The following is a 57671-nucleotide window of genomic DNA, read 5'->3' as shown; positions in this document are numbered from 1 at the left end:
CGGATAGACGTGGACTGGCATTAGCCCAAAGTCCAAAAGCGCCGTCCACATGCACCCATGCGCCAGCCGCCTGTGCAATCGGGCACAATGTCGAAAAATCGTCGCAAGCGCCAATGTTGAGATCACCCGCGTTGAGAATGACGATCGTCGGTGCATCGGGCGCTTCGGCAAGCGCGGCGCGTAGAACTTCTGGCCCGACCAAACCGGGCCTGTCCCCACTTAATGGGACGATACAATCGCTACCTAAACCCAAAAGGCGCAATGCTCTGGTCACCGAAGAATGGTGATGGGCATTGGCAAGCACGCGGATCGCAGGCGCGCCTTGCAGGCCCTTTGCCTCAACATCCCACCCCTTTTGCTCCAGAACAGCATGACGCGCGGCCGCCAGCGCCGTTGCATGCGCCATCTGGCAGCCAGTGACAAAGGCGTAACTGGCATCGGTTGGTAAACGCAAAGCATCTAGCAGGAACCGGCCGGCGACCTCTTCGAGAACCGCGCCAGCAGGGCTGGTGGAGGCGAGTACCGCATTTTGGTCCCATGCCGAGCACAGAATATCCGCCGCCAAAGCAGAAGGGAGTGCGCCGCCTTTCACCCATGCAAAAAAGCGGCCACCCGCATTGCCCGTCAGCCCCGGTTCAGCAGCCGCCGCAATCGCGCGCACCACATCATTTGCGGGCATTCCGCGCTCGGGAAATTGCGCGGGCAAAGGCAGACGCATCTCGTCTGCTGTGCCGCGCGCGGCGACGGGCCGCGTTCCGAGCGAATTGAGAAAACGACGGGCTTCGGCAAAAGCGATATCAAGCGTGTCCATGACGCGTCGGTAAATGCTTTATCGAAACGAGTCTATGTGGATGTCCGGCACTGCCACTTTAGATCAAAATGCGCGCCGTTATATCCACGCTACTCAACAGGGGTATTTTCCGCGCCAGTCTCCTTGAGCACCTTGTGCCGGAGGCGGTTTACAAACAGATAGATTAACAACATGACCGGCAAAGTTACCGCGCCCATGATGATGTCAGTTATATGGTCGCTGTTGATCGCAGCAATGCCCTTTGTCATATAGGCTATCAACCCTATCAGATAATAGGCAGCGGCAATGACCGAGAGTCCTTCGACCAATGTTTGAAGGCGAAACTGAAGCTGCGTGGAGCGCTCCATTGACCGCATCAGCACGAGGTTCTGCGCTTTAATCCGGCTGTCGATCCGCACATCAAGCGTGTGCATGACACCCGATATCCGTTCGGCAATATCCCTCAGCCGCTGACGGAATACGGAACAGGTGCGCGATGCAGGCACTAGCCGTCGTTCCGTGAAATCCGTGAGGCTCTGAAAATTGGCTATCGGTTGAACATCCAGTGCCGCCAACCGGTCTGCGGCAACCTCTGCATAAGCCGCCGTCGCGCTCAGTCGGAAGCTGGTGGCAGATCGAATAAGTTCCAGCTCTGACGAAATGCCCGCTAGGTCATTCAACAAAATCTCGTCATCTTCATCCGCCAAGGCAACGCGCCGGGCATGGTCAGACAGGCGATGTTCCAGCTGGTCAAGCTGCGGGCCGTGTTGCTGCACCACAGGAAAGCCAAGCAAGGCCAAGTTCCGATAATTGCCCAGTTCTTGGACGCGCTGGATGATGCGGCCACGCTCTCCTGCACCCAAGTCCCCAGCGGTAATAAGCAATCGGCCGTAGCCATCCCCATGAATGCTGAAATCTGACCAGAGGCGAATGCCGGAATTGATGTCGCAACACACCATTTCCTCTGTAGAAATGCCAATCGCCGACAAATCCGCTTCGATATTTACATTATCTGGGACAACCCGAATTTGCGTCGCCCGAACAACGCCGCCCGGCCAGTTTTCAAGCCATTGAATATAATTGTGCCGGACGGGATCGGGAATGTCCGCCGGAAAAATCAGCGTTAGCGTGCTGGCTTCGGTATGTCGTTCCCATAAGAAATATATGCCTGAGGCCGTATGCCCGGAACCGTGCCGCGCCGCGAGCGTCCAATCGTCAAAATCGGGGCGCTTATGTATCAGCCACTGGTCCTCACTATTGCGTTCGGCAGGTTCGATTAACCGGACCACTTGGTAGATTTCAGAATTGGCGCTTACTGGCGCAAAACGGCGCAACCGCATTTCGTCAACAGCCCATCGGCGCAGCGGATGTTCAGTAAAGCTCATAGACAGATAGTCGCACAGAAAATCTGAAAGTCTATACACTTAAATGCCTTAGGGTCGGGACCCTTTGCGCACGCAAGATGAACAAAAAGACACAAAAAACAACATTTCGTTCTTTTTATACCCCATATGGGCATTGGGAATCACCCAAAATTCCCTGATGAGCGCGGTCTGCGGAGACCACAGTCCAGGTAAGCCGCGTTCAAAGGATTAGAAAATGAAGAAAATATCTAGCAAGCTTTTTGTAGCGCTCTCGGGCAACATGGCTCTTGGCGTTTCTGCCCCTGCGGTTGCTCAATCGGCCAATGGCAGTGGTTCGATTAAAATTGTCCGTTCGGTTTTCGTTAGAATGTGTTGGAGGCCCGAGCCGGAATCGAACCGGCGTGCAAGGATTTGCAGTCCTCTGCGTCACCACTCCGCCATCGGGCCTCTGAACAATAACTTGCCTAAACAGCATGCCATTATGTGGTGAAGGCGGGCGTTTAGCGGCTTGCCCAATTCAATGCAACCGGCAATCTGACGCCTTGTGCCCCGTCCGCCACAAGCGGCGGAAAAAGTTGCTATTTGCATACCGAAATAGGCTATTTGTCTGAATCCCGCTTGGCGGAAGGGACAAGGCTGGCTAGAACCAGACTCAAGGGCTGTATTGTGATTGCAGTACAGTTGTGCCAGTTGGCCAGCAAGTTAATGGAAATATTCCGATGGAATCAGTGAATTTTGAAGAGATGCGGCGGTCCATGGTGGACAGCCAGCTGCGCACAAGTGGCGTCACCGACTTATGGGTGCTGGCTGCCATGGGCAACATCCCGCGTGAGGATTTCGTGCCGCAGACGCACCGATCCACAGCCTATATGGACCGGTCGATTACGCTCGACGATGGTTCTGTCCTCAACCCTGCTATGTCTTGCGCGTTGCTGCTACAGGCGGCGGATGTGCGCGCGGACGATCATGTGTTGTTGCTTGGCAAAGAGGATGGTTATGTCGCCGCGATTTTGCGCACGCGGGTCAACGCTCTTGTGTGTGTAACGGCGGAGAATTTTTCGGCAGCAATATCGGCGGCACCTTATTCGGTGATTGTCATTGACGGCGCGGTAGAAGAGTTGCCCGCAGCGTTGGTGGATCTCGCCGCCGACGGCGCGCGATTGGTGACGGGCATCATCGACGGCGCAGTAACGCGTCTGGCCAAGGGCTTTGTCCACAAAGGAAAAATTGCGTTGAAATCATTTGAGGATAGCGAAATTGCCCCGCTGCCGGCCTTTGCCCGCAAGCCGGAGTTCGTATTTTGAGCGCGCGCCATCTGTTCACGGCCGCCTTGCTGGCGTCTACCGTAATAGTCGCGCCTGCTTATGCGGACACTTTGCGTGACGCCTTGGTGTCAGCTTATGAAACCAACCCCAACCTGACCGCTGCACGTCAGGGCCAGCGCGCAACCAACGAAGGGGTTCCTTTGGCCAAGGCGAATGGCCGTCCCGATATCAAATTACAGCCAACTTTTTTCGAAAATGTCCTTCAGGACAGCGGCGGATCCGTGGTTCAGGCCCGCGGCATCAGCATCAACGGTACGATTTCAGCGCCCTTATATGCCGGCGGCGGCATTAAAAATGCGGTGCGCGCGTCGGAAAACCGGGTTGAGGCTGGCTTTGCCAATCTGCGTGGCACCGAAAGCGCCATATTTTCGGCGGTGGTCGGCGCCTATATGGATGTCATCCGCGATGAATCGATTGTCGATCTAAACCGCGCGCAGGTTGGCGTTCTGACCGTTAATCTGGATGCAACGCGTGACCGGTTTGAAATAGGCGATCTGACCCGCACCGATGTCGCGCAGTCCGAAGCGCGGCTTGCGCTGGCAACCAGCAATATGGAAACGGCGCGCGCCAATCTTATCCGTTCAAAAGAGATTTATATTCAGTTGGTCGGACGCGAACCCGGGCAGTTGGAGGCGCCGCCGCCATTGCCCAATTTGCCATTAACGCCAGATAGCGCAGTGACCGTGGCGCTGGAAAACAACCCGGATTTGATTGCGGCGCGCGAAACGCGCGAGGCCGCAGGTTTTGATCGCCGCGCTGCGAATGCATCGCGTTTGCCCACCATAAGCGTCTTTACGTCGCCATCTTACTCCAATGCTTTAAATTCGATCTCATCGAATATTCCAGGCTTTGTTCCGGATAACAGCACGTTAAATGCACAAGCAGGCGTTCGTGCGACTTTACCCTTATATCAAGGTGGACAGCCCGCCGCGCAAATTCGTCAAGCGCAGGCTCGTCTCGGCCAAGCGCAAGAACTGGAAATCGCCGCGGAGCGTGAAGTGATTGCTCAGACCCGCGCTTCCTACGCAAGCTGGCGTGCGGCACTTGATGTCATCGCCGCTTCCGAACGGGCCGTGTCGGCAAACGCGTTATCGCTGGAAGGCACGCGCGCCGAAAATGGCGTTGGTAACCGCACCATATTGGACATATTGAACGCGGAACAAGAATTGCTGAACAGCAAGGTTCAACTCGTCGCCGCGCGCCGCAACGCTTATGTCGCCGGTTTCACTTTGTTGGCCGCAATGGGTAAAGCCGAAGCGCGCGATTTGGGCCTTGAAGGCGGCGCATTATACGATCCCGTCGCTGACTATCAAAAGGTTGATGGCGCATGGAGCGACTGGTCTTCACAGCACGATCCCGTTGCAAAATCGACCCGAACCGTTGACACGGCCGCCCAAAAAGCCGAGATAGAGCCAATTGTTACCGACGGTAAAATCCGGTAATCTACGCAAGGGCTGAAAATATGGCTGACGGCCGGAACGAACCTTCGATGGATGAAATCTTGTCCTCGATTAAACGCATCATCGCTGATGATGACAATAATCGCCCCGTTACAAAGCGGGCGGCGAAGTCTGCCGCGCCGGACGCCGAAGAAGATGAGGTCCTTGAGCTAACCGACGCCGATGACAATGTGGGCGGCGGCGAAGTTTTGTTAGATGACAATAAGGCGCAAAGCCTGCGGCACAGCTTTTCAACACTGCAGACCCTGGCCGAACCAGGCGCAGCACACCAAATCACGCGGTCAGACGAAACGTCTCTTGAAGGCATGACGCGCGACCTGTTGCGCCCGATGCTGAAAGCTTGGCTTGACACCCATTTGCCGCCTATCGTCGAAGCGTTGGTCGAGCGCGAAATCATGCGCATCACCAAAAAAGGGTGATGGCGGCCATGCGCCTTTGGAGCCGCAATGCCGAACTGGGCGCCGCGCCCAAACCCTGTCATGCTAAACTTGTTTCAGCATCTTAGTTTAGGCGCTGCGCAAAGCCGTAAGACCCTGAACCAAGTTCAGGGTGACCACCCATTTGCTATAGGGCCCACCCTTATATTTTTGGCGGGGCTTTTAACCCTGACGCCCGCAACAGTTTTTGCCTCGAACCTCTACATTGCGACGGGCAGGCTGGTTGACGTCCAAGCTGGCACTGTCCGCACTAATCAATGTATCAGCATCAGCGGCGACAGGATAACCGCCGTTGCGCCCTGCGGCGAGACACCACAAGGCGCAGAACGGGTGGATTGGACCGCGTTCCATGTGCTTCCCGGCTTGATGGACCTGCACACCCATTTGGCGGATGCAGGACAAAGCGCGGACCTTGCGCTGCCCATCAAAACATCACCAGCGGCCACGGCCTTAATGGGTGCGCATAATGCCCGGCTTACGTTAGAGGCTGGCTTCACTGCGGTCCGCGATGTCGGCACCTATCGGGGACTTACCGATATCGCGTTGCGTGATGCGATCAACGCTGGGCATGTTCCGGGGCCGCGCATGTTCGTGGCCGGTGCGTATATCACCCTGCCCAAGGGTGGCGGCGAATTGAACGGTGTTGTGCCCAATGAAGAATTGCCCGCCGACATGCGGCTTGGGATTGCCAGCACGCCGCAAGAAGCCGCAGCGAAGACGACATTCCTGATGGAACAAGGCGCTGATTTTATCAAAACCATCGCCACGGGCGCGGTGCTTGCCATCGGCACGGAACCGGGCGAGCCGGAGCTGAGCGAAGCGCAGATGCGTGCGGTCGTTCAAACGGCAAAAGCGAAGGGCAAATTCGTCACCGCACATGCCCATGGCGCGGTTGGCATTAAAAACGCGATCCGCGCTGGTGTCCGTTCCATCGAACATGCCAGCCTGATCGACGATGAAGCGTTAAAAATGGCGAAAGCCAGCGGCACTTGGCTGGTGATGGATATTTATAATGGCGATTATATTGATGACATCGGCACGCGCGAGAAATGGCCTGCCGAATATCTCCGCAAAAATCGTGAAACCACCGATATCCAACGCGCCCGTTTTACGCAGGCCGTCAAAATGGGCGTGCCGATTGCTTATGGCACAGACAGCGGCGTCTATCCGCATGGGCATAATGCCAAGCAATTTGCCTATATGGTCCGTTACGGCATGACCCCGATGCAGGCCATCCAAAGCGCAACGATCCGCGCGGCAGAGTTATTGGGCAAGGACAGCGAGCTCGGCAGCATCGCACCGGGGCGCTTTGCCGATCTGGTTGCGGTCAACGGTGACCCTCTTAAGGATATCCGTGTTTTGGAAAATGTTGCGCATGTGATGAAAGGCGGCAACACCGTCCGCTAAATGCCGTGCGCGTAGCGCAAAACAAAAGGGCGAGGAAATCCCCGCCCATTCGTATTTTTCTTCATGCTCAGATCACGTCAGTGTGACTGAGAAAAGCAAGCTGCTAAACGCAATTGCACCAATAAAGCTAACCAGTTTCTGCATATTTCATTCCTTCACCTTGCCGCACAACCAAAAGGCCGGGTCGTCCCGTGAAAGCATCCTTTATGTTTTCGTTGATGGTGACCAACTAAGCATCTCTTCATAAAACTCAATTAAATTAGTAGACAATGGAGTTGCGTAAAATGCAACTTGCCGTGTCGGGCGTCGGAACAATCGCCCATGTAATCTCCTTGCGTGCCAGCTTTGCGCTGACTAGCGTGCCATGCATGAAAAATGCCTTCTTGCTCACCGCCCTTTTGGGCACATCTGCCATCGCGCTTGGCAGCCTCTCGACAGACGCCAATGCACGGCCGATCACCGAAACCGACCTGGTGATGATGAAACGAGTGTCGGCGGTTGCAGCGTCGCCCGATGGCAATATGATCGCCTATCAGCTGCGCGAGACAGATTTGGCGGCGAACAAGGGTAAGACGGATCTGTATATGCTCAAGCTTGGCAGCGCGGATCCGCAGCCCGTGATGTTTGCATCGAAGCCAGACAAGAATGAGCATGACCCCGCCTTTTCGCCTGACGGCAAAAGCATTTATTATATAAGCAACCAAAGCGGATCGGACCAAATCTGGCGCTATGACATTGCATCGGCCACGTCCATGCAAGCGAGCAATTTCAAGGCTGATGTCAGCGGTTTCAAAATCTCCCCCAATGGGCAAACATTTGCCATATGGGGCGACATTGCCCGCGATTGCAGGGAGTTTGGCTGCGACATCGATGGCGACACGTCAAAACCTGGCCCCGGCACGGGCCGCGCATATGATCGTTTAATGGTCCGCCATTGGGACCAATGGGAAACGCCGGGATATTATAGCCGCGTCTTTACGGTTGCGCTGGAAGCCGATGGCAAACTTAGTTCGTCGGCCATAGCGATGGATGGCACCCTTGTCGGCGATGCGCCGACGAAGCCCTTTGGCGGCGGCGAGGAGATAAGTTGGAGCGCGGACGGCAGCGCGGTGCTGTTCACCTTACGCCATGCCGATGCGCATGAGGCAAAATCGACCAATCTTGATATTTACCGCTCTGCACTGCGCGCGGCCAACCCAGTCAACCTGACCGCCGACAACGCCGGCATGGACACCACGCCCGCCGCATCCCCCGATGGCAAATATCTGGCATGGACATCGATGGCGCGCGCGACCTATGAGGCCGACCGGCTGGTCGTCAAGCTGATGGATCTGAAGAGCGGCAAGGTCATCGCGCTCACCGACGCATGGGACCGTTCGGTGGGCTCGCTTGCATGGGCCGCCGACAGCAAAAGCCTTCTCGTCACCGCGCAGGATGTTTTGGAGACCCCGCTTTTCCGAGTGGACCTGAAAGGTAAAGTTACGCGCCTGACGGCGCGCGGCAATATCGCTGAGGCCGTGCCGCTGAAAAATGGTGGCGTTGTTTATGCCATTAACAGCATTACTGGCCCGTCCGACCTTGTTCATATGAATGCCAAAGGTACCACGACACGCCTGACCAACGTTAATGCCGACACGTTCGCCACGCTGAATCCGGTCAATTACCAAATGTTTGATTTCTCTGGGGCCAATGGCGACCGAGTCTATGGTCAGATCGTCAAACCGCAGGGCGCAGCGGGTAAGCTGCCTGTCCTGTTACTCGTCCATGGCGGACCGCAGGGCACGTTTAACAATAGTTGGTCCTATCGCTGGAACCCAGCGGTCATGGCGGCGCAAGGCTATGCCGTGGTCAGCATCGATTTTCATGGGAGCACGGGTTACGGTCAAAAATTCACCGACAGCATCAACCAAAACTGGGGCGGCTGGCCGCTTGAAGATTTGCAAAAGGGCATGGATGCCGTTGGCAAAATCGATACCCAGCTTGATACCGCCAATGCCTGCGCGCTGGGCGGATCCTATGGCGGTTATATGATGAACTGGATTTCCGGCAATTGGCCCGACCGTTTCAAATGCCTTGTTAACCATGCCGGTATCTTTGACCTGCGCGCTATGGCCTATGAGACCGAAGAATTATGGTTCGACCAATGGGACAATGGCGGCCCATGGACCACGCGCAGTGATGCGGAAAAATGGAACCCGGTCAACCATGTCGCCAAATGGAAGACGCCAACTTTGGTGATCCATGGCGAGAAGGATTACCGCATCCCCTATTCGCAATCGCTGGCCGCCTTTACCGCATTGCAGCAGCAGGGCGTGGAATCGAAATTGCTGGTATTTCCGGATGAAAATCACTGGGTGTTAAAACCGAAAAATTCGATCCAATGGCACCGGACGGTGTTTGACTGGGTAGGTAAGTATCTGAAGGGTAAATAAGTCCAATTTTGTCATTCCCGCGAAAGCGGGAATCCATGGTCTGATCGGTCAGCGCAAGCGGAAGGTTCAGGCTATGGACCCCCGATCAAGTCGGGGGTGACAAAATTTATAGAGTACAGACGAAGTATTTGGGGGAAGAATATGACGGACATAATGCATAATGTGGCAGCCGAAACCCATAAAGGGGCGGAATTGTCGCGCAGTTTGAAGTCGCGCCATGTCTCGATGATCGCGATTGGCGGTATCATTGGTGCCGGACTGTTCGTTGGTTCTTCAACCACAATCAGCCAGGCTGGACCCGCCGCTGTCTTCTCCTTTGCCATTGCCGGATTCATCATTTTGCTGGTCATGCGCATGATCTCCGAAATGGCGATAGCGGTTGATGGGGTGCAGACATTCCCGGATTTCGCCCGCGCAGGCCTTGGCCATTTGGCGGGATTCATGTCCGGCTGGCTCTATTGGTATTTTTGGGTTGTCGTTGTCGCGATTGAAGCGATTGCTGGCGCGCAAATCTTACATGGTTGGTTTCCTGCCGTGCCTGAACTTGGCATTGGCATTGCCCTAATGGCGATTTTGACCGCCGTGAACCTGATGTCGGCGCGGGCATATGGTGAATTTGAATTCTGGTTCTCGTCGATAAAGGTCGCTGCGATCATCGTTTTCATTCTGGTCTGCGCCGCATGGGCCTTTGGCCTTACCTCCGGCAGCGGTTCGACCTTTGGCAATTTGACGGCGCATGACGGCTTTGTCCCCAATGGTTGGGGCGTCGTGCTGGCGGCGGCAACATCGACCATATTCAGCCTTGTTGGCGCGGAAATCGCTACCATTGCGGCGGCTGAGTCCGAAGAGCCTTCCAAGGTTATTGGCCGCATGACCGTGTCAGTCACTATGCGCATTCTTATCTTCTATGTGCTGTCGATCTTCCTCATCGTGTCGGTCGTGCCATGGACCGAGATCGTGCCCAAGGTATCGCCCTTTGCCACAACGCTTGCCTATATGGGCTTACCAGCGGGTCAGCTGATAATGGAAGCGGTGGTTTTGGTCGCCGTGCTGTCCTGCTTGAACTCCGGCCTATATGTTACCTCGCGTGCGTTGTTCGGCCTCGCCAAGCATAAGGACGCGCCTTTGTGGTTGGTGCAGGTCAACCACCGCAAAGTGCCCGCCCGCGCCATCCTGATCGCTAGCCTGTTCAGCTATTTCGCGCTCGCCGCAGACGCGGTGTCGCGCGATGTGGTATTCAGCTTCCTCATTAATAGCTGCGGCGTGACCATGCTTCTTTTGTACCTCATGACATCCGCTGCACAGCTAAAGCTGCGCCGCCAATATGAGGCGGAGGACCCGAGCCGCCTGCAAATCAAAATGTGGTTCCACCCCTTTGGCACATATATCGCGATAGCAGCGATGTTGGTGATCTTGGTCGCCAAAGGCCTTGATCCTTCCGCGTCGAAGGAATTGTGGCTGAGCTTACTCGTAGCGGGCGGCTTTGCGGCAGCGTTTTTCATCTTTCGGCGGCGGGTAACCTAACGCTGTAGGTAAGAATATTATCACGCAAAGCCGCAAAGACACAAAGACGAAGATATAAAGCAGCAGATAGGCGGCTCACTTTCTTCCTTCCTTTGCGACTTTGCGGCTTTGCGTGCTAAAAAACTTCTCACACCCACAGGATAAGCCGCCCACACGCCGCGAAATCCTTGCCCAATTGCCCACGCGCTGGCAAAGCCACTTTCCATGACTATCGACAAGACTTTCGACCCCGCCGCGATTGAGGCGAAATGGTATGCGCATTGGGAAACCACGGGCGCATTCCGTCCCAATCGTCCCCATGCCGAGCCTTATACAATCGTAAACCCGCCGCCCAATGTGACGGGCAGCTTGCACATCGGCCATGCGCTCGACAACACCTTGCAGGATATCCTCATTCGCCATGCGCGTTTGCAGGGCAAGGACGCTTTATGGGTCGTCGGCACGGACCATGCGGGCATAGCGACACAGATGGTCGTCGAACGACAGCTCAATGCCCAAGGGCAGAAGCGCACCGATTTCACCCGCGACGCATTTGTCGCCAAGGTGTGGGAATGGAAGGCGGAAAGCGGCGGGGAAATTACGGGCCAGTTGCGCCGCCTTGGCTGCTCAATGGATTGGGAGAATGAACGCTTCACCATGGATGAAGGCTTTTCAAAGGCCGTCATCAAGGTGTTTGTGGATCTCTATAACCAAGGGCTACTCTACCGCGACAAGCGGCTCGTCAACTGGGACCCGGGCCTGAAAACCGCGATCTCGGATCTTGAGGTCGAAACGCGGGAGATCAACGGCAAATTCTGGCATTTCAAATATCCGTTGGAGGACGGCAGCGGTTTCATCAGCGTAGCCACCACGCGCCCGGAAACGATGCTGGCCGACATGGCGGTCGCGGTGAACCCGTCGGATGAACGCTATGCACATCTGGTGGGCAAAAATGTCCGTCTGCCGATCACTGGCCGTTTGATCCCGATTGTCACCGACGAACATGCCGACCCCGAATTGGGTTCCGGCGCTGTAAAAATCACACCGGGACATGATTTCAACGACTTTGAGGTCGGCAAGCGTGCCGGTTTCAAGGCGAGCGAGATGTTCAACATGCTCGATGGCGAAGGCCGCGTCGTGCAAACCGCCGATGGGCTTATTCCCGCAGAATATATCGGGCAATATCGCTTTGGCATCGAAGGCGAGCCCACCAACGCCCGCAAGATGGTAGTCGCGGCGATGGAAGCCTTGGGTTTGCTGGAGAAGGTCGAAGACCGCGTGATCCAAACCCCCTTTGGCGACCGTTCAGGCCAAGTGATTGAGCCTTGGTTGACCGACCAATGGTATGTAGATGCGCAAACGCTCGCCAAGCCAGCCATAGAAGCCGCCCGCAAAGGCAAGGCCAATGGCGGTTTCGACATCGTGCCGAAGTCTTGGGAAAAAACTTACTTCAACTGGATGGAAAATATCCAGCCATGGTGCGTGTCGCGGCAGCTCTGGTGGGGGCATCAGATACCGGCGTGGTTTGCCGCCGATGGCACATGCTATGTCGCCGAAACCGAAGAGGGCGCACGGGCGCTTGCGGGCGCGGGCGTCGAGCTCACGCGCGATCCCGATGTTCTCGACACTTGGTTCTCGTCCGCGCTTTGGCCGTTTGGAACCTTGGGTTGGCCGGACGATGCGGGCGCTGATTCTCAAACTATGCTCAACCGCCATTACCCCAATGACGTGCTGATTTCCGGTTTTGACATATTGTTTTTCTGGGATGCGCGGATGGCGATGCAGGGCATGCATTTCATGAAAGAAGTGCCTTGGAAAACGCTCTATCTCCACGGCCTTGTCCGTGCGGCGGATGGTAGCAAAATGTCCAAGTCAAAGGGCAATACGGTCGATCCGTTGGGCCTGATTGACCAATATGGCGCAGATGCCTTGCGCTTCTTCATGGCGGCGATGGAAAGCCAAGGCCGCGATATCAAAATGGATGAAAGCCGCGTTGCAGGCTATCGTAACTTTGCAACCAAGCTGTGGAACGCCGCACGCTTTGCGCAATCCAACGGCATAAGCGGGTCGCACACAGTGCATGCGCCAAAGGCCGAATTGGCGGTCAACCGCTGGATCATTGGCGAAGTTGTCAGCACCGTCCAAAAGCTCAATAAGGCCTTCGCCGAATACCGTTTCGACGGCATGGCCGATGTGTTGTATCACATGGTTTTCGACCAGTTTTGCGACTGGTATCTCGAACTGATCAAGCCAGCGTTCATCGACGGCGAAAAAGGCGAAATGGATGCAGAGTCCAAAATCGTCGCTGGCTGGGCGCTCGACCAGATTTTGGTGATGCTCCACCCCTTCATGCCGTTCATTACCGAAGAATTATGGCACGCTTTGTCCGATGCTGATCATCCTCGTGGCTATGATATCATCCACGCCCAATGGCCCGAGCCGAATGCGACAGTTGACGCAGAGGCAGTTGCCGAAATCAATTGGGTTATCGACACGATCAGCAAAACCCGTTCGTTCAAGGCAGAGTTGAACATAGCGCCGGGCACGCGCCTGACCGCCAATATTGCTGGCCCGCAGACCGCCACGATTGCCATAATCGAGCGCCAAGGGGCGGCTTTGTCACGGCTCGGCCGCATTGACGATTTTGTCTATGCGCCCGTTGAAACCAATAATGTGGCGCAAATCATTGTCGGCGACGACACCATCGTTTTCGCACTTGATGGCGTCATCGACCTCGACGCCGAACGCAGCCGGATCAGCAAAGCCATTGAGGCCGCCGTCAAAGAGCGTGATGCGCTCGCAGGGCGTTTGTCCAATGCGGCATTTGTGGAAAAGGCCAAGCCCGATGCCGTGGAAAAGGCGCGCGCGGACCATGCCGAAAAGACTGCGGAGGCCGAGCGATTGACGGCGGCGCTAAAGCGGCTGGGGTGACTATCGTCCGAACCTCCAACAATATGTGTCATTGCCGCGAAAGCGGGGAACGTAGTGACTGTCAGGTCAATCCATGGCCTGAGCATGCAGAAATCGCTTCATGGCGTGCACATGCAGCGGCAGCCCCATGGATGCCCGCTTTCGCGGGAATGACACATTTGGGGCCGCGCCAAAAAGGGTTTTCAGCATAGCTACCCCCGCCCATCAACGCGACCTGACGGTCGGTCCAGTGGCCAAGACTTTGTTCCTGTTCGCGCTGCCCTCACTTGGCGTCAACATTCTCCAGTCGCTGAACCATTCCGTCAATTCGGTGTGGATTGGTCAATTTTTGGGCGAAGAGGCGCTGGCAGCGTCGGCCAATGCAGGGCTCATCATGTTTTTGATGTTCTCCACTTTGTTTGGCTTCACCATGGCAACTACGATCCTGATTGGTCAGAATATGGGCCGCCGTGATGTGGAATCTGTCCGCCGTGTCATGGGGACGGCATTCGGCGTTTTCCTTACCGCAGGCCTTGTCACGGCGGCGGCTGGTTGGATATTTGCGCCCCAAATGCTGCGCCTGATGGCAACGCCAGAATCGGTCTATCCGTTGGCGCTTGCCTATTTGCGCGTCATTTTCCTATCCATGCCAACCTCGTTCGTGATGGTGCTTGTTGCATCCTCGCTGCGCGGCGTGGGGGATTCGGTGACGCCGTTTTGGAACACAGTGTTGAACGTGGTTCTCGACATCATCTTGAACCCGATTTTCATCTTAGGCTTGGGCCCCATACCCGCAATGGGTATCGCTGGATCGGCGCTTGCAACCATCCTTGCTGGGGTCATCAGCCTCGGTTTATTGCTGCGTAAGGTCTATGCGCGTGACCTGACCATCCGCCTGCGCGGGCATGAGTTGAAATGGCTTCGGCCCGATGCGCGGTTCTTGAAACCGATTGCGCGTATGGGCCTGCCTATGGGCTTGTCGATGATCATCATGTCGGGTTCTGCCGTCGTGATGATTGGCCTCGTCAATCGTGAGGGCGTGAATACAACTGCGGCCTTTGGTGTGATGAATCAGCTGTGGAGCTATGTGCAAATGCCCGCGGTCGCCGTGGGCAGCGCCGTCAGCGCCATGGTCGCCCAGAATATCGGTGCCAACAAATGGGACCGCGTTGGCCGTATCATATGGTCGGGCATTGGGATTAACCTGCTGCTGGCCGGTGTGTTGATCTTACTCATGACCCTGTTTGCTGCGCCATTGCTTGGCCTGTTCCTGTCAGGCGGCAGTCCCGCCATCGATATCGCGATTCACATCAACCACGTCATTGGGTGGACCTTTGTTTTGATGGGCGTGTCGGTTGTCGTGACCTTTGCGGTGCGCGCGAATGGCGCCGTAGTTGCGCCACTCCTGATCCTGATATTCAGCGCCGTGTTGGTGCGTTTCAGTGTCGGCTTTGGCCTGTATGACCGTTTTGGCGCAGATGCCATTTGGGGGTCATTTGTGGCGACCGCGATTGCATCTTGCGTCCTGTCGATTGCTTATTATCTGCATGGCGGATGGAAAAAGGCAAAGGCGATGCCATCCATAAGTGCGAGCACCGTGCATGTGGTGCCCGAATAATCCGCTGTCTTATACATAGTGCATTGTGCCATTGGGAATAGCATGAAACGCAACGTCACCTTGTCGCCAGAGTTTATGAAGCCCAAGCATATCGCGTTGCGCGTATGTCAGTTCCTGCTGGCGCTGTTTGTCGCGGGCAGCATCGCCCATGCGCAGGTTCCCCCCCCTGCTGCGCCCCAATATGTCCGCGCGTCGATGGAGGCCGAAACGCGCAACCCCGCGCCCGGGGATATTGTGACGGTCGCGATTGTCATGGACCCGAAACCTGGCTGGCATGATTATTGGGTGAACCCGGGTGATGCCGGAACGCCGCTTGAGCTGGCATGGATATTGCCCGCTGGCGCAAGTGCTGGCCCGATCCGTGCGCCCGTGCCCGAAACGTTGATCGTCAGCGGTTTCATGAACCATATTTACAAAGCAAAGCACGCGTTTCTGGTGGATCTTAAAATCCCGCAAAGCGCGATTGTGGGACAGAATTTAGATATCAAAGTCAATGCGCGCTGGTCGGCCTGCTCCGATTTGGTCTGCGTACCCGAAAGCGCGTCATTGTCGGTACCGATGACAATTGGCGCAGGGTCGATTGGCAAGTCTGACCGCGCGCGTTTCGATGCATGGCGCAGCGCCTTGCCCGTGCCGCTGGACCGCAAGGCGCTATATGCCATTGATGGCAACCGCATTGACATCGCCATTCCCTATCCCCGTAGCGCCGATGCAAGCCGGGTTTGGTTTTTTGCGCAGCGTGAAAATCTGTTTCGCTACGCCGCCCCACAAGCTGCGCGGCGCAGCGGCGATTGGTTGATTGTCAGCAGTGAAGTCAAAGCGCCCTTTGCTGGCGAGATTGACGGACTATTGCGCTTCAACGATGCGCAGGGACTTGGAATACGCGCGACCCCCGGCATTGTCCCAACAGGCGGTGAAGCCATATCTGTTTTGGGTAAAGGCATAGCTGCTGAGGGGGAAACACCGCCGCTCGGTTTTGTCTGGATACTGGCCTTTTCGGTGCTTGGCGGCTTGCTGCTGAACCTCATGCCTTGCGTATTCCCGATATTGGGATTGAAAGCGTTGAGCCTTGCCAAAATGGGCGGGGATGAGGGCGCGGCGCGGCGTGATGCCGTTGCATACACCGTCGGCATTATCCTGAGCTGTCTTGTGCTGGGCGGCATCATGCTGGCCTTGCGCGCCGCAGGCGAAGAGGTGGGCTGGGCATTCCAGTTGCAGGATCCAGCGATTGTGTTGTTGTTGCTGCTGCTCATGGTGGCGGTCACGGCAAATCTGGCTGGGGTGTTCGAAGTCGGCGCTATCGGCGCAGGCGAGACGCTGACGCGCAAGGGCGGCATGTCAGGATCATTCTGGACAGGCGTGCTGGCGGCTGTTGTTGCAACGCCGTGCACAGGCCCGTTCATGGCGGCGGCAATGGGTGCAGCTTTGCTGTTGCCCGCGACCTTGGCATTGTTAATTTTTGCGGGGCTTGGATTTGGTTTGGCGCTGCCCTTCCTTGCCATTGCCTTCATCCCACCGTTGCGCACGCGCATGCCACGGCCTGGCCCATGGATGGTGCGTTTCCGTCAGTGGATGGCCGTCCCCATGGCGCTCACATCCTTGGCCTTATTATGGCTGCTGTATCAGCTGGCGGGCTTTAGCGGATTGCTGATTGGTGGTACGGCCGCGTTCATCATATTGTTGCGGCTGTTTCAACTGGGTCAGAAACAGAAAAGCGGGTCGCCCCGCAAAATCGTCATTGCGGCCATATTGGGCATCAGTGTTGCGGCATTGCTCATCATGGACAATGCCACCACGGTCGCGCCGGCCCCGCAGCCGATGAAAAACGGAAGCCTAGCCTTTGATGAAGCGCGGCTGGCGGCATTGCGCGCAGAGGGCAAACCTGTGTTTCTCTACTTCACCGCCGACTGGTGTGTGACGTGCAAAGTGAATGAGAAGGCTGCGATCGACCGCACAGAAACCAGCACGGCCTTTGCCAAAGCAGGCATTCAGACGATGGTGGGCGATTACACGCGCAGGGATGCCGATATCACGCGCTTTTTGGCGAAGCATGGCCGTTCCGGCGTGCCATTATATCTATATTATCCACCAAATGCCGATGCACGCGTCCTGCCGCAGATTTTGACCGTGAACGACCTGACGGCACTTACGAAATAAAAAACTGGCCCAATTTACCACTTTAAAGGGGCGCTTATGGCCCTGTGCCACGGGGCTTTTGCGCCACAAAGTGCAACAAAAGCAGGGGTTGCGCGCCTAAAGCCTTTATCTGTTGGTAAATTGGCTGTATTGGCGGTGCCGAACATCACAAGGAGTATCGACTATCGCCACCCCGCCGACCCGGCGCGCTATGACCCCACCTGTTAAAAGTGGACCGCGCTACAATAATCTAATCACCGTTGAAAAAGTGCGGGTCATTGATGATGACGGCGAGAATCTGGGTGTCATGTATACCCGCGAGGCGATAGCGCAGGCTGCGGAAGTTGGGCTTGATCTGGTGGAAGTTTCCCCGAACGCTGATCCCCCCGTCTGCAAATTTTTGGACATCGGCAAGTTCAAATATGAGGCCCAGAAAAAGGCCAATTTGGCACGCAAGAGCCAGAAAACGCAGGAAATCAAAGAAATCAAGATGCGTCCGAACATCGATGACCATGACTATATGGTCAAGATGAAGAAGGTGGCTGAGTTCATCGAAGAAGGGGACAAGGTCAAGATCACGCTGCGTTTCCGTGGCCGTGAATTGGCGCACCAACAATTGGGAATGATATTGCTGCAACGCGTTCAGGCCGATACGACCGAGACCGCAAAAATCGAAGCGCATCCCCGCATGGAAGGTCGTCAAATGCTGATGGTGCTGTCGCCCAAATAGGGCGCAGTCACCAGATGCCTTGCCGAATCAGTTCGGCACCAATCAATACCATCAATAGACTGATGATGATGTTGAACCGTGCAGGCGAAACACGCTTGACCAGACGCACGCCTGCCAATGTGCTCAATATGGCAAGCGGCAGGAAGATCGCCGTCAACGTCATATTCTGTACGTTGAACTGCCCCAAAGCGGCGTAAGCGGGCACTTTTAACCAGTTGATGATTGCAAAGAATATCGACGACGTGCCGATGAACACCAGATGCGGGAAATTACGTGACAGCGCCCAAATCTGAAACGGTGGCCCGCCGGCATGGGCAATCTGGCTGGTAAAGCCCGCTATGCCGCCCATGATGGTTCCCATCCACTCCGGTGCCGGACCAGAGAGCGTTACGGGGCGGCCCAGCAGTGGCAGTAAGCGATAGGTGCCAAAGGCCAAGGCAATGACACCTACAAAGCCGCGTACGGCGTCCGCAGGAATGACCGAGGCCAGATACCAACCAAGGAATATGCCCACAACCGCGCCGGGCAAGGTGAGCCATAAGGTGCGGGCGTCGTAACTGCGCCGAAACGCCCAGACGCTGACGATATCTTGCACCATGAGAATGGGTAACAACATTCCGGCAGCAGCGATGGGATCCATGACCAATGCTAGCAACGGGATGGCGGCCGCCCCCAGCCCTGCAAAGCCGCCTTTGGCCAGCCCCACCAAGATGACAGCGGCGCCAGCGACAATGTAAAACAGGATATCCGTCGGTAGGTTCAAGACGCCTTGGTGCGCTTTCGAACCGCCAGGATGTAGATGATGGTCGCAGCGGCGGCAAAAATGAACCACTGGATGGCATATAGCAGATGGTTGTTGGGGATCTGGCGCGGAGATGGCTCCGCCAATATCTCCAAACCTTCAACCGCGCCTGCCGAAACCAGTTTGATCAGCTGCACACCGTCTGGTGCGATGATGCCTTCAACGGGCCCGCCGCGCCATTTGGGCGATTGCGGCCGTTCGGACCAGCCAAAGGCCACTTTGGCATCAGGGCCGCCTGCTGCGTCGGTCCGGCAAGAGGCAACATGGGCAAAGCCTGCTTTACCCAAAATATTTGAACCCGATACGGCCTCAATCTTCACCACACGCACGCAATTAAGGCTGGAACGGCGGAATAGCGGCAGCGCCGCTGGATCGGGAACCGTTGGCCATGCCACGGCTGGCAATCCGACGGCAGATTCATAACGCGACAGCATTGCGTCTTTCTGTTCCTTGCGTTGCAATTGCCAGATGCCAAGGCCAATCATCGTGGCAACGGCAAGGACAACCAATAAGGTTGGAATGACGGGCAGGCGTTTCATAGCAGATCACTCTTTCCAGCTTCGCGCGCGCGGTTGTGATGCTCCGCCGCCAAAAGCGCGGCTTTCGCCATGCGCAAGGTTATGACCGTCAGCGCCGCTGTAAACGGTACCCAAATGAGGACATGCACCCAAAAGGGAGGCCTAAACACAGAGTCGACGGCCAATGCCAGTATGATAATCAACGTGCCAATGACCATCGTGAGTAAAGCAGCAGGACCGTCGCCAACATTATAGCTGCTGAAATCAAGGCCGCAATTTGCGCAGGTACCGGCGAACTGCCCAAGTCCAGCAAACAGGGTTTTACGGCCACATTGGGGGCAGAGACCAAAAAGGGCAGCCTTAGCAATGCTGGGCTGCCCTTCTATGGATTGTTCTGGTTTCATTTACGCGTGTACTGGTGCGCCCCAGCCACCCCAGATGTAAATCGCGATGAAGAGGAAAAGCCAAACGACATCGACAAAATGCCAATACCAAGCAGCAGCCTCAAAACCGAAATGCTGCTTCGGCGTGAAATGGCCTTTATAGGTACGCGCAAGGCACACGATCAAGAAGATCGTGCCCACAATGACGTGGAAACCATGGAAGCCTGTCGCCATGTAAAAGGCCGTCCCATAGTTCAATCCACCAAAGGGAAACGGCGCGACTACATATTCATACGCCTGAATCGCGCTGAACAGTAGGCCAAGCAAGATGGTCAGCCATAGGCCCTTTTTCAGGCCTTCACGGTCGCCATTGATCAGGGAATGGTGCGCCCAAGTCACAGTGGTACCCGACAACAACAAAATCAGCGTGTTAAGCAAAGGAAGTTGCATCGCATCGAGAACTTCCAGACCCTTTGGCGGCCACTGCATCAACGCCGCGGCACCTTCTTGGCCGATCAGGTTAGTGACCGTAAACGCGTGCGTTTCAGGGTCTATGAGGATTTCCAACGGTACTGGGAACAAGGCATAGTCAAACCATGCCCAGAACCAGCCAACGAAGAACATGACTTCAGAGGCAATGAACATGATCATGCCGTAGCGCAGGTGCAATTGCACCACAGGCGTATGATCGCCGGCCTGCGCCTCATTTACGACATCTGCCCACCAGGCATAGAAAGTGTAGATAACGGCAATCAAGCCAGCGCCAAAAATCAGGCTGCCATAGCTGAACCGTTCGGGATGCATCCACATCACCAAACCAAAAAACATCGTCAGGGACGCAAATGATCCCAATATCGGCGTAATGCTTGGTGGCAAAATATGATAATCGTGATTCTTGGCACCCGCCATGGTCAATTCCCTGTAGTCTTATCGATTAACAAATGTCTTAGCTACCGTTCGCCGTCTGGTCCACCGTGTTTGGCTTCTCGACCGGATAGAAAGTGTAACTAAGTGTGATTTCTTCAATGTCTTTGGTTTCCGGGTCGGTCATAATCTTCGGATCGACATAGAATAGGACCGGCATGCGGACCTGTTCACCGGGCTTCAGCGTCTGCTCAGTAAAGCAGAAGCACTGAATCTTGTTGAAATACTGACCGGCAAGCGCTGGCGTCACGTTGAACGTGGCAGTGCCAGTGACTGGCTCGTTCGAGAGATTCTTGGCAATATAGATCGACATATCCTTCGCGCCGATGCTGACAGTGTCGGTCGGACGCTCGGGTTTAAATTCCCAAGGCAGGCCTTCACGTTGATTGGCATCAAAGCGCACAACGATCGTTTTGTTGGAAACCTGAACGGTGGCTGCCTGTGCCGCATCAACCCGCATAGTTGTGCCGCCAAAGCCAGTCACCTGACAGAATAGACGATATAATGGCACTGCGGCAAAACCGACGCCCACCATCGAAACCGCAAGCCCAGCAGCGAGAAAACCCGTCTTTACATTAGATACAGCCATTAACCCCAGACTCCCACTTTCACGACAGTGATTAAGAAGAACAAGATACACAATCCAACCAATGCAAGCCCCATGACCCGTGCGCGTCCCGCTTGGCGTTTGCGGATAATCGCCGTTTCTTCGGCGGTGTAAGCTGACGGCTCATTCGGGGTCATGACATTAGCATCCGGTCAAAGGCGAAAATTGCAAAAAGGAGAAACAGGTAAAGGATCGAGAAAGCAAAAAGTTGCTTTTCCGGCTTCATCGCAGCCGCATCAGTGGCCTCGTTTTTCCAGACCCGGTAGGCCAGACCCAAGAATAGGAGGTTTAGGACGACAGCAGCAACGCCATAGACCCACCCTGTTTCAGCCAAAGCGAAAGGCAATATTGCCGTCGCCGCCATTGGAAAGCTGTAGCCAAATATCTGGTTCCGCGTGACCCGTTGACCCTTCACATTGGGAAGCATCGGAATTCCAGCAGCGCCGTAATCCGTTTTCATAAACAATGCGAGCGCCCAGAAATGTGGCGGCGTCCACAAGAAGATGATCGCGAAAAGCAGGACTGGCATCAGCGTAACGTCGCCCGTTACCGCCGCCCATCCGATGACGGGGGGAAATGCACCCGCAGCGCCGCCGATCACGATGTTCTGCGGCGTATTGGGCTTCAACCAGATGGTGTAGACAATCGCGTAGAAGAAAATCGAGAAAGCCAGCAGAGCAGCGCATAACCAATTGACCGCAACGCCCATGATGCCGACAGAAAAAGCGGCAAGGCCAATGCCAAAGTTGAGCGCCGACGCGCGGTCCATTCGACCCGCAGGAAGCGGACGGCCAGCCGTTCGCGCCATTTTGGCGTCAATATCTGCTTCGAAATATTGGTTCAGCGCGCCGCAGGCACCCGCCCCCAGAGCAAGACAGAGTATCGCGGTAAAACCAATCACCGGATGAATACTGCCCGGTGCGGCCAATAAACCACAAAGCGCTGTGAACACGACAAGCGACATGACCCGAGGCTTAGTCAAAGCCCAGAAATCGCGCCACTCGGCTGGCAAAATGATGTCACGCGCTGCGGTTGTCATGCCTGTTCCCAAACGTTCGAGGCGTTCAAAGCGGCGAACCGCCGCCGGTTACTTAATAACCGGCAGCGTTTCGAACTGGTGATATGGTGGAGGGCTGGTCAGCGTCCACTCAAGCGTGGTCGCACCTTCACCCCAATAATTGTCTTCTGCACGGCGGCCAGCGACCAACGACCAGATGACATTGACGAAGAAAATCAACACACCAACGCCCATGATGGCATAGCCAATCGAAGCAACGCCATTCCAATAGGCAAAGGCCTCTGGATAATCTGGATAACGACGCGGCATGCCTGAATTGCCCAAGAAGTGCATGGGGAAGAACAGGACATTCACGCCCACGAAGAATATCCAGAAGTGCAAATGACCCAGGAATTCGTTCAAGTGGCGACCCGACATTTTGCCGAACCAGTAATAGAAGCCAGCAAAGAGCGAGAATACCGCGCCCAGCGACAACACATAATGGAAATGGGCCACAACATAATAAGTGTCATGCAAGTTATCGTCGAGACCACCATTGGCCAAAACAACACCCGTCACGCCACCAACGGTGAACATGAAGATGAAGCCCATGGCCCAGACCATTGGCGTCTTGAAGCTAACCGAGCCGCCCCACATGGTTGCAATCCAGCTAAAGATCTTAATGCCGGTGGGCACTGCAATCACCATCGTTGCTGCGGTGAAGTACATTTTCATGTCGACGCTCATGCCCGTGGTGAACATGTGGTGCGCCCAGACAACAAAGCCAACGACACCAATCGCGACCATGGCATAGGCCATGCCGAGATAGCCGAACACAGGCTTGCGGCTGAAGGTCGCGACGATTTGGCTGATAATGCCGAAACCTGGCAAAATCATAATATACACTTCGGGATGGCCGAAGAACCAGAAGAGATGCTGATACAGCACGGGGTCACCGCCGGCCGACGCATCGAAGAACGCGCCACCAAAGTTACGGTCAACCAAAAGCATGGTGATTGCCGCTGCCAAGACAGGCAATGCGAGCAACAGCAAAAATGCCGTTACCAACACCGACCACACGAACAACGGCATTTTGTGCAGGGTCATGCCCGGCGCACGCATGTTGAAAATGGTGGTTATGAAGTTGATGGCACCTAAAATCGATGCGGCACCTGCCAAGTGAAGCGAGAAAATGGCCATGTCTACAGCCGGCCCAACGGAGCCTGAAGTCGACAGCGGCGCATAGACCGTCCATCCTGTTCCAGCGCCAAGACCCGTACCACCCGGTACAAAGCTGGAGCCAAGCAACATGATGAAGGCCACAACGGTCAACCAGAAGCTGACATTGTTCATGCGCGGAAACGCCATATCAGGCGCGCCGATCATGAGAGGCACAAACCAGTTACCAAAGCCGCCGATAATGGCAGGCATGACCATGAAGAACACCATGATCAGGCCGTGGGCAGTGATCAGCACGTTCCACATATGATAGGCCTCATCGAGAGAGGCCTCTTTGCCGGCCATCATCGATGCCCAGCCTTGCAGATATTGAATGCCAGGAGCAGCAAGCTCCAACCGCATCAGGCCGGAAATCGCACCGCCCACAATCCCTGCGAAAATCGCAAAGATCAGATAGAGCGTTCCGATATCTTTATGGTTGGTCGACATGAACCAACGGGCGAAAAAGCCAGGCTTATGGTCCGCGTCATGATGGTCATGCGCGTGAAGGTCGGTACCTGTGGCAGCAATGGTTGTCATCCGTCTAGGCCTTCTTAATTGGTCGGAGCCGCAGCAGGTGCAGCAACGGTGTCAGTGGGAGTCGCGGTTACAGCAGGAGCCGCAGGTGCAGGTTTTTCTTCGCCAGGCATTTTTCCGCCTTGCGCCTTCACCCAAGCCGCAAATTGTGCGGGCGGAAGTGCTTCTACAACCAGCGGCATGAATGCATGGCGGGCGCCACATAGTTCGGAACACTGTCCGAAATACACGCCGGGTTTCGTAATTGTGATCGATTTTTCGTTCAACCGGCCAGGAACAGCGTCAAGCTTGAACCAAAGCGACGGCACGGCAAATGCATGGATAACATCCGCCGCAGTCGTTTGAATGCGCAATGGCACGCCCGCAGGCACAACCATGCGATTGTCCACAGCCAACAGCTTTGGCCCGTCATTCTCGGTGCGGAAACGCTCGCCCTTGCCGACTTCGTCTTCTTCTTTCAGCATGTTCGATATCACTTCGAACCCGCCATGGTCGGGATAGGTGTAGCCCCAATACCACTGATAACCAGTGGCCTTAATGGTGACGGCCTCTGCTGGTGCAGGCTTAAATTGCTTGGCCAACAAATCGAGCGATGGATAAGCAATGCCCAAGAGGATGAGCACAGGGACCAAGGTCCACACGACTTCAATAAAGGTATTGTGCGTCGTCTTAGATGGCACTGGATTGGCGCGGCGGTTGAAACGCACGACCACCCACAGCAGAAGGCCAAGGACAAACAGAGAGATTATGGTGATGATTGGCAACAGGATCGCGTTGTTGATCCATTTTGCATATTGGCCGTTTTCGGTGAATTGTTCCTGAAAATCCACTTCCTTCGGCTTTGGCATGCCAACGCTATCTTCATAATTGGGGCGCATCGGCGTATAGCCCGGCAACGACCCATCCATGGATTTCGGCGCAGCTTCGGCAGGCGCGGCCGCGTCAGCGGCGGGTGCAGCGGTCGCCGCCGCGGCAGGCGCGGCAACAACTGGCGCAACTACTTCCTTCGCCAATGGCGCAGGTGCAGGATTCGCTGACTGCGCCATCACCAATGACGGCATGGCCATTGCAGCGAAGACAACCAGTAATTTCTTCAACATATTCATCTACTTGGACCCGTATCCTTGGTGCGGCGCAGAAAATTTGCGCATGTCTTGCTCACCCGTAGGTGGCCGGACTTGCGCGACCTATAGTCGCGCTAACCCGAACCCTCAAGCGGTCGATTTAATATTTTTAGCATTTAAATGCGTTAGGTTTCTACCTATTTGCGTTGCAATCCGTTAAACCGAAGATGCAAAAGACGGCATCGGGACAAAAGGAAAACTCTCCTTATCATGACTGAAGATGAAATACTGTCGGAATTCCGTAGCGTCGACGCGCTGCTTGAGGGGCACTTTCTGTTGTCCTCTGGCAGACATAGTCCCTATTATCTCCAATGCGCTCGGCTGTTAATGAACCCAGAGCGCGCTGGACGCATTGCGCTTGCTATCAATCAAAAAATACCACGCGAACTGCGCACGGAGATTCAGGCGGTCATTTCGCCTGCCATGGGCGGAATCATCATTGGCCATGAAATGGGCCGCGCGCTGGGCGTTGATGCCATGTTTGTGGAACGGCCCGAAGGTGTTTTTGGGCTGCGGCGGGGATTTACACTCGCGCCGGGCACTAAAATCCTCATGGTTGAAGATGTCGTCACCACGGGCCTGTCTTCACGCGAAGCAATTGCCGCAATCGAAGCGGCCGGTGGCGTTGTTATCGCCGCAGCGGCGGTGGTTGACCGTTCGGCGGGTACCGTTGACCTCGGCGTGCCATTTTACCCACTCATCCAGTTGAACTTTCCGACCTACGCGCCCGATGAGCTGCCGCCTGCGCTCGCCGCGACAGAAGCGGTCAAGCCCGGCAGCCGGAAGTGAGGACGCACGCCCCCATGCCGCACCGCTTGCGCTTGGGTGTGAACATTGATCATGTCGCGACCATTCGCAATGCGCGTGGCGGCTTGCATCCCGATCCGATGCGGGCGGCGCATATGGTTGAGGCGGCCGGCGGTGATGGCATCACCGTACATTTGCGCGAAGACCGCCGGCATATTCGCGACGCGGACTTGGACGCGATTATGCGGGAAATCCGCTTGCCCATTAACTTGGAAATGGCGGCAACCGATGAGATGCTTGATATTGCTCTTCGGCATAAACCCAATGCCGCGTGCATCGTCCCTGAACGGCGTGAGGAACGGACGACCGAGGGCGGATTGGACGCGGCGGGGCAGCATAACCACCTTGCGCCCATCGTCACGCGGCTCACCGACGCAGGCATTAGGGTCAGCTTGTTCATTGAGCCTGAAGCGCGCCAGATTGAAGCCGCTATGCGCCTGAAGGCAGATATCGTTGAATTTCACACGGGAAAATACGCGCATCTGGAAGGCGAGGAACGCGAAATCGAATTGCGCCGCATAGCTGACGCTGCCGCATTGGCCGCAAAGAACGGAATCGAGCCCCATGCGGGCCATGGGCTGACTTTTGACAATGTTCAGCCCATTGCCGCCATTCCGCAATTTGCCGAACTGAACATCGGGCATTATCTGATCGGGGAAGCCATTTTCATTGGTTTGGAAGAAAGCGTGCGTAAAATGCGTACGCTGATGGATCTGGCCCGGTGATTATAGGGCTGGGCTCCGACCTGTGTAACATCGAACGCATCGCCAAGTCGATTGAACGTTTTGGCGCGCGATTTGAAAATCGTGTTTTCACAGATGTGGAACGCGCCAAGGCAACAAAGCGCCCATTTACCAAAGCCGGAACCTATGCGAAGCGCTTTGCCGCCAAAGAGGCCTTTTCAAAAGCCGTGGGCACCGGTTTCAGACATGGTGTGTTTATGAAGGATATTGGCGTCGTTAATACGCCTTCAGGTGCGCCGACGCTGTCGCTTACGGGCGGGGCAAAAGCGCGGCTCGACGCCATGATTCCTTCGGGCTATGAAGCCCATATTCATGTGACGCTGACCGATGACCACCCGTGGGCACAGGCATTTGTCATTATAGAAGCGTTGAGATCGCAAAAGGCATGACCAGTTTGACCACCGATGACAATATTCCGGCAACGCCGCCTACCCCTGCACCTGAAAAGCAAGGCTGGGCTTCTGCCGCTTGGACCGAGTTCAAAGGCCTATTCTGGCTTTTACTTGCCGTGCTTGCTTTCCACAGTTTCATTGCAAAGCCATTTTATATCCCATCGATCTCGATGATGCCGACCTTGCTGGTCGGTGACCGGCTGTTCGTCAGCAAATATCCTTATGGCTGGAGCCATGTGTCGCCGACGATACCGAATCCCATCGCGATATTCCGCTGGCTGGTGTTGCGCGAAGAGGTAGACGCCTTGGCCGTGCCGTTACCCGAAAGCAACACGCGTATCTGGGGCAAAATGCCGGAGCGGGGAGACATTGTGATATTGACGCCAAAGGGCAGAAATCAGGATTGGATCAAGCGCGTCATTGGCTTGCCCGGAGATACCATCGCATTGCGCGCAGGCCAGATTTTCCTGAATGGAAAGCCCGTGAAACAGGAAACCCAGCCGAACCTCATTTTGCCCGTAGATGCCAACGGCCCTTGTCACGATTATGACTTTCCGGGCGCATTAACGCGCGGTGATGACGGCGTGCTGACGTGCCAATTGCCGATCATTCGCGAAACCCTGCCCAACGGGGTGCAATATGACATCATTGACGCACGCCAGCGCGACACCGATGACATGGCACCACTAAAAATCCCTGCCGGTCATGTGTTCCTAATGGGTGATAATCGCGATAACAGCTCCGACAGCCGGGTGGCAGCGGAACTAGGCGGCCTTGGTGGCCCTGTCTCATGGGATCGCATCGGCGGCCGCGCTGAAATCATTACATTCTCGGTTGATGGCAGCACTGGCCTTAACCCCGCCAGTTGGTTCAGCGCACTACGCGGTGATCGCGCTGGCGACAGCTTGCGTCCAAAAAAGGTCGGCCAAGATGAGTGATGGCACCCCCCTTGCGCAAAGCAAGCCACGCCGGACGCGCAAAAAGCCTGCCGCGCAGGTGAAAGATAACTTTCGCGAAGAGGTCGGCCCAACCGAACTTTACGACCCCCTCATTCGTTCAGAGATTAAGCGCGCCGCCGTGTGGATTGGCATGGCCAGCTTGGTCGCTGCTGTCATCTGGCTTGCGCAGCCTATTCTTCTCATCATTGGCGGCATCGTTCTTGCCGCCATGTTTGACGGCGGCGCGCGCCTGCTTGGCCGCATATTGCCCATCCCGCGCGGTTTCCGCCTGACCATCGTCGTGCTGGCCGTATTTGGGTTTATCTATTGGACTTTTGTTTTCACAGGGTCTGAACTCGCCGCGCAAGCCGCAAGCCTTCAGGCCATTGTCGAAAGCCAAATTGAAACAATAGGCAATCGGATTGAAGCCGCAGGTTTCAACATTTCGGCTGAGGATGTGAAGGGCCTGGGGTCACAGATTTTAAACTCTGTGGGCCGCGTGACAGAAGCGGTATCGTCCGTTTTGGGAACCGTCACCAACCTTGCGATGATGCTGGTTCTTGGCATATTTATCGCAGCCGAACCTCGTTTGTATGAACGCGGTGTCGCGTGGATGTTGCCTTTGGCAGAGCGCACGCATTTTTATGGCACCGCTGAAAAAATGGGTAGCGTCCTGCGCCGTTTGATGGCGGGCCGCCTGTTGGGCATGGCGGTTGAAGGCGTAGGCACATGGGCATTACTCAGCCTTGGCGGCGTGCCTATGGCGGCGTTGCTCGGCGTCTTGACGGGCCTGCTGGCATTTTTACCGAATATCGGCGCAATTGTATCTGGGGCGCTTATCATCCTCGTTGGATTTTCTGCCGGGGTTGATGTTGGGCTCTACGCCATTTTCGTCTATTTCGTCGTGCAGACGGTGGATGGTTATTTGATCGTCCCGATGGTCGCAAAACGTGCGGTCGATTTGGCCCCGGCTTTAGTGCTCGGCGCGCAGATCCTTTTCGGTGCGCTGTTCGGCGTCTTGGGGCTTGCACTGGCTGACCCCATTATCGCGATGATCAAGGTTGCGCTGGAACGCCAATCGGAGCGCAATGAAGCGCGCGGCATCCGCGAAGGCCCGTGATGCAAAGCCTATGTTGCTAACCATCTGCTTTCTATTGGGCATAGCCAATTTTTATATGCACAAAGCGGTGGCGGAATCTGGGCACCCAATCGTTGAAGAGACCAAGCGTTATGTCGGTCGGCATATTGGCCCTTATGGAAGCTATGCCATTGAACTGGCCTTGCTCATCGGCGCGATGTGGTTGGCGCATGCAGGATCCTTATCGGTATTGCTCCTCTACGCCGCCTACACCGCCATAAACGGCGTTGCGACATGGCTGCTGCTGTCGAACAAGGCGTGATGGGCCTTTGTGCTTTGCCCTAAAATAACTATATGGCCCCTGTGCCACCATTAGACATCACCCCTGATACAAAGCCGGATTTTGCCGTCATGCGGCGATTCTTGCCGTATTTATGGCCGAAGAATGAAACGGGTTTGCGGGTCCGTATCGTCTTTGCCTTATTGCTGGTGATTGTCTCAAAACTCATCCAACTCAGCATGGCATGGCTCTATGGTCAGGCTATCGACCGCATGGTGCCGGGCATGGAAGACGGCGTCGCGATCGCCGTCGCCTTGGTCGCCGCTTATGCGGGCGCACGTTTTGGCGGGGTGTTGTTCGACAATTTGCGCAACGTCGTGTTTGAACGCGTCGGCCAAGAAGCGACGCGCCGTCTGGCCGAAAATGTCTTTAGCCATTTGCACAATCTGTCGATGCGGTTCCACATGAACCGCCGCACCGGCGCCGTGACCAAGGTGATTGAACGCGGGACCAAGAGCATCGACATCATGCTCTATTTCCTGTTGTTCAACATCGCGCCGACGTTGTTGGAGCTGTTTTTAGTCTCCGTTTATTTCAAGATTTCATTTGGCTGGGGCATGGTCATTGCCACGCTGATCATGGTCGTCAGCTATATTGTTTACACGACGCTGATCACCAACTGGCGCAACAAATTGCGCGAGCAAATGAACGAGCTCGACACGCAAACCGTTGCCAAGTCCGTCGACAGCCTTTTAAACTATGAAACGGTCAAATATTTTAACGCAGAGAAGCGCGAGACCTACCGTTATGCGGAGGTCGTGCGCCATTATGCCAATGCCGCCGTCAAATCGGAAAACTCGCTCGCCGCGCTGAACATCGGGCAATCGCTGATCACCAATCTGATGATGGCAGGCGCCATGGGTTATGTTGTGTGGGGTTGGTCGCGGGGTCAGTTCACAACCGGTGACGTTGTAACCGTGAATACATTATTGGCGCAGCTATTCCGGCCATTGGACATGTTGGGCATGGTGTATCGCACAATACGCCAGGGCCTCACGGATATGGCTGCCATGTTTGCACTTATCGATACGCCCGCCGAAATCACCGACAAGCCAAATGCGCCCGCGCTTGCGGTCCATGGCGGCGCGGTGATGTTTGACGATGTGCATTTCGCTTATGATGCCGAACGGCAAATATTAAAGGGGGTCAGCTTCGACATAAAGCCCGGCCAAACCCTGGCCGTTGTTGGTCCATCGGGCGCAGGCAAATCGACCATCGCGCGTTTGCTCTATCGATTTTATGATATCACCGGCGGGCGTATCACCATCGATGGGCAAGATCTGCGCGATGTCACCCAGTCCAGCCTGCGCAGCGCCATCGGCATCGTTCCGCAGGATACGGTGCTGTTCAACGACACCATCGGCTATAATATCGGCTATGGCCGCGAAGGCGCCAATCAGGACGAAATCGAAGAGGCCGCGCGCGGGGCATCGATCCATGGCTTCATTGAATCGCTGCCCGACCAATATGCCGCCAAAGTGGGAGAACGCGGGTTAAAACTATCCGGCGGTGAAAAGCAGCGCGTGGCGATTGCCCGCACCTTGCTGAAAAATCCGCCGGTGCTGATTTTGGACGAAGCGACCAGCGCCTTGGACAGCCGCACGGAGTCGGAAATTCAGGCCACGCTGGAACGTATTTCGGAACGCCGCACCACAATCATCATCGCGCATCGGCTTTCGACCGTCGTGAACGCAGATCAGATCATTGTGCTTGAGGCGGGCCGCGTGGCGGAGAAGGGCACGCACCTACAATTGCTGCGCAAAAATGGTCTATATGCTGACATGTGGGCGCGCCAGCAAAGCGAGGCCGAAGAAGAGGCCATTCCCGCCGCGTAAAAATGGCGCGCTATCCACAAGCGTCTTGAACCACAGGCATGTGGGCTCTGTCATTGGCACGTCGGTCACGCTAGGGCCTTCCAATGGCCTCCGTCGCTCCTCCCCCCACGCCAGCCGATGTTTTGCACCGATTGTTCGGCTTTGCCGGCTTTCGCGGACAACAAGAACAGGTGGTGACGCGCGTTCTGGCAGGTCAGCGGACGCTGGCGATCATGCCAACGGGCGCGGGCAAGTCGCTTTGCTATCAACTGCCCGCCGTGATCATGGATGGCACCTGCATTGTTATATCGCCGTTGATTGCGCTGATGCATGACCAAATGCGCGCCGCCGATGCCGTGGGTATTCGCGCGGCAACACTGACGTCAGCCGACGACAATCGCGCCGAAACCATATCACGGTTCCGCGCAGGCGAACTTGATCTGTTATATGTCGCACCGGAAAGGGCCTCAGGACAAGAGTTTCGCAGCCTGCTGCGCGAGACGAAAATATCCCTTTTTGCGATTGATGAGGCGCATTGCGTGTCCGAATGGGGCCATGATTTCCGGCCCGATTATCGGCTGCTGCGGCCATTGCTGGATGATTTTGCCCATGTGCCGCGCCTGGCGCTGACCGCCACCGCCGACACCCACACGCGCGATGATATTGCCGAACAACTGGGCATAGCCAAAGAAGGCGTCATGGTGGCCGGTTTTGACCGTCCCAACATCCGCTATTTCGCCGAAGCCGCACCGAACAGCGGCATCGCAGCATTGGTCAAAGGCTTGCAGGGTGCAGGTATCGTCTATGCCCAGACCCGCGACCGCACCGAAAAAATCGCCGCCCAGATTGCCGAGACGGGCCGCAGAGTTTTATATTATCATGCGGGCATGGAACCACAGACACGCGCCCGTGCGCAGGCCGAATTTGTGTCCTCCGAAGACATGGTCATGGTCGCAACGGTCGCATTCGGCATGGGTATCGACAAGCCTGATGTCCGTTTTGTGGTGCATGCTGGCCTGCCAAAATCGATTGAATCCTATTATCAGGAAAGCGGCCGGGCGGGGCGCGATGGCGACCCGGCGGTGGCGCATATGCTGTGGTCAGCAGGTGATTTCACCCGTGCGCGCGGACGCTTGACCGAGTTACCGCCTGAACGGCGTGAGGCGGAATTGGCGCGCGTGGCCGCATTGTCGCATTTGGTGGAAACGCCCGGCTGCCGCCGCGCGGTGCTGCTGCGCCACTTTGGCGAAAGTCCGCCTGAATCCTGCGGCAATTGCGACAATTGCTTGCATGCGCCCGACGTGCACGACGTGACCGAGCTGTCCCGCAAATTGCTCTCCGCCGCTTATCGGACGGGGCAAAGGTTCGGCATGGGGCATTTGGAAAAGGTCCTAACGGGCAATATAGACGACCGGATCACGCAATTCGGGCATGACCAGCTTTCGGTCTTTGGCATTGTAAACAGGGATGAGGCCGCGATGCTGAAGCCCTTGTCCCGTGCCTTGCAGGCGCGCGGCGCTCTTATCGCCAACGAACATGGCGGCCTGAAACTTGGGGGCGATGCCCGCAACATCATGCGCGGCGATCAAAAAATTGAGATTGCTGTGGTGAAACCCGGCAATAAACGCCGTGGTGGCCGCCCTGACAACCCCATTGGCAATCCGTTATTTGAGGCCTTGCGCGCCAAACGCCGGACATTGGCCGAAAATGTTGGCGTGCCGCCTTATGTCATTTTCCACGATGCGACCTTGCGCGAAATGGCGCTGACCCGGCCAGCGGATATTCGCGCCTTGGGCCGGATCAGCGGCGTCGGCGCACGAAAGCTAGAGGCCTATGGCGAAGAATTTCTGTCGGTAATTGCACAATTTTAGGACCGAAGCTTATCGCAGCATTGTCCTTCCTTGTTATCGATTGCGGATTAAAATATGACGGGTAGATATTCGTCGGCTATGGCGATTTTATAACAGGATTTTTCAGATGTTTCGCCAACTCACAGACCGCATCTTTGTAGCCCCACAAATTGCCGTTGGGGACGTCAAGGACGCTGCGCAAGCGGGCGTAACACTGATCATCAACAACCGCCCCGAAGATGAATCAGCCGATCAAACGCCCGGCGGAGAGATTGAAGCCGCCGCGCGGGGCGCAGGGTTGGATTATGTCGCCATTCCAGTCACCCATGCCGGCTTTGCCGAATGGCAAGTGACCGCCATGGCCGAAGCGGTGGCAAAGACGGATGGTAAAATCTTGGCCTATTGCCGCTCCGGCACGCGCTCGACGTTGCTTTGGGCCTTGGCGCAGGCGTCCAAGGGGGAACATCCTGCTGTATTGGCCGAAAAGGCCGCCGATGCGGGTTATGATCTAACACCTGTGACCGCGATGATGGACATTCTGCGCGGGCGCGCTGCGTGACGGCAGAATTGCTTAAGCTGGCAGGGTCCATCGCCGCGATTTTGTCCATCGCGTGGCTTGCGCGGTTCTGGAAACTCGGTGGCGACGTCCGCATACGCAGCGAAGATCAAGCGCGCGAAATTGCACAAGAGACTTTATGCGGCTTCGATCCGGTGGAAATCGCCATTGATAAAGCGGGCATGGCCGCATTGATGCGCGATGCCGACGGTCGGCACCTTGTGGTGCGGCGACATGGGGTGCAATGGGTAGGGCGGTTGCTGGACCATCATAATGAAGCGCGGCTTGACCAAAATTTTCTCACCATCGGCACTGGCGAGAAAAGCTTTGGGTCGGTGACACTCAATCTGGGTGCACAAGCAACGCATTGGGCCGCCGGCCTGCGCCATTTGAATATCGGGCGCATATATGCCTGAACTGTTCAGCCCAATTGATTATGCCGTTCCGGCGTTCATCATCCTGATCGTTGCAGAGATGCTGTGGGCGCGCCGGCGCGCGCCAGAGAAATATGAACCGCGCGATACGCTAACGTCGCTTGCCTTGGGCACGGGCAGCACCGTGGCCGGCGCATTGACCGGCGCATTGGTGTTCAGCCTTGCCATGTGGATATATGAACATCGCTTTTTCGATATCGGCTGGGTCTGGTGGGCATGGCCCTTATGCTTTGTACTTGATGATCTTGCTTATTATTGGGCGCACCGGTCGGGACACCGCGTCCGCTGGTTCTGGGCAAGCCATGTAAACCATCACAGCAGTCAGCATTATAATCTATCGACGGCTTTGCGCCAAACATGGACTGGTTTTATCGCGCTTGGTTTTATCTTCCGAATACCTTTGGCATTTCTGGGCTTTCATCCCGCGATGCTGTTGTTCGTCGGCGCATTCAATCTCATCTATCAGTTCTGGATCCACACCGAGGCGATTTACAAATTCCCGCGCTGGTTCGAATATGTCATGAACACGCCCAGCCATCATCGCGTCCATCACGCGACCAACCCGCGTTATCTGGACCAGAATTACGCCGGGACGTTCATCATCTGGGACCGCATGTTCGGCACCTTTACCGAGGAAGTCGAGGGCGAAAAAATCCGCTATGGCATCGTCAAGCAATTGGGCACGTTCAACCTGTTGTGGAGCGTGTTTCATGAATGGATCGGCATCGCCCAAGATTTATGGTCCGCACCATGGCGGCATAAATTTTCCTATCTGTGGCGCCCGCCGGGCTGGAGCCATGATGGCAGCCGGGACACGTCGGACAGCATCCGTGCGCAATGGCTGGAAGGCCAGCAAGCCAAAGCTGACCCGACTGTGCGCTCATAGCCTATTTACACCCTTGCCAGTAATTAATCGTCCGCTTAAACTCTCTTGTTAAGAGGGAGCAGGCAATATGGACGAGTTCGACATCATTGTTATTGGCGGTGGTTCAGCAGGCAGCGCAGCCGCTGGACGGCTGTCCGAGGGTGGCAAATATACAGTCTGCTTGATTGAGGCGGGCGGCACGAACAATAACATGCTGATCAAGACGCCCGGCTTCATGCCGTTCATCCGCAATGCGTCCAATTATAAATATGAAACCGTCCCGCAAAAGGGCCTGAATGGCCGCACGGGTTACCAACCGCGCGGCAAGGGCCTTGGTGGGTCCAGCGCGATTAACGCAATGGTCTACATTCGTGGCCATAAATATGACTATGACAATTGGGCCGCTTTGGGCTGCGATGGTTGGTCTTATGACGATGTGTTGCCCTATTTCAAACGCTGCGAAGATAATGAACGCGGCGCGGATGCTTTTCATGGGTCGGGCGGGCCGCTTTCGGTTTCCGATCAACGCTGGCCGCAAGCGGGCAGCCTTGCCTTTGTGGAAGCCGCGGCTGAATTGCAATTGCCCGTCAATGCGGACTTTAACGGCGCGACGCAGGACGGCTTTGGCCTGTATCAGGTTACGCAAAAGGGCGGCGAACGTTGGAGCGCCGCGCGCGCTTATGTCGAGCCGGCGCGTGACCATATGGAGATATTGACTGGCGCGCTGACCGAAAAGATCATCGTCGAAAATGGCCGCGCCACAGGCGTTATCATTCGTCAGGGCCGCAAACGCCGGACGATCAAAGCGCGCGGCGCCGTTATTTTATCGGCAGGCGCATTTGGCTCGCCACAGATACTGATGCTATCGGGCATGGGGCCGGCCGAACATTTGCGCAGTGTTGGCGTGGACGTTGTCCATGACAAGGCCGCGATTGGTTCCGACCTGCAAGACCATATCGATTATGTTTCCAGCTTCAAAACCGAATCCAAAGATGATTTCTTCGGCGATTCGCTCGCTGGCACGGCCAAGATGGTTAAGGCTATCATCGAACATCGCCGTAAGCGCACTGGCGTCATGACAACCTGCTTTGCCGAGGCGGGCGGGTTCTGGCGTTCGGACCCAAGCTTGCCAGCACCCGATATCCAATATCATTTCGTCCCTGCGATGTTGGAAGACCATGGCCGTTCCAAAGTAAAGGGCCATGGCTTTAGCTGCCACGCCTGCGTGCTGCGTCCTGAAAGCCGCGGCACTGTGCGTTTGTCATCATCGGACGCAAACGTTGCACCAGTCATTGATCCGGCCTTTTTAAGCGATGACCGCGACATAGCGACGCTGCGTGCCGGCGTTCGCGCAATGCACCGCATATTCGAAGCGCCCGCGCTTGCCGCCTATAATGGCCAGAATCGGCATCCGGTTGATATCAACGACGACGCTGCATTGGACGACCTGATCCGCAGCCGCGCCGATACGGTCTACCACCCCGTTGGCACCTGCCGCATGGGACCGAATGATGATGATGTCGTCGACTCGCGCCTGAAATATCGGGGCATAGAAGGGCTATATGTGGCCGATGCCAGCATCATGCCGCGCCTTGTTTCTGGAAACACCAATGCGCCAAGCATCATGATCGGCGAAAGATGTGCCGAATTTGTCCGCGCTGATTTGCAATAATCTTGCGTAAATGTGGCGCTGCGTTTAACCGCGTGGCCGCTATGGTGATTAACAGAACAGAATATATCAGCACACGCGGCAACGCAGACGTGCTTGATTTTGGAGGCGTTACGCTGACGGGCTTGGCACGCGATGGCGGGCTTTATGTGCCACGCCATTGGCCGCAATTTTCGCCGGACGAAATCGCCGCGATGCGCGGACTGTCTTATGTCGATCTCGCCGCGCGCATCATGGCCCCATTTACCCAAGGGGTTTTGGACGAGGCGGAGCTGAAGAGCTTGTGCGCAACTGCTTATGGTTCTTTCGCCCATACAGCGGTGACGCCGCTGGTGCAGTTGGATGGCCAGCATTGGTTGCTTGAGCTTTTCCACGGCCCGACCTTGGCGTTCAAGGACGTGGCGCTGCAATTGCTTGGCCAGTTTTTTGAACGTTTTCTGTCGGGTACAGACACAAAACTGACGATTGTCGGCGCAACCTCTGGCGACACCGGTTCAGCCGCCATTGATGCCGTTGCCGGACGCGCGCAAATTGAAATTTTCATGCTCCATCCACACAACCGCGTGTCCGATGTGCAGCGGCGGCAGATGACAACCATTCTTGCGCCAAATGTCCATAACATCGCCATTGGCGGCAGCTTTGATGACGCCCAAGCGATGGTGAAGCGGATGTTCAACGACAAGGATGTGAATGGCCCGCTGACCCTCTCTGCGGTCAATTCGATCAATTGGGCGCGCCTAATGGCGCAAGTCGTTTATTATTTCTACGCCGCGCTTCGGCTTGGCGGCCCTGAACGCAAGGTCGCTTTTTCGGTGCCGACCGGAAATTTTGGCGATGTGTTTGCTGGCTATGTCGCCGCACAAATGGGCCTGCCTATTGAGCGCCTGATTGTGGCCACCAACATCAACGATATTTTGCACCGCGCGCTTTCAAAAGGGGACTATTCGGTACTCGGCGTGACCCCGACAGCATCGCCATCAATGGATATTCAGGTGTCGAGCAATTTTGAACGTCTATTGTTCGATCTGGAGGGCCGCGATGGGGCGACCACAGGCGCGCGGATGAAATGGTTCGAACAAATGGGCAAGATGGTGCTGTCGCCCGAGATGCGCAAAAATGCGGCGTTGCTGACCAGCGCGCGCACCGATGCCGAGCAGATGTCGGCGGCCATGCGTTGGGCCTATGGCGCCACCGACCAAATTATTGATCCGCACACCGCCATCGCTTTGCATGCCGCCCGTGCCGCTGGCATCCGCCCCGATGTGCCTGTGGTGACATTGGCGACCGCGCATCCAGCCAAATTCCCAGACGCGGTTGAGAATGCCACGGGCATACGCCCGGCACTGCCCGCGCGCGTTGCGCAATTATTTGACCGCGAAGAACGCTTTGACGTTCTGCCCGGCGAATATGACGCCGTGCGGGATTATGTCTTGGCGCGCGCCACGCGTTGAATATGGAGCGGAATTTCGTCACCCTGATCAGCGAGCCGCGCAGCGATTATACGCTGATCGATTCTGGTCATGGCCGCAAATATGAATCTTATGGCGACCGCCATTTCATCCGCCCAGAACCGCAAGCAATGTGGGCGCCGGCCTTGGAAGAATGGCCTGCCGACGCTGAATTTGTTCCCGGATCAGACGATGATGGCGGCGGTCGTTGGTATAACAACAAACCTGTACCCATGGATGGGTGGCCCTTGTCGTGGAATGACGAAGTGCATTTTACAGCGTCTTGCACACCGTTTCGCCATTTGGGATTCTTCCCAGATATGGATCCGGTATGGCGTTGGATGCGGGGGCAATTGGCGGGCGTTACCGACCCAGTTGCCATGAACCTGTTCGGCTATACCGGCGTTGGCACGCTCGCTCTGTCCGCCGCTGGCGCACAGATGGTGCATGTCGATGCGTCCAAGAAATCGGTCGGGCAAGCGCGGGCCAATGCCGAAATGTCGGGCATGGCAGACCGCCCAATCCGCTGGATCGTCGATGACGCCGCCAAATTCGTTGCCCGCGAAGTGCGTCGCGAAAAACGCTATGACGGCATATTGTTGGACCCACCCAAATATGGCCGTGGTCCCGAAGGCGAAGTGTGGCGGCTTGAAGAAGACTTGCCGGAACTGATCGCCAATTGCCGCAAGCTGTTGGATGCGGAATCGAAATTTTTGTTTTTAACCGTCTACGCCGTGCGCATGTCGGCGCTTGCGTTGGGCGGGCTATTGGAATCGCATTTTGCCGACCTTGGTGGCAAAGTGGAATTTGGCGAACTGGCGGTACGCGAACAAGGCAGGGGCAATTTGTTGCCCACCGCCATTTTCGCGCGCTGGTCGCGCTAGGCCGGGGTCTAAGGAGTGATATGAACGACAGTTTAATTCTTGAAGTGCACGATCTTGTTGTCCATGTCCTGACGGGTATTTACAGCCAAGAAACGCATCTGCCGCAACCGCTGCGGATATCGATCAGCACCACGCTGGATATCTTCCCGCATTATGCGCCGGATACGCCCTTATCGGCTTCCAAAAATTATATGACGTTGAAAGAAGCGGCGACAAAATTGCCAGAAGGCGTGCACTTCACGCTGATTGAGGCAGTGGCCGATCATATCATGGACACGCTGTTCGCCGACGACCCGCGTATCAGCAACATCGTCGTCAAAATCGTCAAGCTGGCGATTGCCGAAGACAATGAGGCGATTGGCATCACCATGTCGCGGGGCCGCAAGTGACCGCTAAGCCGCTTGCAATCGTTACAGGCGGCAAGCGCAGGCTGGGCGCAGCGATTGCGGCGAAACTCGCGCGCGCTGGATATGCGCTGGCATTGGTCAGCCATATGGATACGCCGCCCGATGCGGCTTTGGTAGCGGCGCTGCAGGCGCATGCAAGCGAATGGCACGCCTTCACTTTTGACCTCAGCACGGGCGATCCGGCCAAGCTACTGGGCATGATTGCCGCTCATTTCGGTCGCACGCCCGACCTTTTGGTGAACAATGCGGCGATGTTCGGGCAAGACGACTGGCAGACGATGACGCTGGCAACATTGGAGGCGCATTTCCGGTTGAATGTGTTTGCGCCATTATTGTTAGGTCAGGCCCTTGTCCAAACCGCTGGCCCGCAGGCCCGCCCCGCCATCGTCAATATCCTCGATCAACGCGTGGTCAATCCGCACCATGACCAGATGAGTTACACCTTGTCGAAACAAGCGCTGGCGGCGTCGGTCCGGTCCATGGCCGCATCCTTTGCTGGGCGCGCGCGTTACAATGGCGTTGCGCCCGGTCTTGTCATTGCAACCGATGATTATACCGCCGAGCAAGAAACACGGCTCGCGCAGATGATGCCCTTGGGCGCCTTGCCATCACCATCGGCTGTCGCGGACGCCGTCGTGTATCTCGCCCAAGCGCAGGACGTTAGCGGACAAGTCATTTTCGTTGACGGCGGGGCGCATTTGAAAAGTTTCGACCGCGACTTCATGCATCTTTAGCGAGTGCTGGCGACCGATTATTGCGCGAGCGGACAAATAACTTGCGTTTTCGCCGCAGTTTCGCCATAGGCCGCCCAAGCGCATGAGGCGAGCGGACAATACCGCCGCAGTTTTGGCAGCGTGAGGGCCTTGATACAGGCTCCGCCAAACGAACAAGATGCGTAAGCTTAGAGGCTTCCCATATCACGCAGGGTTGTTTCCAACGGGTCAGCATAAGCTGCGCCCGAACACCTGCTGTTGCGCCTGTGCGGTCCTGATGAAAGGACGCGCATGACAGGCCGCGACGACTATTTTGAAAGTATAAAAATGTCTTTTTTCCAAGACCTGGGCCTTGCCCAACCTATCCTGAAAGCGCTTGAGGCGGCTGGCTATGATACGCCAACCCCCATTCAGCAACAGGCCATTCCACCCTTGCTTGAGGGTCGCGATCTATGCGGCATTGCGCAGACCGGAACCGGTAAGACCGCTGCCTTTGCGTTGCCGTCACTCCACCATTTCGCCACCAAGCCAAAGGCGCGTCAGCAATATAGCTGCCGGATGCTTGTTCTGTCGCCGACCCGCGAACTTGCGGCACAAATCGCCGACAGCTTCCGCACTTATGGCAAATTTTTGGGCCTGAAGGTCGATTGCGTTTTTGGTGGCATGCCGATTTTCAGCCAGAAAAAGCGTCTTGCCGGCGGCGTCGATATTCTTGTCGCCACGCCTGGCCGCTTGATCGACCTGATCGAACAACGCGCGGTCACGTTGAAGGACGTTGAAATCTTTGTCCTCGATGAAGCCGACCAGATGATGGACTTGGGTTTCATTCACGCGCTGAAGCGTATCGACCAATTATTGCCAAAGCAGCGTCAGACATTGTTCTTTTCAGCAACAATGCCAAAGGCGATTGCCGAGCTTGGCAACCGTTTCCTCAACAACCCTGTCCGTGTTTCGGTTGCGCCTGCAGCGACAACGGCAGAGCGCGTTGAGCAATTTGTGACGTTCGTCGAGCAGCGCGAAAAGCAGACATTGCTGACGTTGAAATTGCAAAGCGAAGACATTGACCGCGCGCTGGTTTTCACGCGGACCAAACATGGCGCGGATCGCGTTGTGCGTGGGTTGGCGGGTGCCGGCATTCAATCCGCCGCGATCCATGGCAACAAAAGCCAAGGCCAGCGTACCGCTGCGCTGCAAGCCTTCCGCGATGGCAAGATCAAAATCCTCGTGGCCACCGACATTGCGGCACGCGGCATTGACGTCCCGGGCGTGAGCCATGTGTTCAACTTTGAACTGCCCAATGTGCCGGAACAATATGTCCACCGCATTGGCCGCACTGCGCGTGCCGGCCGTGAAGGCGTGGCGATGAGCTTCGTTGCAGGTGACGAGCGTGGCTATATGAAGGATATTGAGCGTCTGACGGGCGTACGCGCGATGACGCTTGGCCTTCCCGAAGGCTTCCGTGCAGCCGTCGCAGCCTTGCCACCCCCTGTTGCCGATAAAAAACCGCAACAGGCCCGTGGCGGTCGTGGTGGTGGTCAGCCCGGCGGCGGGCGGACAAACTATGCTGGCAAAAAGCTTGGCGGCAATAATGGCGGCACTGGTTTGAACGGCGAAACCCGCAACCGCACGCACGCGCCGCAAGGTGGCTGGCAGCCCGCCATCGGCCCACGCGACGGCAGCCGTGAAGGCGGCGGCCGCGACTCCCGTCCACGCAGTGACAATGCGCCTGCGGGTGACCGTCGTCCAACCGCCGACCGCGCCTTTGCCGCGCGCAGCGAAAACCGCCGCGACCCCGGCGCACCTGCCCGCAATTACGGCCCTAAAAAGGGTGGTTACAAAAACACCGTGAAGCGGGCTGGGTAATTTGACTCTAGGGCGTCATCCTGAACTTGTTTCAGGATAGCAAGCAAACGTAGCGCGTTATCCTGAAACAAGTTCAGGATGACGCCATGCTTGTCATTCCCGCGAAAGCGGGAATCCATGACCTGATATCTCAGCCTACAACTACATTATCGACGCCACTCGGATGAGATAGACCATGGATCCCCGCTTCCGCGGGGATGACAGGCTTTAGGGTCAGGACCTAGCTTAGATCGCCGATCAATGCCTAAAATGCCGCATGCCGGTGAAGACCATGGCCAAGCCAGCTTCATCGGCAGCGGCAATCACCTCGTCGTCGCGCATCGATCCGCCGGGCTGGATTACCGCCGTTGCACCTGCCTCGGCAGCGGCGAGTAGACCATCTGCAAACGGGAAGAAAGCGTCGGAAGCGACAGCCGAACCTACTGTGCGCGCTTCGCTCCAGCCATAAGTTTCAGCGGCCTCAATGGCCTTAATCGCGGCAATACGCGCGCTGTCGCGCCGGTTCATTTGGCCAGCGCCAATGCCCGCCGTTGCGCCATCCTTGGCATAGACAATCGCATTGGACTTCACATGCTTGGCGATCGTCCATGCAAAGCGGCAGTCCGCCAGTTCCTGCGCGCTTGGGCGCCGCTTACTAACGACAGTGAATGCATCATCGGCAACATGGCCATTGTCACGTGATTGCACGAGCAATCCGCCAGTGATTGGCTTGATCGACAGGCCACTACGTTTGGGATCGGGCAAATCGCCCGTGAGCAATAATCGCAAATTCTTCTTCTTGGCAAACACCGCCTTGGCCGCGTCATCGGCGGATGGGGCAGCCACGACTTCTGTAAAAATCTCGGTAATCGCTTCGGCGGTCGCTGCATCCAACGGGCGATTGACGGCCACAATACCGCCAAAAGCCGAGACGCTGTCGCATTCCAGCGCCGCGCGATAGGCGTCGATCAATGTCGCGCCCGTTGCCACGCCGCAGGGGTTGGCGTGCTTGACGATAACGACCGTTGGCGGGCCATCGCGAAACTCGGCGACCAGCTCAAGCGCCGCATCGGCGTCGTTATAATTATTGTAGGACAATTCCTTGCCCTGCACTTGTTCGGCCTGCGCGATGCCCGCAATATGCGGCCCAACAGGCACATATAGCGCCGCGCGCTGATGCGGGTTTTCGCCATAGCGCAATTCGGCGGCGCGGTTGCCATTGACCGCAAGCATGTCCGGAAACAGTTGCTGTTGATCGGCAAAGGCGAACCACTGGCTAATCATGCTGTCATAAGCCGCCGTTGCCGAATAGGCCTTTGCCGCACATTTGCGGCGGAAGTCATAGCTGGTTTTGCCGTCGCTTTCCTCCAGCTCGGCAATCAAGTCATCATAATCGGCAGGATCGGTCAGGATCGTCACAAAGGCGTGGTTTTTGGCTGCGCTACGGACCATCGACGGCCCGCCAATGTCGATATTCTCAATGATTTCATCGCGCGATGCGCCTTTGGCCACCGTCTGCGCAAAAGGATAGAGGTTCACCACCACAAGGTCGATGGCGCCAATATGGTGCTCGGCCATGGCGGCGACGTGTTCGGGATTATCGCGCACCGCGAGGAGGCCGCCATGCACCATCGGATGCAATGTCTTAACGCGGCCGTCCATCATCTCGGGAAAGCCAGTAAGCTCGCTGATGTCCTTCACCGTCAGGCCAGCGGCGCGGAGCGTTTTGGCCGTCCCGCCCGTCGACACCAATTCGACATGGCGCGCCGCCAGCGCATGGCCCAGCTCTAATAATCCATCCTTGTCGGACACCGACAAGAGGGCCCGTTTAATGACGACGTCGTGCATAAATCATCCTAAATGGCGCAAGTGCCAGCTAATATGGAGCTCGCCTTTACCCGTATCAGCGGCGATCACAAGTTGTTGGGTCGGGTGCGGTCGGCCATTTTGGTCAACCCATAAGCTATCATCGACCGACAATAGGCCGCCGGAGGTGATAAACGCCCAATTGCTGCCATCGGCCATGCGCAGCAGGGCGGTCTGCGGTTGGTCCGTGGGCGCGATCTCAATATCCGGGCCCAGATGAAAGCGGACATGCGCGATCACATCGGCCTGCGGCTTTTCCTGCGGCAACAGCGTATCTTCGCCCCGCAATTCCATGCCGTCGGACCGCAAGATGAGCAAGCGGCTGTGATTATAGCCAAAGCTTTTCGCATAGCCGTCATGGCTTGCCTCTATCCGCGTCGCCTGATCAATATCGCGGCGCTCAAGGCCGACTTCCGTCACGCCCTTGCCCAATTGCCCCCCCGGCAGAATGGCGGTTGAATTGGTGTCATTCAAACATAAGGTCGAATGCGCCGCCGTGGTCCGCAGCCCGCGTGCAAGCGCCGCCGATATGGTCGCGCCGACAAAGGCCGCGCCGCCGCAATTCACGATGATCCGCTGCCCATTATGCGACAATTCGAACGCCAGGGTCGAGGCGCAGCCCGACGCCGACTGGCGCGCGAGTGGCGGCGGGCCGGCGTCCAGCAAAAGTACAGATTTTCCAGCCGACACACGCTGATAACCCCAATCCAGTGCTTGGCGATGCGGGCGGGCGCGGACTTCACTGGCGGCGACAAGCGCGTCAATCCGGTCGGCGGTCATATGCGCTGACCCCTGCCACGCCCCAAGGCCGCCATCGGAATGCGTCAGACCCAATAAGGCAGGAACCGCACGGCCCAATGCCTCTATGAGGAAATCCGGCACCATCTCGCGTTGCGCAACATAGCATTGCTTCAACAGGCTCAATAGGCCGATGAGTTCCATCAATTGGATTGGCGAGCGCGACACAACACCGCCATCGGGGAAGATTGTGGCGCGCAAAGATTCAGACAGCCCATCTTCACCCACGGCGCGACGGATTTTGCCTTCGGGCAATAACAATGATGCGGCAACGACACCCGCCCAACCGACGGTCTTGGAAAAATGGCTTTGCGCCCTTGGTGCCGACTGGTCCAAATGGCGTGCCACCCGTGCAAAATGGTTGATCACGCGCGACCGGTAAATGGGGTCAGAACTGCTCAGCAAAAATGGTGATCCGGCAGCCATGTTCAACAGGCGCCACGCGCAATTGTCGACACGCCAAGCCGGCTCACGCGTCTTCATGCCATTGGCCAACAACCACGCATCGGCAATACGCGCCGCGACGGGCGCGCCTTCGCCGCGATTGGTCGCCGCTGCCAGATCACGCAGCCAGTCAAAACGGTGAATATAATCGGTCAGCGATGGCGACAGATCAAGCCGGTCATAATCCAGCGCATCAAAGGCTTGCTCAAAGCCCTGATAATGGAATTTGCCCATGCGCAGCGCCTGACCTCGCCCGGCATCGCCTTCCAAAGGGTCCTTCGGCACCGCCAGAAGGCGCAACGGCACCTTGCCCTTTAACCGCCCATTGTGCAGCGGCGTGCGCCATGTCAGCTTGTAGAATTCAAGAGAGAGACGCTCGAAAATATCTTGGCCTGCGCCCTTGGGTCTGACGATTAAGGCCGTCTGCCGTTGATCCCGATCGTCCTCAAAACCGCCGGTCATTCACCCCTCAGCGCCCGGATATTGGCAGCATAATGGCTCTCGCCGCCCTTGAATGTGGCCGTGCCAGCAACCAACGTGTCGGCACCAGCCGAAATCGCGAGCGGCGCGGTGTCGGTTGTAATGCCGCCGTCAACTTCAAGCCGGATATCGCGGCCAGTTTTGTCGATCATTTTGCGAATGGCTTCAATCTTGCGCAGCTGGCTGGAAATAAAACTCTGCCCGCCAAAACCGGGGTTCACACTCATGACCAGAATGAGGTCAACGTCGTCGATGAGATAATCGAGCATCTTTGCCGGCGTGTGCGGGTTGAGAACGATACCCGCCATTTTACCCAGCGACTTTATAAGCTGCACTGTGCGGTGCGGATGCGGCCCAGCCTCGGGATGGAACGAGATGATGTCCGCGCCTGCATCGGCAAAATCCTGAATATATTGGTCGACCGGCGCGATCATCAAATGCACGTCGAACGGCTTATCACTATGCGGGCGGAGGGCCTTTACGACGGCAGGGCCGATGGTAATATTGGGAACAAAATGTCCATCCATCACATCGACATGGATCCAGTCGCATCCAGCCGCGTCAATCGCGCGGACTTCTTCGCCCAGCCGCGCAAAATCGGCGGACAAGATGGAGGGCGCAATGCGGACGGCGTTGGTCATTTTATCCGCTTAGACGCTGCACTCCGAGCGAGCAAGGCGGCGGCAGGCGTTATACACAGCTTATCGTAAAATGCGCGGCTCGCGCCGATAGATAAGCAGGTCGCCAATGACATTATGCGATTCGGCAAATGTGGTAAAACCAAGCTTGCCCGCGACATTATGCGATGCGGTATTTCCGGTATCAATGATGCAGCGTATCTCGCCCAATCCTTGGCCGTCCGCCCATTTCAATATCGCAGTCATCGCCTCTGTGGCATAGCCTTTACCCCAAGCGTCAGGCGTAAATGCCCACCCCGCCTCAGGAAAGCCTTCCAACTCTTCTATCCCGCGTTCAAATTGCGCCAACCCGCCATTGCCGACAAAGCGCCCGCTGGACCGTTCCACAAATGACCAATAGCCATATCCCAGCAACGGCCAGTTGCCGATGCCTTGAAGCATTTTGCCCCAGCTGACATTGCGGCTGCGCGGTTCGCCGCCGATAAAAGCAGTCATGCGCGGGTCGGCCCATGCCGCGGCATAATCCTCCCAATGCAGCAACGACATGGGTTCAATCGATAAACGCTCGGTGGTGAGTGTGGGCGCTATAGTTTTCATATATCCACCGTCATTTCACTTTACCGTCGCCCCAGCGAAGGCTGGGGCCCATTACGTCTGTCAGCCGCGCACGAACAGCGCGATAGGCTCCAGCCTCCGCTGGAGCGACGTGGTTTATGGATTAAGCGTTTTTAGAAAACCGCGCCACAAAAAACCCGTCCAGCCCGCCTTGTTCGGCCAACATCGGCGGCATCGTGCGGACATGGCCTTGGGCGTTGGCGACAATTCCAGCAGGCAATTCGTCGGCGGTCACGGGCATCGTTGTATATTCGGGATGCCGCGCCAGAAAGGCCTCGGCCTGCGCCTCGCCCTCATGCGGTTCAAGCGAGCAAGTCGCGAATATCAAAGTGCCGCCGGGTTTCACCCATTCCGCCGCACGGTCCAGCATCGCACTTTGAATTGCGGCAAGGTTATTGATCGCCTTCAGGTCGATTCGCTGCAGCACATCGGGGTGGCGGCGCATTGTGCCTGTTGCACTGCAGGGCGCGTCGAGCAACATCGCGTCGAACGGCTGCGATGGTTTCCAATCCATGACATCGGCATTTACCCGCTCTGCATTCAACTGCGTGCGTTCCAAATTGGACATCAGCCGGTCCATCCGCCGCGCGCTGTTATCGAGCGCAGTGACCGCAAAGCCAGCCGCCGAAAGTTGCATGGTCTTGCCCCCCGGCGCAGCGCACAGATCAAGTGCGCGCTTACCAGCACCATCGCCCAAAAGCCGCGCAGGCAGGCTGGCCGCTAGATCCTGAACCCACCACGCGCCTGCGTCATAGCCGTCCAGTTCTTCGACCGCCGTACCACGTGGCAAGCGCACATGGCCGGGCATCAGGCTGACCCCATTTAGGCGTTCGGCCCATGCTTTTGTCTCTGCTGGTTCCCGCAAGGCAAGGTCCAATGGCGGCGGTTCGGAGTATGCCTTTTGCGCGCCAGCGATCATGTCATCGCCCCATGCCGGGTGCCAGCGCATCATCACCGCCTCTGGCAGCGACGGTAAATCCGGCAAGGTGACTTCGGCGCGCAGCAAGGATCCCAGCACGCCATGCACCAGCCGCCTTGGGCCGCCATCGACCAAGGGCAATGCCGTTGCGATTGCGGCATGGGCAGGTGTGCCCAAGCGCAAAATCTGCGCCAGCGCGAGGCGTAGCACCATCCGCGCCTTGCTATCATCTGGCAGGACTTGTTTGGTCTTGCTGTCGATGAGATGGTCCAGATCCACCGACCAGCGCAAAGTTTCCTGCGCAATCGCAATCGCCAAGGCGCGGTCCGGTGGCGAAAGGCCCTTAGTGGCATTGGCCGTCGCTTGGTCCATAGGCGTACCCATACGCATCACTGTATCAAGCAACCGCAAGGCGGCACGGCGGGTCGGAAGGCCAGAAATTTCGTCAGTCATGGACAAAGGCACTAGGCGTGTGTGACCGACAAGTGAAGAGCGGTTCTGCGCGGCCGAACCTGCGATACCACATCTTGCAAATGCGGCGATGAAGGCCGATATTCCCTGTAAGCCATTACGCTTAAGGAAATTCAAACTATGGGCACGCGTCCGCCACATGTCAAAGCGCCGGAATATCTTTCCAAAAGCCCGCCAATCCCGGAAGCCAAAGAAGTTGTGCGCGCACCTGAGCCCGACGCCGAACGACCAGACCCCGTCCGCTATGGCGATTGGGAATTAAAAGGCGTGGCGATTGATTTTTAGGATCGGGGCCACTTACTTTGATGCTTAAGGCTTTGATGCTTGAGGCGTCAAAAAAACCCGTCACCCTGAACTTATTTCAGGGTCTTACTTAGGGTCTTACTTAAGTGCCCTCAAAAACTAAGATGCTGAAACATGTTCAGCATGACGGACTTTGCTAATATCTTCGTGTCTTTGTGCGCACCCATTCCCCGCACATCAATGGGCCCATAACTTTCACCCCATAAACGGCGCAGACACCTCTGGGCGTACACGGACGAGCCGTCCCGTTATTGTATCAATCATCGCCCATGTCGTATTCGCCCGCACGATCACCTTGCCCTTGGCATCAACAAAATCGACCCGCCGGTCAAACTGTGCACCTTTGGGTTCGCTCTCGATCCAAGTGCGCGCCGTGACGCTTTCACCCGCCGCGATATTGCCGCGATAATCAATTTCGTGCCGCGTCACGACCCAATGATACGCCGCAATATGTTCAGGCCGCGCAACCGCCTGCCAATGCGAGGTCGCCATATCCTGAATCCACCGCACCCAGACGGCATTGTTAACATGCCCAAGCGCGTCAATGTCGTCCGGCAGCGCGGTGAAAGATCGTTCGAATGGTTTCAACGCCGCCCCTCTATTTCGTTGCGTGCGGCCTCGGTCAGGAAAGCACTGCGCGTTAACTTGCGCGACGTCGCGGCGGCGTCGATGGCGTCCAGAACCCCCCGATCAATCGAAATGTTAATCCGTTGTGGCCGGTTGCGGACATAGACATAAGGCACGGCGAGCAGGAATGCGCCCTCGGCCAAATCGTCGGCGGCTATAGCGCGAATTTTCTCTATCGCCGAAGGCTTGGGTGCCTTTTCGCCTTCCAGATACAGCATCACCGCCTCGCTGGCATTGGCCTGCAAATCGGCGAGGTCGTCGGCCGCCGAAAAGCAGCCCGGAAGATCAGGGAAATGCACCCCCCATGCGCTGTCTTCATCTTTATGCACGACGGCGTGATAGATGATCATCATTTCGTACCTTCTGAAAGCCAACCCGCCATCCGCGCGATGCTGCGCGCAGTGCCAAGCGGCAAATCCTTTTTCGGATGCGGCACCACAACAACCTGCATATCTTTGCGGAATTTGTGATGCGAACCCTTTGTCGCGACCAGTTCAAAGCCCTCAGCCAGCAATCTTTTAACAATGCGCTTGCTGTCGCGTTCCATGACGAAGCGTTAGCGTAGACGCGAATTGGAGTCAAGAAGTGTGTATTTATTTACACACGGTATCAAAATTTTACCGCGGCGCATATTCCGTCCAAACGGTATCATTTGTCCGACGTGGTCAACCCCATCTGCCACACAATAAACGCCGCCTCTTCGGCATTTTCGCGCAAACGTTCGAACCGTCCGGACTTGCCGCCATGGCCAGCGCCCATGTTGGTTTTGAGCAAAAGCACATTGTCGTCAGTTTTCATGTCGCGCAGCTTTGCGACCATCTTGGCGGGTTCCCAATACGTCACGCGCGGGTCGTTGAGGCCTGCGGTCCATAGCATCGGCGGATAAGCCTGCGCCTTCACATTGTCATAGGGCGAATAGCTGCGGATATAATCAAACGCTACCTTATCTGTGATCGGGTTGCCCCATTCGGGCCATTCGCCCGGCGTCAATGGCAGGTCTTTATCGAGCATCGTATTGAGCACATCGACAAAGGCGACATGGCTGACCACCGCGCCGAATAATTCGGGTGCCTGATTGACGACAGCGCCCATGAGTTCGCCGCCAGCCGAACCGCCACTTGCGGTTACCTTGCCCTTGCTGGTGAAGCCCAGATTGATCAAGCCTTTGGCCGCATCGACAAAGTCGTTGAAGGTGTTGGTCCGCTTCGTCAGCTTGCCATCCAGATACCATTGATAGCCCAAGTCATCCCCGCCCCGAATATGCGCAATGGCATAAGCAAAGCCGCGGTCGACCATCGACAGGCGGTTAGCGCTGAAACCGGGCGGCATGGCATAACCATAAGCGCCATAAGCATATAGATGCAGCGGCTGACTGCCGTCTTTCTTATAACCCTTTTTGGTGAGGATCGACACCGGAACCTTAGTGCCATCACGCGCCGTAATCATCACGCGCTCGGTCACATATTGGCTTGGGTCATATCCGCTGGGGATTTCCTGCACCTTCAGCGTTTCCAGCCGACCATCGGCGAGGATGTAGTCAAACACCGTGTCGGGCGTGACCATCGATTCATAACCCAGCCGCAGCTTCGTCACATCATATTCGGGATTATCGCTAAGGCCCGCATCATAGCTTGCCTCAGGAAATTTGATCCGTTCGACTTTTTTAGCATCGGCATAATCGCGGATTTCGACTTGATCGAGGCCATCAATACGACCTTCAGTGACGTAGAAATTCTTGAACAAAGACAGGCCGGTCAAATAATGGCGGTCGGAACCGGCAATCAACGTTGTCCAGTCGCCGGGTGCCTTCATGCTGGCGGTCGCCACGCGGAAGTTTACATGATCATCATTGGTCAGAATGAAGAGAGTCCCGTCGCGGACATCGACGCTATATTGCCGCCCCACTTTGCGCGCAGACACCATGATGGGCGTCGCGGTCGGGTCATTAGCGGGGACCAAGCGCACTTCGCTGGTGACATTGTCGCCGGTGCCAATGACAATCCAATCCTCTTGTGCGGTCAGGCCGACGCCGACGCTAAAACCGATATCCTCTTCTTTATAGAGCAGCTTCGCCTTGCTCAGCTCGTCACCCAATTTGTGATACCAGGCATTGTCGGTGCGCCAATTGTCGTTGGCTAGGCCATAGACCACACCCTTCCCATCCGATGACCAGACTATGTTGGACAGGGTGCCGGGGATGACATCCGCCAATTTTTCGCCGGTTTCCAAATTGCGGAAATGCAGGTCAAAGCGTTCCGAGCCATTATCATCATAAGCATAAGCCAAAATCTTGCCGTCGGGGCTGATCTCGGCGGCTCCAAGGCGGAAATAGTCTTTGTCCTTGGCCAATGCATTTTCATCAAGGATAAGCTGGTCCGCGCCGCCCGCAACGGGCTTGCGATAATGCTTGCGATATTGCGCGCCTTCTTCGAATTTCGACCAATAAATATAATCGCCATCCTTTTGCGGAACGCTGCTGTCATCCTCTTTGACGCGGCCCTTCATTTCTTGAAAAATCGTTTCGGTCAGCTTGGCCTGCGGGGCCATTTGTGCTTCGAAATACGCATTTTCGGCGCCCAGATGCGCCAAGATTTCCGCATCATCAATCACAGGATAGCTGGCATCACGCAGCCAGTGATAATCATCGCTAATCGTCACTCCATGATGGGTCGTCTGATGCGGACGCTTGACGGCGACAGGAGGCTTGATGTGCGCGGTGGCTTTTTCGGTCATGGCTTCTTTCTGGGCAAATGCGGGCGAAGATAATGCGCTGGTTGCAAAAATGAGTGGGAGCAGTGCTTTCATGAGACGACTTCCTCGCGTATATGGATGTCATAACCATATGAACGGAAGTCCGATATGTCCACCTATGAAGCCCGCCTCGCCGCCCTGCGCGCACAATTGAAGAAAGAACAACTGGATGGCTTTGTCGTGCCGATCTGCGACGAACATATGTCGGAATATGTCGGCGACTATGCGCAAAGGCTTGGTTGGCTGACGGGTTTTGGCGGGTCCGCAGGTTCTGCCGTGGTCTTATCCGAAGAAGCCGCGATCTTCACAGATGGCCGTTACACGTTGCAGGTGCGCGAACAGGTTGATGGCAAGCATTGGCAATATGTGAGCGTGCCACAAACCAGCATCGCCGACTGGTTGCAAGAATATGCCCCGGGTGGCGCGCGCATCGGTTATGACGCATGGGTCCACACCAAAGGCTGGGTCGAAAGCGCGACCAAGGCACTGGCCGCCAAGGGCGCTGAACTGGTTGCGGTCAAGAGCAATCCAATCGACAGGGTGTGGGCTGAACAGCCGCAGAAAAGCGTGGCCAAGCTGATCGTACACGACACCCAATATGCAGGGCAGAGCAGCGCCGAAAAACGCGCCGCTGTGGCCGAATGGCTGACGGCGCATAAGCTTGACAGCACGGTCATTTCCGCGCTCGATTCGGTAGCATGGTTGCTCAACATACGCGGCGCTGACGTGGCTAATACGCCGGTCGCGCTTAGTTTTGTGCTGGCCCATGCCGATGGCACGGCGGACCTTTTTGTCGCACCAGAAAAAGTTGACGACGCGGTGCGCGCGCATCTAGGCAATGCTGTGCGCCTGCGCGATCCGTCGGAATTTGTGCCGGAACTGCGGTCGATGAACGGCAAGCGCATCGCCGTTGACCCCGACCGCGCCGTTGCCGCAATCTTTGGCGCGCTGCAAGCTGGCGGCGCGCAAATTATCGAGGCGCGCGACCCGACCATCCTGCCCAAGGCGGTCAAAAACCCTATCGAACAATCTGGCCACCGCGCCGCACAAGCCCGCGATGGCGCAGCGTTAAGCCGGTTCCTGCATTGGATGCACGAAACCGCTCATAAAGGCGAATTGAACGAATTGTCCGCCGCCGCACGGTTGAAAGTATTCCGCGAAGATACAGGAAAGCTGCACGATTTGTCGTTCGACACCATCTCCGCCACTGGCCCCAATGGCGCGCATTGCCATTATAAGGTCGATGAAAACACGAACCGCGATATTGAACCCAACAGCATCTATCTGGTCGATAGCGGCGGGCAATATCTGGACGGCACCACCGACGTCACCCGCACGATCTGGGTCGGGCCGGGCGAGCCCACCGCCGAGATGAAGGACCGCTTCACGCGCGTTCTGAAGGGCCATATCGCCTTGGCCTGCGCCATCTTCCCCGAAGGCACGAGAGGCGCGCAATTGGATACTATGGCACGCGCTTCCCTGTGGCAGGCCGGCCTCGATTACGCCCATGGCACAGGCCATGGTGTCGGCAGCTTCCTTGCGGTCCATGAAGGACCGCAACGCATCGCTAAGTTCGCTGGCGGTCAGGCAGGCAGCGACGAGCCATTGCAGGCGGGTATGATCCTGTCGAACGAACCCGGCTATTATAAATCAGGCGAATTTGGCATCCGCATCGAAAATCTCGTGCTGGTCGAGGAACGGGCGATTGCGGGCGCGGAAGGGCGCTATTTTGGGTTTGAGACGCTGACCTTCGCGCCGATTGACAAGACTTTGGTGGACGTGAGCCTACTCAACGCCGACGAACTGCGCTGGTGGAATGAATATCACATTAAGGTATTCGAAATTGTAGGCCCGCAATTGGAGGGCGCTGCGCTGGCATGGGCGACGGAGGCTTGTGCGGCGCTGGCCGCCTAACCGCCCTTGACGCACAGGCGCGGGCAAAGCCATACAACGCACCGACACCCTAAGATTTGAGGCCCTTCATGACGCAGACATTTTCCGAATATACTCCCGCTGACGTCTGGGAATGGAACAGCAAAAATGGCGGCCAATTTGCCAATATAAATCGTCCTGTGGCGGGCGCGACCCATGACAAAGAGCGCCCCGTCGGCAAGCACCCCATGCAGCTCTATTCGCTGGCTACGCCCAATGGCGTCAAGGTTACGGTGATGCTTGAGGAGCTGTTGGCGCTGGGGCACAGCGGCGCAGAATATGATGCGTGGCTGGTCAACATACGTGAAGGCAACCAGTTTTCGAGCGGCTTTGTCGACGCCAACCCCAATTCCAAAATCCCTGCCTTGTTCGACCATTCCACGCCCACGCCGACGCGCGTTTTCGAATCCGGATCAATCCTGTTGTATCTGGCGGAGAAATTCGGTGCATTCCTCCCGACTGAGCATCAGGCGCGGACTGAGACCATCAACTGGCTGATGTGGCAAATGGGCAGCGCGCCTTATCTAGGCGGCGGTTTTGGCCATTTTTACGCATATGCGCCGTTCAAGTTCGAATATGCCATTGACCGCTTTGCCATGGAGGTAAAGAGGCAACTGGACGTCCTGGATCGCAATTTGGCGGAACGCGAATATATGGTAGGTGATGCCTACACCATCGCCGATATGGCGATTTGGCCGTGGTATGGCGCGCTGGCAAAGGGACTAATTTACGACGCTGGCGCATTTCTATCCGTGCATGAATATAAAAATGTCATCCGCTGGACTGATCAGATCGCCGAGCGGCCGGCCGTCAAGCGGGGCCGCATGGTCAACCGCGTGATGGGCGACCCCGCCAGCCAGTTGCATGAACGGCACGACGCCAGCGACTTTGACACCAAGACGCAAGACAAGGTAGCGGCAGCAAGCTGAAAGCTGTCATCTTGAGAAGGTTGCGCGCGCCTATCGGCTTGGTCCGAAAGCGGTTCGCGCGTTTCCTTTGGCGCGGGCGCAGATTGGCGGAGACGGAGGGATTCGAACCCTCGGTACCGGATTTACCAGTACGACGGTTTAGCAAACCGTTGGTTTCAGCCACTCACCCACGTCTCCTGTGCGCTTGGCATCGTCGGCCTATAGCGGCCCAAGCATTTGGCTGCAATGCTTATTGACACAGACGGCGGATAAGAAGAAAATTAGCTGTGTAGTTTCGATTTGACACGCATTAGGTTGGCATTATCGCTTGTTCATCATGTGCTCATCCAGATAGTCCATAGCGCAGCAAGAATAACTTTTGAGGTAGGTCCACATGTTTTTGGCGAAAATGGGATTAAAGAAACCGATACATTATCTGATGATGATGCTGGCAGCAGGCGCGCTGGTCGTTTCGCCCGCAGTTGCACAGATCAGTAAAGTTGATCCGAACGACGCGATTGACGCAGATCTTGGCACCCCCCCCGCTGGTCCAGACACACGCGCGGATACGGCCCCAGTGGCGCAAGACGAAACGGTCACGCAAGATGGCGTGCCGACCGACGCCATGCCCGCAGATGGCTCGGGCACCCAACCCGGCGCTCCACCTGCGCAAATAGCAGTGCCGTCAGGCGATACATATCAACAAGACGACCTGATTGGCGCCGCCGAAGGCGTGTTTGGAAAAGGCGCGCAAGGGCTTGGCTTGCTGATTGAGGATATACTCAAAAAACAGGGTCGCCCGAATGGATATATTGTGGGCCGTGAGGGCGGCGGCGCTTTTTTGGTCGGCTTGCGTTATGGGTCCGGCACATTGAACCACCGCGTGGAAGGCGAAAAGCCTGTCTATTGGACAGGCCCATCCATTGGCCCTGACGCAGGCGCAAGTGCGGGGAACACCTTCATTTTGGTCTATAATCTGTACGATACCGAGGACATCTACGCACGCTTCCCAGCGGCAGAAGGCGCCGCCTATCTGGTTGGCGGTTTTAACGCCAGTTACCTGCGTCGCGGCAATATAGTATTGATCCCAATCCGGGTCGGTGCAGGACTGCGGCTGGGCGCAAATGTGGGCTATATGCGCTTTTCCAAAAAGCAGCGCTGGTCACCCTTTTAACGCGCGCGGATATCTTCCATCCGTTTGAGATAGCGGGCAAGCACGTCAATTTCCAAATTGACGTGCCGTCCGACATCGAGCGTATCCAATGTCGTCATCTGCGCGGTGTGCGGAATGATATTCAGCATGAAATGCGCTGAACCATCCGCTTGGTCTATAATGTCATTGACGGTCAGCGATACGCCGTCGACGGTAATCGAACCCTTTGCTGCAATATAAGCCGCAAGGCCCGATGGAGCCGCGACTGTCACTTTCCAACTGTCCCCAATAGTTTCGCTGGCGACGATTTGCCCCACACCATCGACATGTCCGGTAACAATATGGCCGCCCAGTTCATCGCCGACTTTTAAGGCGCGTTCGAGGTTCAGTCGGGTGCCTTGTTCCCACATGCCGGCGGCTGTGCGCGAAACGGTTTCTGCCGATGCGTCAATCGCGAACCATCCATCGCCTTTATCAACGACGGTCAGGCATACACCCGAACAGGCAATCGAGGCCCCAATGGCAACATTATCCATATCATAAGTGCAGGATATGACGAGACGCAGGTCACCGCGCTGTTCGGATGTCCGAATGCTGCCGACGTCCGTGATAATACCTGTAAACATATCTGCTGCACCCTTTTCCTAATTCGCTTTTTCGTAGACTTCGAGACGGTCTTTGCCAAGACTGCGGGCATCTGAAAGCTGCCATCCGCCATGGGCATCCTGAAGTTGGGTTAACCCGATGTCGTTCAAACACGCCTTACCCCCGCCCAGCAATATCGGCGCGCGATATAGCATGAGCCTGTCGACGAGGCCGTCACGCAAGAAAGCTGTCGCTGTCGCAGCGCCGCCTTCAACCAGCAAACTGTTGCAGCCTAATTCAGAAATGTCCTGCGGCCTGCGAATAACCTCCCAACCGTGCGGCGCGTCGGCGCTACCAAGCATGATCCTGCGGGGTTGGTATGCACCCAGCCCTGCGAGGCGGACGTTCAATTGCGGTGCATCGGCACGCACGGTCCCGGCACCAACCAAAATTGCGTCGGTGCGGGCCCGTTCGACATGGCTATGCGCGCGCGCAACTTCGCCAGTGATCCACCGGCTGCTGCCATCTGCCATCGCGATTTGACCATCGAGCGAACTTGCGATCTTCAAAGTTACAAAGGGGCGGCCGTGATCTATCCGACTTATGAAACCCGCCAAGCTTTGCCGCGCTTGGGATGCCATGACGTCGGTGGTGACCGTGATGCCCGCAGCTTTGAGCGCCTCCATGCCTGCACCGGCCGTGCGTGGATCGGGGTCCTGCAATGCAATGACAACTCTCGCCGGATCTGCTTCGGTCAATAATTGGGCGCAAGCCGGGCCGCGTTGTGACATATGTGCGCAGGGTTCCAGCGTGACGTAGATTGTGCTGCCGCGCGCCGCTTCGCCCGCTTGTGCAAGCGCCATAGCTTCAGCATGTGGGCGGCCACCGGGCTGTGTCCAGCCGCGCCCAATGACCCGGTCGTCTTTCACGATGATGCAGCCTACAGACGGATTTTGACCGGTTCGCCCAACGCCGCGTTCAGCGAGCGACAAAGCTGCCGCCATGAACCGAAGGTCACTGGCGATAGCTATTGCCCTGCCCCTACAGCAGCAGGAGGCGCAGCGGCTTTCGTCGCCTCCTGCGCGCGTTGTGCTTCACGATCTATCTTGTCGACGTCCATCCCGACGGCCCGTCCAAATGCCTTATATGCCTCTTTTTCACGGGCGCGCATTTCGTCTT

Annotated in this window: 53 protein-coding genes and 2 tRNA genes (1 of these 55 running past the window's edge); 31 read left to right on the top strand and 24 right to left on the bottom strand. The window is 56.4% G+C overall.

Annotation, left to right across the window (positions count from 1 at the left end; translation table 11 throughout):
* From ACILP3_RS02715 to ACILP3_RS02705, 3 genes are all read right to left on the bottom strand, one after another.
* On the bottom strand, positions 1-811 hold the 5' portion of the coding sequence (locus tag ACILP3_RS02715; RefSeq protein WP_395615132.1) for a pyridoxal phosphate-dependent decarboxylase family protein. It extends 566 nt beyond the left edge of the window; 811 of the gene's 1377 nt are visible here — the first part of the coding sequence; it begins with the start codon at positions 809-811; its stop codon lies beyond the left edge, outside the window.
* A gap of 89 nt (positions 812-900) precedes the next feature.
* Positions 901-2175, bottom strand: a complete 1275-nt coding sequence (locus ACILP3_RS02710; RefSeq protein ID WP_395615131.1) for a DUF3422 family protein — start codon at positions 2173-2175, stop codon at positions 901-903.
* Between the two features lie 352 nt (positions 2176-2527).
* Positions 2528-2601: transfer RNA gene (locus ACILP3_RS02705), tRNA-Cys, on the bottom strand.
* Positions 2602-2873: 272 nt separating this feature from the next.
* Here ACILP3_RS02705 and ACILP3_RS02700 point away from each other — a divergent pair.
* From ACILP3_RS02700 to infC, 10 genes are all read left to right on the top strand, one after another.
* Positions 2874-3458: a protein-L-isoaspartate O-methyltransferase gene (locus ACILP3_RS02700; protein WP_395615130.1), complete on the top strand. Its 585-nt coding sequence runs from the start codon at positions 2874-2876 to the stop codon at positions 3456-3458.
* On the top strand, positions 3455-4921 hold the full coding sequence (locus tag ACILP3_RS02695) for a TolC family outer membrane protein (RefSeq protein ID WP_395615129.1): 1467 nt from the start codon (positions 3455-3457) through the stop codon (positions 4919-4921). Before ACILP3_RS02700 ends, ACILP3_RS02695 begins: the two co-directional genes overlap by 4 nt.
* A gap of 20 nt (positions 4922-4941) precedes the next feature.
* The gene (locus tag ACILP3_RS02690) at positions 4942-5358 is read left to right on the top strand and encodes a DUF2497 domain-containing protein (RefSeq protein WP_395615128.1); all 417 of its coding nucleotides are present in this window, start codon (positions 4942-4944) and stop codon (positions 5356-5358) included.
* Positions 5359-5526: 168 nt separating this feature from the next.
* The gene (locus ACILP3_RS02685) at positions 5527-6783 is read left to right on the top strand and encodes an amidohydrolase family protein (RefSeq protein WP_395615127.1); all 1257 of its coding nucleotides are present in this window, start codon (positions 5527-5529) and stop codon (positions 6781-6783) included.
* A 368-nt stretch (positions 6784-7151) separates the two neighbouring features.
* Entirely contained in the window at positions 7152-9215 is a 2064-nt protein-coding gene (locus tag ACILP3_RS02680) for a prolyl oligopeptidase family serine peptidase (RefSeq protein ID WP_395615179.1), read from the top strand.
* A 141-nt stretch (positions 9216-9356) separates the two neighbouring features.
* A complete protein-coding gene (locus ACILP3_RS02675) occupies positions 9357-10739 on the top strand; it encodes an amino acid permease (protein WP_395615126.1) in 1383 nt (460 codons plus the stop codon).
* A 204-nt stretch (positions 10740-10943) separates the two neighbouring features.
* Complete coding sequence (locus ACILP3_RS02670) at positions 10944-13649, top strand: valine--tRNA ligase (protein ID WP_395615125.1); 2706 nt, start codon at positions 10944-10946, stop codon at positions 13647-13649.
* Between the two features lie 127 nt (positions 13650-13776).
* Positions 13777-15246 (top strand): MATE family efflux transporter, encoded by a 1470-nt coding sequence (locus tag ACILP3_RS02665; protein ID WP_395615124.1) that lies wholly within the window; start codon positions 13777-13779, stop codon positions 15244-15246.
* A gap of 42 nt (positions 15247-15288) precedes the next feature.
* Positions 15289-17403: a protein-disulfide reductase DsbD family protein gene (locus tag ACILP3_RS02660; protein WP_395615123.1), complete on the top strand. Its 2115-nt coding sequence runs from the start codon at positions 15289-15291 to the stop codon at positions 17401-17403.
* 190 nt (positions 17404-17593) lie between these two features.
* Positions 17594-18112, top strand: coding sequence for a translation initiation factor IF-3 (gene infC / locus ACILP3_RS02655; RefSeq protein ID WP_295496558.1), 519 nt, complete (start codon positions 17594-17596; stop codon positions 18110-18112).
* A gap of 7 nt (positions 18113-18119) precedes the next feature.
* Here the strand turns inward: infC and ACILP3_RS02650 are convergent, their stop codons facing one another.
* Genes ACILP3_RS02650 through coxB form a run of 9 tightly spaced genes read right to left on the bottom strand, consistent with a single transcriptional unit; the run spans position 18120 to position 25198 of the window.
* On the bottom strand, positions 18120-18875 hold the full coding sequence (locus ACILP3_RS02650; protein WP_395615122.1) for a sulfite exporter TauE/SafE family protein: 756 nt from the start codon (positions 18873-18875) through the stop codon (positions 18120-18122).
* The gene (locus ACILP3_RS02645) at positions 18872-19453 is read right to left on the bottom strand and encodes an SURF1 family cytochrome oxidase biogenesis protein (protein WP_395615121.1); all 582 of its coding nucleotides are present in this window, start codon (positions 19451-19453) and stop codon (positions 18872-18874) included. The genes ACILP3_RS02650 and ACILP3_RS02645 overlap by 4 nt, the downstream gene beginning before the upstream one ends.
* Positions 19450-19836 carry a DUF983 domain-containing protein gene (locus tag ACILP3_RS02640; RefSeq protein ID WP_395615120.1) on the bottom strand — a complete coding sequence of 129 codons (387 nt, stop codon included), beginning with the start codon at positions 19834-19836 and terminating at the stop codon, positions 19450-19452. Before ACILP3_RS02640 ends, ACILP3_RS02645 begins: the two co-directional genes overlap by 4 nt.
* Positions 19837-20724, bottom strand: a complete 888-nt coding sequence (locus tag ACILP3_RS02635; RefSeq protein ID WP_395615119.1) for a cytochrome c oxidase subunit 3 — start codon at positions 20722-20724, stop codon at positions 19837-19839. It lies immediately after the preceding gene.
* 37 nt (positions 20725-20761) lie between these two features.
* Entirely contained in the window at positions 20762-21328 is a 567-nt protein-coding gene (locus tag ACILP3_RS02630) for a cytochrome c oxidase assembly protein (protein WP_395615118.1), read from the bottom strand.
* Positions 21328-21483, bottom strand: a complete 156-nt coding sequence (locus ACILP3_RS02625; RefSeq protein WP_395615117.1) for a hypothetical protein — start codon at positions 21481-21483, stop codon at positions 21328-21330. Before ACILP3_RS02625 ends, ACILP3_RS02630 begins: the two co-directional genes overlap by 1 nt.
* Complete coding sequence (locus tag ACILP3_RS02620; RefSeq protein WP_395615116.1) at positions 21480-22385, bottom strand: heme o synthase; 906 nt, start codon at positions 22383-22385, stop codon at positions 21480-21482. The genes ACILP3_RS02625 and ACILP3_RS02620 overlap by 4 nt, the downstream gene beginning before the upstream one ends.
* A 48-nt stretch (positions 22386-22433) precedes the next feature.
* Positions 22434-24101 carry a cytochrome c oxidase subunit I gene (gene ctaD / locus ACILP3_RS02615; protein ID WP_395615115.1) on the bottom strand — a complete coding sequence of 556 codons (1668 nt, stop codon included), beginning with the start codon at positions 24099-24101 and terminating at the stop codon, positions 22434-22436.
* A gap of 14 nt (positions 24102-24115) precedes the next feature.
* A complete protein-coding gene (gene coxB / locus ACILP3_RS02610) occupies positions 24116-25198 on the bottom strand; it encodes a cytochrome c oxidase subunit II (RefSeq protein WP_395615114.1) in 1083 nt (360 codons plus the stop codon).
* A 234-nt stretch (positions 25199-25432) separates the two neighbouring features.
* Between coxB and pyrE the strand changes: the two genes are divergently transcribed.
* The 17 genes from pyrE to ACILP3_RS02525 all read left to right on the top strand — a co-directional run bounded on the left by pyrE (position 25433) and on the right by ACILP3_RS02525 (position 42023).
* Entirely contained in the window at positions 25433-26011 is a 579-nt protein-coding gene (gene pyrE / locus ACILP3_RS02605; protein ID WP_395615113.1) for an orotate phosphoribosyltransferase, read from the top strand.
* A 14-nt stretch (positions 26012-26025) separates the two neighbouring features.
* Positions 26026-26754, top strand: coding sequence for a pyridoxine 5'-phosphate synthase (locus ACILP3_RS02600; RefSeq protein WP_395615112.1), 729 nt, complete (start codon positions 26026-26028; stop codon positions 26752-26754).
* Positions 26751-27161 carry a holo-ACP synthase gene (acpS, locus tag ACILP3_RS02595; RefSeq protein ID WP_395615111.1) on the top strand — a complete coding sequence of 137 codons (411 nt, stop codon included), beginning with the start codon at positions 26751-26753 and terminating at the stop codon, positions 27159-27161. The genes ACILP3_RS02600 and acpS overlap by 4 nt, the downstream gene beginning before the upstream one ends.
* On the top strand, positions 27158-28102 hold the full coding sequence (gene lepB / locus ACILP3_RS02590; RefSeq protein WP_395615110.1) for a signal peptidase I: 945 nt from the start codon (positions 27158-27160) through the stop codon (positions 28100-28102). Before acpS ends, lepB begins: the two co-directional genes overlap by 4 nt.
* On the top strand, positions 28095-29222 hold the full coding sequence (locus tag ACILP3_RS02585; protein WP_395615109.1) for an AI-2E family transporter: 1128 nt from the start codon (positions 28095-28097) through the stop codon (positions 29220-29222). Before lepB ends, ACILP3_RS02585 begins: the two co-directional genes overlap by 8 nt.
* Positions 29191-29502, top strand: a complete 312-nt coding sequence (locus tag ACILP3_RS02580; protein ID WP_395615182.1) for a hypothetical protein — start codon at positions 29191-29193, stop codon at positions 29500-29502. The genes ACILP3_RS02585 and ACILP3_RS02580 overlap by 32 nt, the downstream gene beginning before the upstream one ends.
* 32 nt (positions 29503-29534) lie before the next feature.
* Positions 29535-31355, top strand: a complete 1821-nt coding sequence (locus tag ACILP3_RS02575) for an ABCB family ABC transporter ATP-binding protein/permease (RefSeq protein ID WP_395615108.1) — start codon at positions 29535-29537, stop codon at positions 31353-31355.
* 83 nt (positions 31356-31438) lie between these two features.
* Positions 31439-33205: a DNA helicase RecQ gene (gene recQ, locus ACILP3_RS02570; RefSeq protein WP_395615107.1), complete on the top strand. Its 1767-nt coding sequence runs from the start codon at positions 31439-31441 to the stop codon at positions 33203-33205.
* A gap of 106 nt (positions 33206-33311) precedes the next feature.
* A complete protein-coding gene (locus ACILP3_RS02565; protein ID WP_395615106.1) occupies positions 33312-33743 on the top strand; it encodes a TIGR01244 family sulfur transferase in 432 nt (143 codons plus the stop codon).
* Positions 33740-34156, top strand: a complete 417-nt coding sequence (locus tag ACILP3_RS02560; RefSeq protein ID WP_395615105.1) for a hypothetical protein — start codon at positions 33740-33742, stop codon at positions 34154-34156. The genes ACILP3_RS02565 and ACILP3_RS02560 overlap by 4 nt, the downstream gene beginning before the upstream one ends.
* Positions 34149-35060: a sterol desaturase family protein gene (locus ACILP3_RS02555; protein WP_395615104.1), complete on the top strand. Its 912-nt coding sequence runs from the start codon at positions 34149-34151 to the stop codon at positions 35058-35060. Before ACILP3_RS02560 ends, ACILP3_RS02555 begins: the two co-directional genes overlap by 8 nt.
* Positions 35061-35127: 67 nt before the next feature.
* On the top strand, positions 35128-36711 hold the full coding sequence (locus ACILP3_RS02550; protein WP_395615103.1) for a GMC family oxidoreductase: 1584 nt from the start codon (positions 35128-35130) through the stop codon (positions 36709-36711).
* A gap of 41 nt (positions 36712-36752) precedes the next feature.
* On the top strand, positions 36753-38159 hold the full coding sequence (gene thrC / locus ACILP3_RS02545) for a threonine synthase (RefSeq protein ID WP_395615178.1): 1407 nt from the start codon (positions 36753-36755) through the stop codon (positions 38157-38159).
* Positions 38160-38161: 2 nt separating this feature from the next.
* A complete protein-coding gene (locus ACILP3_RS02540; RefSeq protein ID WP_395615102.1) occupies positions 38162-39040 on the top strand; it encodes a class I SAM-dependent methyltransferase in 879 nt (292 codons plus the stop codon).
* A gap of 20 nt (positions 39041-39060) precedes the next feature.
* A complete protein-coding gene (locus tag ACILP3_RS02535) occupies positions 39061-39429 on the top strand; it encodes a dihydroneopterin aldolase (protein ID WP_295492503.1) in 369 nt (122 codons plus the stop codon).
* Positions 39426-40181 (top strand): SDR family oxidoreductase, encoded by a 756-nt coding sequence (locus ACILP3_RS02530; protein WP_395615101.1) that lies wholly within the window; start codon positions 39426-39428, stop codon positions 40179-40181. Before ACILP3_RS02535 ends, ACILP3_RS02530 begins: the two co-directional genes overlap by 4 nt.
* Positions 40182-40487: 306 nt before the next feature.
* Complete coding sequence (locus ACILP3_RS02525) at positions 40488-42023, top strand: DEAD/DEAH box helicase (protein ID WP_395615100.1); 1536 nt, start codon at positions 40488-40490, stop codon at positions 42021-42023.
* 237 nt (positions 42024-42260) lie between these two features.
* On the opposite strand, the gene purH is transcribed toward ACILP3_RS02525, so the two are convergent.
* The 5 genes from purH to ACILP3_RS02500 all read right to left on the bottom strand — a co-directional run bounded on the left by purH (position 42261) and on the right by ACILP3_RS02500 (position 48215).
* Complete coding sequence (purH, locus tag ACILP3_RS02520; protein WP_395615099.1) at positions 42261-43850, bottom strand: bifunctional phosphoribosylaminoimidazolecarboxamide formyltransferase/IMP cyclohydrolase; 1590 nt, start codon at positions 43848-43850, stop codon at positions 42261-42263.
* 3 nt (positions 43851-43853) lie between these two features.
* The gene (locus ACILP3_RS02515) at positions 43854-45572 is read right to left on the bottom strand and encodes a heparinase II/III family protein (protein ID WP_395615098.1); all 1719 of its coding nucleotides are present in this window, start codon (positions 45570-45572) and stop codon (positions 43854-43856) included.
* Positions 45569-46231: a ribulose-phosphate 3-epimerase gene (rpe, locus tag ACILP3_RS02510; RefSeq protein ID WP_395615097.1), complete on the bottom strand. Its 663-nt coding sequence runs from the start codon at positions 46229-46231 to the stop codon at positions 45569-45571. Before rpe ends, ACILP3_RS02515 begins: the two co-directional genes overlap by 4 nt.
* 60 nt (positions 46232-46291) lie before the next feature.
* A complete protein-coding gene (locus ACILP3_RS02505) occupies positions 46292-46825 on the bottom strand; it encodes a GNAT family N-acetyltransferase (protein ID WP_395615096.1) in 534 nt (177 codons plus the stop codon).
* Between the two features lie 121 nt (positions 46826-46946).
* A complete protein-coding gene (locus tag ACILP3_RS02500) occupies positions 46947-48215 on the bottom strand; it encodes an RsmB/NOP family class I SAM-dependent RNA methyltransferase (RefSeq protein ID WP_395615095.1) in 1269 nt (422 codons plus the stop codon).
* A 138-nt stretch (positions 48216-48353) separates the two neighbouring features.
* On the opposite strand from ACILP3_RS02500, the gene ACILP3_RS02495 reads away from it, so the two are divergent.
* Positions 48354-48518: a DUF1674 domain-containing protein gene (locus ACILP3_RS02495; protein ID WP_395615094.1), complete on the top strand. Its 165-nt coding sequence runs from the start codon at positions 48354-48356 to the stop codon at positions 48516-48518.
* Positions 48519-48731: 213 nt separating this feature from the next.
* Here ACILP3_RS02495 and ACILP3_RS02490 read toward each other — a convergent pair whose 3' ends face one another.
* The 4 genes from ACILP3_RS02490 to ACILP3_RS02475 all read right to left on the bottom strand — a co-directional run bounded on the left by ACILP3_RS02490 (position 48732) and on the right by ACILP3_RS02475 (position 51896).
* A complete protein-coding gene (locus tag ACILP3_RS02490) occupies positions 48732-49124 on the bottom strand; it encodes an acyl-CoA thioesterase (protein ID WP_395615093.1) in 393 nt (130 codons plus the stop codon).
* Complete coding sequence (locus ACILP3_RS02485; protein WP_395615092.1) at positions 49121-49516, bottom strand: type II toxin-antitoxin system HicB family antitoxin; 396 nt, start codon at positions 49514-49516, stop codon at positions 49121-49123. Before ACILP3_RS02485 ends, ACILP3_RS02490 begins: the two co-directional genes overlap by 4 nt.
* Positions 49513-49710, bottom strand: coding sequence for a type II toxin-antitoxin system HicA family toxin (locus ACILP3_RS02480; RefSeq protein WP_395615091.1), 198 nt, complete (start codon positions 49708-49710; stop codon positions 49513-49515). The genes ACILP3_RS02485 and ACILP3_RS02480 overlap by 4 nt, the downstream gene beginning before the upstream one ends.
* Positions 49711-49811: 101 nt before the next feature.
* Entirely contained in the window at positions 49812-51896 is a 2085-nt protein-coding gene (locus ACILP3_RS02475; RefSeq protein WP_395615177.1) for a S9 family peptidase, read from the bottom strand.
* 126 nt (positions 51897-52022) lie between these two features.
* On the opposite strand from ACILP3_RS02475, the gene ACILP3_RS02470 reads away from it, so the two are divergent.
* The gene (locus tag ACILP3_RS02470) at positions 52023-53828 is read left to right on the top strand and encodes an aminopeptidase P family protein (RefSeq protein ID WP_395615090.1); all 1806 of its coding nucleotides are present in this window, start codon (positions 52023-52025) and stop codon (positions 53826-53828) included.
* Positions 53829-53896: 68 nt separating this feature from the next.
* A complete protein-coding gene (gene yghU, locus ACILP3_RS02465; RefSeq protein WP_395615089.1) occupies positions 53897-54775 on the top strand; it encodes a glutathione-dependent disulfide-bond oxidoreductase in 879 nt (292 codons plus the stop codon).
* Positions 54776-54859: 84 nt separating this feature from the next.
* Here the strand turns inward: yghU and ACILP3_RS02460 are convergent.
* Positions 54860-54952, bottom strand: a tRNA-Ser gene (locus tag ACILP3_RS02460).
* 196 nt (positions 54953-55148) lie between these two features.
* Here ACILP3_RS02460 and ACILP3_RS02455 point away from each other — a divergent pair.
* Positions 55149-55928 (top strand): DUF1134 domain-containing protein, encoded by a 780-nt coding sequence (locus ACILP3_RS02455; protein WP_395615088.1) that lies wholly within the window; start codon positions 55149-55151, stop codon positions 55926-55928.
* Here ACILP3_RS02455 and ACILP3_RS02450 read toward each other — a convergent pair.
* The gene (locus ACILP3_RS02450; RefSeq protein WP_395615087.1) at positions 55925-56533 is read right to left on the bottom strand and encodes a riboflavin synthase; all 609 of its coding nucleotides are present in this window, start codon (positions 56531-56533) and stop codon (positions 55925-55927) included. The two genes, ACILP3_RS02455 and ACILP3_RS02450, sit on opposite strands and share 4 nt — an antisense overlap.
* Before the next feature lie 18 nt (positions 56534-56551).
* Entirely contained in the window at positions 56552-57496 is a 945-nt protein-coding gene (ribD, locus tag ACILP3_RS02445) for a bifunctional diaminohydroxyphosphoribosylaminopyrimidine deaminase/5-amino-6-(5-phosphoribosylamino)uracil reductase RibD (RefSeq protein ID WP_395615086.1), read from the bottom strand.
* Positions 57497-57671 lie beyond the last annotated feature (175 nt).

The organism is Sphingorhabdus sp. (genome assembly GCF_044239665.1).
In the GTDB taxonomy this organism is placed as follows: domain Bacteria; phylum Pseudomonadota; class Alphaproteobacteria; order Sphingomonadales; family Sphingomonadaceae; genus Sphingorhabdus_B.
This window is presented reverse-complemented; position numbering and strand designations above follow the sequence as displayed.

Coding starts and splice junctions, on each gene's coding strand:
- recQ (WP_395615107.1), top strand. CDS start 31,439: ATGGCCTCCGTCGCTCCTCCCCCCACGCCAGCCGATGTTTTGCACCGA.
- ACILP3_RS02690 (WP_395615128.1), top strand. CDS start 4,942: ATGGCTGACGGCCGGAACGAACCTTCGATGGATGAAATCTTGTCCTCG.
- ACILP3_RS02665 (WP_395615124.1), top strand. CDS start 13,777: ATGGATGCCCGCTTTCGCGGGAATGACACATTTGGGGCCGCGCCAAAA.
- ACILP3_RS02670 (WP_395615125.1), top strand. CDS start 10,944: ATGACTATCGACAAGACTTTCGACCCCGCCGCGATTGAGGCGAAATGG.
- ACILP3_RS02575 (WP_395615108.1), top strand. CDS start 29,535: ATGGCCCCTGTGCCACCATTAGACATCACCCCTGATACAAAGCCGGAT.
- ACILP3_RS02535 (WP_295492503.1), top strand. CDS start 39,061: ATGAACGACAGTTTAATTCTTGAAGTGCACGATCTTGTTGTCCATGTC.
- ACILP3_RS02640 (WP_395615120.1), bottom strand. CDS start 19,836: ATGAAACCAGAACAATCCATAGAAGGGCAGCCCAGCATTGCTAAGGCT.
- ACILP3_RS02625 (WP_395615117.1), bottom strand. CDS start 21,483: ATGACCCCGAATGAGCCGTCAGCTTACACCGCCGAAGAAACGGCGATT.
- ACILP3_RS02470 (WP_395615090.1), top strand. CDS start 52,023: ATGTCCACCTATGAAGCCCGCCTCGCCGCCCTGCGCGCACAATTGAAG.
- thrC (WP_395615178.1), top strand. CDS start 36,753: ATGGTGATTAACAGAACAGAATATATCAGCACACGCGGCAACGCAGAC.
- purH (WP_395615099.1), bottom strand. CDS start 43,850: ATGCACGACGTCGTCATTAAACGGGCCCTCTTGTCGGTGTCCGACAAG.
- rpe (WP_395615097.1), bottom strand. CDS start 46,231: ATGACCAACGCCGTCCGCATTGCGCCCTCCATCTTGTCCGCCGATTTT.
- ACILP3_RS02630 (WP_395615118.1), bottom strand. CDS start 21,328: ATGGCTGTATCTAATGTAAAGACGGGTTTTCTCGCTGCTGGGCTTGCG.
- ctaD (WP_395615115.1), bottom strand. CDS start 24,101: ATGACAACCATTGCTGCCACAGGTACCGACCTTCACGCGCATGACCAT.
- ACILP3_RS02585 (WP_395615109.1), top strand. CDS start 28,095: ATGAGTGATGGCACCCCCCTTGCGCAAAGCAAGCCACGCCGGACGCGC.
- ACILP3_RS02500 (WP_395615095.1), bottom strand. CDS start 48,215: ATGACTGACGAAATTTCTGGCCTTCCGACCCGCCGTGCCGCCTTGCGG.
- ACILP3_RS02565 (WP_395615106.1), top strand. CDS start 33,312: ATGTTTCGCCAACTCACAGACCGCATCTTTGTAGCCCCACAAATTGCC.
- ACILP3_RS02455 (WP_395615088.1), top strand. CDS start 55,149: ATGTTTTTGGCGAAAATGGGATTAAAGAAACCGATACATTATCTGATG.
- infC (WP_295496558.1), top strand. CDS start 17,594: ATGACCCCACCTGTTAAAAGTGGACCGCGCTACAATAATCTAATCACC.
- pyrE (WP_395615113.1), top strand. CDS start 25,433: ATGACTGAAGATGAAATACTGTCGGAATTCCGTAGCGTCGACGCGCTG.
- ACILP3_RS02660 (WP_395615123.1), top strand. CDS start 15,289: ATGAAACGCAACGTCACCTTGTCGCCAGAGTTTATGAAGCCCAAGCAT.
- ACILP3_RS02525 (WP_395615100.1), top strand. CDS start 40,488: ATGTCTTTTTTCCAAGACCTGGGCCTTGCCCAACCTATCCTGAAAGCG.
- ACILP3_RS02475 (WP_395615177.1), bottom strand. CDS start 51,896: ATGACCGAAAAAGCCACCGCGCACATCAAGCCTCCTGTCGCCGTCAAG.
- ACILP3_RS02700 (WP_395615130.1), top strand. CDS start 2,874: ATGGAATCAGTGAATTTTGAAGAGATGCGGCGGTCCATGGTGGACAGC.
- lepB (WP_395615110.1), top strand. CDS start 27,158: ATGACCAGTTTGACCACCGATGACAATATTCCGGCAACGCCGCCTACC.
- ACILP3_RS02620 (WP_395615116.1), bottom strand. CDS start 22,385: ATGACAACCGCAGCGCGTGACATCATTTTGCCAGCCGAGTGGCGCGAT.
- ACILP3_RS02555 (WP_395615104.1), top strand. CDS start 34,149: ATGCCTGAACTGTTCAGCCCAATTGATTATGCCGTTCCGGCGTTCATC.
- ACILP3_RS02675 (WP_395615126.1), top strand. CDS start 9,357: ATGACGGACATAATGCATAATGTGGCAGCCGAAACCCATAAAGGGGCG.
- ACILP3_RS02550 (WP_395615103.1), top strand. CDS start 35,128: ATGGACGAGTTCGACATCATTGTTATTGGCGGTGGTTCAGCAGGCAGC.
- ACILP3_RS02580 (WP_395615182.1), top strand. CDS start 29,191: ATGAAGCGCGCGGCATCCGCGAAGGCCCGTGATGCAAAGCCTATGTTG.
- ACILP3_RS02450 (WP_395615087.1), bottom strand. CDS start 56,533: ATGTTTACAGGTATTATCACGGACGTCGGCAGCATTCGGACATCCGAA.
- yghU (WP_395615089.1), top strand. CDS start 53,897: ATGACGCAGACATTTTCCGAATATACTCCCGCTGACGTCTGGGAATGG.
- ACILP3_RS02515 (WP_395615098.1), bottom strand. CDS start 45,572: ATGACCGGCGGTTTTGAGGACGATCGGGATCAACGGCAGACGGCCTTA.
- ACILP3_RS02680 (WP_395615179.1), top strand. CDS start 7,152: ATGAAAAATGCCTTCTTGCTCACCGCCCTTTTGGGCACATCTGCCATC.
- ACILP3_RS02540 (WP_395615102.1), top strand. CDS start 38,162: ATGGAGCGGAATTTCGTCACCCTGATCAGCGAGCCGCGCAGCGATTAT.
- ribD (WP_395615086.1), bottom strand. CDS start 57,496: ATGGCGGCAGCTTTGTCGCTCGCTGAACGCGGCGTTGGGCGAACCGGT.
- ACILP3_RS02505 (WP_395615096.1), bottom strand. CDS start 46,825: ATGAAAACTATAGCGCCCACACTCACCACCGAGCGTTTATCGATTGAA.
- ACILP3_RS02600 (WP_395615112.1), top strand. CDS start 26,026: ATGCCGCACCGCTTGCGCTTGGGTGTGAACATTGATCATGTCGCGACC.
- coxB (WP_395615114.1), bottom strand. CDS start 25,198: ATGTTGAAGAAATTACTGGTTGTCTTCGCTGCAATGGCCATGCCGTCA.
- ACILP3_RS02495 (WP_395615094.1), top strand. CDS start 48,354: ATGGGCACGCGTCCGCCACATGTCAAAGCGCCGGAATATCTTTCCAAA.
- ACILP3_RS02710 (WP_395615131.1), bottom strand. CDS start 2,175: ATGAGCTTTACTGAACATCCGCTGCGCCGATGGGCTGTTGACGAAATG.
- ACILP3_RS02645 (WP_395615121.1), bottom strand. CDS start 19,453: ATGAAACGCCTGCCCGTCATTCCAACCTTATTGGTTGTCCTTGCCGTT.
- ACILP3_RS02485 (WP_395615092.1), bottom strand. CDS start 49,516: ATGATGATCATCTATCACGCCGTCGTGCATAAAGATGAAGACAGCGCA.
- ACILP3_RS02635 (WP_395615119.1), bottom strand. CDS start 20,724: ATGGCGGGTGCCAAGAATCACGATTATCATATTTTGCCACCAAGCATT.
- ACILP3_RS02480 (WP_395615091.1), bottom strand. CDS start 49,710: ATGGAACGCGACAGCAAGCGCATTGTTAAAAGATTGCTGGCTGAGGGC.